Source organism: Streptomyces sp. NPDC006365, from assembly GCF_042870755.1.
In the GTDB taxonomy this organism is placed as follows: Bacteria; Actinomycetota; Actinomycetes; order Streptomycetales; family Streptomycetaceae; genus Streptomyces; species Streptomyces xiangluensis.
Genome location: NZ_JBIAHS010000020.1, coordinates 115,343 through 171,267 on the forward strand (window position 1 = coordinate 115,343; position 55,925 = coordinate 171,267).

General features: G+C 69.7%; 52 protein-coding genes, 1 tRNA gene and 3 pseudogenes (2 of these 56 running past the window's edge). 44 read left to right on the forward strand and 12 right to left on the reverse strand.

From position 1 onward, the window contains the following. The 17 genes and pseudogenes from ACFYO0_RS37740 to ACFYO0_RS37820 form a co-directional block, all read left to right on the forward strand. Positions 1-481 carry the 3' portion of a YqgE/AlgH family protein gene (locus ACFYO0_RS37740; protein ID WP_344387269.1) on the forward strand. The gene continues 92 nt to the left of window position 1, outside the view, so 481 of the gene's 573 nt are visible here — the last part of the coding sequence; its start codon lies off the left edge, out of view; its stop codon occupies positions 479-481. Positions 482-510: 29 nt separating this feature from the next. Continuing rightward, positions 511-804 (forward strand): DUF3039 domain-containing protein, encoded by a 294-nt coding sequence (locus ACFYO0_RS37745; RefSeq protein ID WP_165263639.1) that lies wholly within the window; start codon positions 511-513, stop codon positions 802-804. Positions 805-1,070: 266 nt separating this feature from the next. Further along, positions 1,071-2,387, forward strand: coding sequence for an extracellular solute-binding protein (locus tag ACFYO0_RS37750; RefSeq protein WP_388685447.1), 1,317 nt, complete (start codon positions 1,071-1,073; stop codon positions 2,385-2,387). A gap of 5 nt (positions 2,388-2,392) precedes the next feature. Further along, on the forward strand, positions 2,393-3,403 hold the full coding sequence (locus ACFYO0_RS37755) for a carbohydrate ABC transporter permease (RefSeq protein WP_388685449.1): 1,011 nt from the start codon (positions 2,393-2,395) through the stop codon (positions 3,401-3,403). Next, positions 3,400-4,275, forward strand: coding sequence for a carbohydrate ABC transporter permease (locus ACFYO0_RS37760; RefSeq protein ID WP_388685451.1), 876 nt, complete (start codon positions 3,400-3,402; stop codon positions 4,273-4,275). The genes ACFYO0_RS37755 and ACFYO0_RS37760 overlap by 4 nt, the downstream gene beginning before the upstream one ends. A gap of 10 nt (positions 4,276-4,285) precedes the next feature. After that, entirely contained in the window at positions 4,286-5,926 is a 1,641-nt protein-coding gene (locus ACFYO0_RS37765; RefSeq protein ID WP_388685629.1) for a beta-N-acetylhexosaminidase, read from the forward strand. A gap of 277 nt (positions 5,927-6,203) precedes the next feature. Continuing rightward, positions 6,204-7,097: an FAD binding domain-containing protein gene (locus tag ACFYO0_RS37770; protein ID WP_388685454.1), complete on the forward strand. Its 894-nt coding sequence runs from the start codon at positions 6,204-6,206 to the stop codon at positions 7,095-7,097. After that, on the forward strand, positions 7,094-8,650 hold the full coding sequence (locus ACFYO0_RS37775; RefSeq protein ID WP_388685456.1) for a 2Fe-2S iron-sulfur cluster-binding protein: 1,557 nt from the start codon (positions 7,094-7,096) through the stop codon (positions 8,648-8,650). Before ACFYO0_RS37770 ends, ACFYO0_RS37775 begins: the two co-directional genes overlap by 4 nt. Then, complete coding sequence (locus ACFYO0_RS37780) at positions 8,647-10,959, forward strand: xanthine dehydrogenase family protein molybdopterin-binding subunit (RefSeq protein WP_388685459.1); 2,313 nt, start codon at positions 8,647-8,649, stop codon at positions 10,957-10,959. The genes ACFYO0_RS37775 and ACFYO0_RS37780 overlap by 4 nt, the downstream gene beginning before the upstream one ends. A gap of 60 nt (positions 10,960-11,019) precedes the next feature. Next, a pseudogene (locus ACFYO0_RS37785) lies at positions 11,020-11,560 on the forward strand (phosphotransferase). Between the two features lie 152 nt (positions 11,561-11,712). Next, positions 11,713-12,273 carry an SUKH-4 family immunity protein gene (locus tag ACFYO0_RS37790; protein ID WP_388685461.1) on the forward strand — a complete coding sequence of 187 codons (561 nt, stop codon included), beginning with the start codon at positions 11,713-11,715 and terminating at the stop codon, positions 12,271-12,273. A gap of 108 nt (positions 12,274-12,381) precedes the next feature. Further along, a complete protein-coding gene (locus ACFYO0_RS37795; RefSeq protein ID WP_388685463.1) occupies positions 12,382-13,869 on the forward strand; it encodes an MFS transporter in 1,488 nt (495 codons plus the stop codon). 32 nt (positions 13,870-13,901) lie between these two features. After that, complete coding sequence (locus tag ACFYO0_RS37800) at positions 13,902-14,099, forward strand: hypothetical protein (RefSeq protein WP_266762988.1); 198 nt, start codon at positions 13,902-13,904, stop codon at positions 14,097-14,099. Beyond that, positions 14,099-14,467, forward strand: coding sequence for a type II toxin-antitoxin system death-on-curing family toxin (locus tag ACFYO0_RS37805; protein ID WP_388685465.1), 369 nt, complete (start codon positions 14,099-14,101; stop codon positions 14,465-14,467). The genes ACFYO0_RS37800 and ACFYO0_RS37805 overlap by 1 nt, the downstream gene beginning before the upstream one ends. 121 nt (positions 14,468-14,588) lie before the next feature. Continuing rightward, entirely contained in the window at positions 14,589-16,388 is a 1,800-nt protein-coding gene (locus ACFYO0_RS37810; RefSeq protein WP_388685467.1) for a DEAD/DEAH box helicase, read from the forward strand. A 395-nt stretch (positions 16,389-16,783) separates the two neighbouring features. Continuing rightward, entirely contained in the window at positions 16,784-17,431 is a 648-nt protein-coding gene (locus tag ACFYO0_RS37815; protein WP_386352186.1) for an IclR family transcriptional regulator, read from the forward strand. 154 nt (positions 17,432-17,585) lie between these two features. Then, positions 17,586-18,377, forward strand: a complete 792-nt coding sequence (locus tag ACFYO0_RS37820; RefSeq protein WP_388685470.1) for a S16 family serine protease — start codon at positions 17,586-17,588, stop codon at positions 18,375-18,377. A gap of 12 nt (positions 18,378-18,389) precedes the next feature. Here ACFYO0_RS37820 and ACFYO0_RS37825 read toward each other — a convergent pair whose 3' ends face one another. Further along, the gene (locus ACFYO0_RS37825) at positions 18,390-18,863 is read right to left on the reverse strand and encodes an Lrp/AsnC family transcriptional regulator (protein WP_388685472.1); all 474 of its coding nucleotides are present in this window, start codon (positions 18,861-18,863) and stop codon (positions 18,390-18,392) included. 121 nt (positions 18,864-18,984) lie between these two features. Between ACFYO0_RS37825 and hppD the strand changes: the two genes are divergently transcribed. The 4 genes from hppD to ACFYO0_RS37845 all read left to right on the forward strand — a co-directional run bounded on the left by hppD (position 18,985) and on the right by ACFYO0_RS37845 (position 24,130). Beyond that, a complete protein-coding gene (gene hppD, locus ACFYO0_RS37830; protein ID WP_388685475.1) occupies positions 18,985-20,130 on the forward strand; it encodes a 4-hydroxyphenylpyruvate dioxygenase in 1,146 nt (381 codons plus the stop codon). A gap of 74 nt (positions 20,131-20,204) precedes the next feature. Further along, on the forward strand, positions 20,205-21,611 hold the full coding sequence (locus tag ACFYO0_RS37835; protein ID WP_388685478.1) for an FAD-binding oxidoreductase: 1,407 nt from the start codon (positions 20,205-20,207) through the stop codon (positions 21,609-21,611). A gap of 158 nt (positions 21,612-21,769) precedes the next feature. Next, the gene (locus tag ACFYO0_RS37840) at positions 21,770-23,377 is read left to right on the forward strand and encodes an RDD family protein (protein WP_388685481.1); all 1,608 of its coding nucleotides are present in this window, start codon (positions 21,770-21,772) and stop codon (positions 23,375-23,377) included. 117 nt (positions 23,378-23,494) lie between these two features. Beyond that, positions 23,495-24,130 (forward strand): RDD family protein, encoded by a 636-nt coding sequence (locus ACFYO0_RS37845; protein ID WP_388685484.1) that lies wholly within the window; start codon positions 23,495-23,497, stop codon positions 24,128-24,130. A gap of 18 nt (positions 24,131-24,148) precedes the next feature. On the opposite strand, the gene ACFYO0_RS37850 is transcribed toward ACFYO0_RS37845, so the two are convergent. Beyond that, positions 24,149-24,400 (reverse strand): hypothetical protein, encoded by a 252-nt coding sequence (locus ACFYO0_RS37850; protein WP_388685486.1) that lies wholly within the window; start codon positions 24,398-24,400, stop codon positions 24,149-24,151. 493 nt (positions 24,401-24,893) lie between these two features. Here ACFYO0_RS37850 and ACFYO0_RS37855 point away from each other — a divergent pair. Then, a pseudogene (locus tag ACFYO0_RS37855) lies at positions 24,894-25,217 on the forward strand (hypothetical protein); the annotation flags it as partial. A gap of 49 nt (positions 25,218-25,266) precedes the next feature. Here ACFYO0_RS37855 and ACFYO0_RS37860 read toward each other — a convergent pair. After that, a complete protein-coding gene (locus ACFYO0_RS37860; protein ID WP_388685489.1) occupies positions 25,267-25,851 on the reverse strand; it encodes a nicotinamidase in 585 nt (194 codons plus the stop codon). A 188-nt stretch (positions 25,852-26,039) separates the two neighbouring features. Then, positions 26,040-27,368 carry a nicotinate phosphoribosyltransferase gene (locus ACFYO0_RS37865; protein WP_388685492.1) on the reverse strand — a complete coding sequence of 443 codons (1,329 nt, stop codon included), beginning with the start codon at positions 27,366-27,368 and terminating at the stop codon, positions 26,040-26,042. Positions 27,369-27,570: 202 nt separating this feature from the next. Between ACFYO0_RS37865 and clpS the strand changes: the two genes are divergently transcribed. From clpS to ACFYO0_RS37905, 8 genes are all read left to right on the forward strand, one after another. Then, on the forward strand, positions 27,571-27,888 hold the full coding sequence (gene clpS / locus ACFYO0_RS37870; protein WP_388685493.1) for an ATP-dependent Clp protease adapter ClpS: 318 nt from the start codon (positions 27,571-27,573) through the stop codon (positions 27,886-27,888). A 12-nt stretch (positions 27,889-27,900) separates the two neighbouring features. Continuing rightward, positions 27,901-28,506, forward strand: coding sequence for a DUF2017 domain-containing protein (locus tag ACFYO0_RS37875; protein ID WP_388685497.1), 606 nt, complete (start codon positions 27,901-27,903; stop codon positions 28,504-28,506). A gap of 290 nt (positions 28,507-28,796) precedes the next feature. Then, entirely contained in the window at positions 28,797-30,332 is a 1,536-nt protein-coding gene (locus tag ACFYO0_RS37880; RefSeq protein WP_388685499.1) for an alanine/glycine:cation symporter family protein, read from the forward strand. Positions 30,333-30,413: 81 nt separating this feature from the next. Next, complete coding sequence (locus tag ACFYO0_RS37885; protein ID WP_386352219.1) at positions 30,414-30,836, forward strand: Mov34/MPN/PAD-1 family protein; 423 nt, start codon at positions 30,414-30,416, stop codon at positions 30,834-30,836. Positions 30,837-30,915: 79 nt separating this feature from the next. Next, entirely contained in the window at positions 30,916-31,011 is a 96-nt protein-coding gene (locus ACFYO0_RS37890; protein WP_020270288.1) for a putative leader peptide, read from the forward strand. A gap of 114 nt (positions 31,012-31,125) precedes the next feature. After that, positions 31,126-31,404 (forward strand): MoaD/ThiS family protein, encoded by a 279-nt coding sequence (locus tag ACFYO0_RS37895; protein ID WP_388685503.1) that lies wholly within the window; start codon positions 31,126-31,128, stop codon positions 31,402-31,404. Positions 31,405-31,421: 17 nt separating this feature from the next. Then, on the forward strand, positions 31,422-32,372 hold the full coding sequence (locus ACFYO0_RS37900; RefSeq protein WP_388685506.1) for a PLP-dependent cysteine synthase family protein: 951 nt from the start codon (positions 31,422-31,424) through the stop codon (positions 32,370-32,372). Positions 32,373-32,645: 273 nt separating this feature from the next. Continuing rightward, on the forward strand, positions 32,646-33,398 hold the full coding sequence (locus ACFYO0_RS37905) for an MBL fold metallo-hydrolase (protein WP_388685509.1): 753 nt from the start codon (positions 32,646-32,648) through the stop codon (positions 33,396-33,398). A 100-nt stretch (positions 33,399-33,498) separates the two neighbouring features. On the opposite strand, the gene ACFYO0_RS37910 is transcribed toward ACFYO0_RS37905, so the two are convergent. Continuing rightward, positions 33,499-34,749 (reverse strand): PTS transporter subunit EIIC, encoded by a 1,251-nt coding sequence (locus tag ACFYO0_RS37910; protein ID WP_388685512.1) that lies wholly within the window; start codon positions 34,747-34,749, stop codon positions 33,499-33,501. Between the two features lie 366 nt (positions 34,750-35,115). Between ACFYO0_RS37910 and ACFYO0_RS37915 the strand changes: the two genes are divergently transcribed. From ACFYO0_RS37915 to rdgB, 4 genes are all read left to right on the forward strand, one after another. After that, positions 35,116-35,457: a glucose PTS transporter subunit EIIB gene (locus ACFYO0_RS37915; protein WP_388685515.1), complete on the forward strand. Its 342-nt coding sequence runs from the start codon at positions 35,116-35,118 to the stop codon at positions 35,455-35,457. A 280-nt stretch (positions 35,458-35,737) separates the two neighbouring features. Next, entirely contained in the window at positions 35,738-36,475 is a 738-nt protein-coding gene (rph, locus tag ACFYO0_RS37920) for a ribonuclease PH (RefSeq protein WP_388685517.1), read from the forward strand. Positions 36,476-36,635: 160 nt separating this feature from the next. After that, positions 36,636-37,040, forward strand: a complete 405-nt coding sequence (locus tag ACFYO0_RS37925; RefSeq protein ID WP_388685520.1) for a hypothetical protein — start codon at positions 36,636-36,638, stop codon at positions 37,038-37,040. A 79-nt stretch (positions 37,041-37,119) separates the two neighbouring features. Then, a complete protein-coding gene (gene rdgB / locus ACFYO0_RS37930; protein ID WP_388685523.1) occupies positions 37,120-37,722 on the forward strand; it encodes an RdgB/HAM1 family non-canonical purine NTP pyrophosphatase in 603 nt (200 codons plus the stop codon). Positions 37,723-37,769: 47 nt separating this feature from the next. Here the strand turns inward: rdgB and ACFYO0_RS37935 are convergent. The 3 genes and pseudogenes from ACFYO0_RS37935 to bcp form a co-directional block, all read right to left on the reverse strand. Next, positions 37,770-37,853: transfer RNA gene (locus tag ACFYO0_RS37935), tRNA-Leu, on the reverse strand. A 43-nt stretch (positions 37,854-37,896) separates the two neighbouring features. Continuing rightward, positions 37,897-38,439, reverse strand: a pseudogene (locus ACFYO0_RS37940) (HNH endonuclease signature motif containing protein); the annotation flags it as partial. Between the two features lie 96 nt (positions 38,440-38,535). Beyond that, positions 38,536-39,003, reverse strand: coding sequence for a thioredoxin-dependent thiol peroxidase (bcp, locus tag ACFYO0_RS37945; RefSeq protein WP_386352247.1), 468 nt, complete (start codon positions 39,001-39,003; stop codon positions 38,536-38,538). Positions 39,004-39,137: 134 nt separating this feature from the next. Between bcp and ACFYO0_RS37950 the strand changes: the two genes are divergently transcribed. Together ACFYO0_RS37950 and ACFYO0_RS37955 are read left to right on the forward strand one after the other, a co-directional pair. Further along, positions 39,138-39,518: a DUF3618 domain-containing protein gene (locus ACFYO0_RS37950; RefSeq protein ID WP_388685526.1), complete on the forward strand. Its 381-nt coding sequence runs from the start codon at positions 39,138-39,140 to the stop codon at positions 39,516-39,518. An 82-nt stretch (positions 39,519-39,600) separates the two neighbouring features. Beyond that, positions 39,601-39,942, forward strand: coding sequence for a GroES family chaperonin (locus ACFYO0_RS37955; protein ID WP_388685529.1), 342 nt, complete (start codon positions 39,601-39,603; stop codon positions 39,940-39,942). Here ACFYO0_RS37955 and ACFYO0_RS37960 read toward each other — a convergent pair whose 3' ends face one another. Beyond that, entirely contained in the window at positions 39,943-42,318 is a 2,376-nt protein-coding gene (locus ACFYO0_RS37960) for a transglycosylase domain-containing protein (RefSeq protein WP_388685631.1), read from the reverse strand. It abuts the gene before it with no gap. Positions 42,319-42,563: 245 nt separating this feature from the next. Here ACFYO0_RS37960 and ACFYO0_RS37965 point away from each other — a divergent pair, with 245 nt between their 5' ends. From ACFYO0_RS37965 to ACFYO0_RS37980, 4 genes are all read left to right on the forward strand, one after another. Then, on the forward strand, positions 42,564-43,331 hold the full coding sequence (locus ACFYO0_RS37965) for an ABC transporter permease (RefSeq protein ID WP_388685633.1): 768 nt from the start codon (positions 42,564-42,566) through the stop codon (positions 43,329-43,331). A gap of 61 nt (positions 43,332-43,392) precedes the next feature. Next, positions 43,393-44,157, forward strand: coding sequence for an ABC transporter permease (locus ACFYO0_RS37970; RefSeq protein ID WP_388685636.1), 765 nt, complete (start codon positions 43,393-43,395; stop codon positions 44,155-44,157). Between the two features lie 4 nt (positions 44,158-44,161). Next, positions 44,162-45,163: an ATP-binding cassette domain-containing protein gene (locus tag ACFYO0_RS37975; protein ID WP_388685531.1), complete on the forward strand. Its 1,002-nt coding sequence runs from the start codon at positions 44,162-44,164 to the stop codon at positions 45,161-45,163. 10 nt (positions 45,164-45,173) lie between these two features. Further along, positions 45,174-46,052 carry a DUF1707 domain-containing protein gene (locus tag ACFYO0_RS37980; RefSeq protein WP_388685533.1) on the forward strand — a complete coding sequence of 293 codons (879 nt, stop codon included), beginning with the start codon at positions 45,174-45,176 and terminating at the stop codon, positions 46,050-46,052. Between the two features lie 188 nt (positions 46,053-46,240). On the opposite strand, the gene ACFYO0_RS37985 is transcribed toward ACFYO0_RS37980, so the two are convergent. Beyond that, complete coding sequence (locus tag ACFYO0_RS37985; protein WP_388685536.1) at positions 46,241-47,575, reverse strand: SGNH/GDSL hydrolase family protein; 1,335 nt, start codon at positions 47,573-47,575, stop codon at positions 46,241-46,243. Positions 47,576-47,915: 340 nt separating this feature from the next. On the opposite strand from ACFYO0_RS37985, the gene ACFYO0_RS37990 reads away from it, so the two are divergent. The 3 genes from ACFYO0_RS37990 to ACFYO0_RS38000 all read left to right on the forward strand — a co-directional run bounded on the left by ACFYO0_RS37990 (position 47,916) and on the right by ACFYO0_RS38000 (position 52,839). Next, positions 47,916-49,286, forward strand: a complete 1,371-nt coding sequence (locus tag ACFYO0_RS37990; RefSeq protein ID WP_388685539.1) for a DUF445 domain-containing protein — start codon at positions 47,916-47,918, stop codon at positions 49,284-49,286. A gap of 476 nt (positions 49,287-49,762) precedes the next feature. Next, complete coding sequence (locus ACFYO0_RS37995; RefSeq protein WP_388685541.1) at positions 49,763-52,183, forward strand: hypothetical protein; 2,421 nt, start codon at positions 49,763-49,765, stop codon at positions 52,181-52,183. Further along, entirely contained in the window at positions 52,180-52,839 is a 660-nt protein-coding gene (locus ACFYO0_RS38000) for a hypothetical protein (RefSeq protein WP_388685543.1), read from the forward strand. The genes ACFYO0_RS37995 and ACFYO0_RS38000 overlap by 4 nt, the downstream gene beginning before the upstream one ends. Positions 52,840-53,132: 293 nt before the next feature. Here the strand turns inward: ACFYO0_RS38000 and ACFYO0_RS38005 are convergent, their stop codons facing one another. Both ACFYO0_RS38005 and ACFYO0_RS38010 read right to left on the reverse strand, forming a co-directional pair. Beyond that, complete coding sequence (locus ACFYO0_RS38005; protein WP_388685546.1) at positions 53,133-54,008, reverse strand: hypothetical protein; 876 nt, start codon at positions 54,006-54,008, stop codon at positions 53,133-53,135. Positions 54,009-54,434: 426 nt separating this feature from the next. Next, positions 54,435-55,739 (reverse strand): MFS transporter, encoded by a 1,305-nt coding sequence (locus ACFYO0_RS38010; protein ID WP_388685547.1) that lies wholly within the window; start codon positions 55,737-55,739, stop codon positions 54,435-54,437. 44 nt (positions 55,740-55,783) lie between these two features. Here ACFYO0_RS38010 and ACFYO0_RS38015 point away from each other — a divergent pair, with 44 nt between their 5' ends. After that, positions 55,784-55,925 carry the beginning of a GlxA family transcriptional regulator gene (locus ACFYO0_RS38015; protein WP_388685549.1) on the forward strand. The gene runs 887 nt beyond the window's last position, so the window shows 142 of its 1,029 coding nt (coding positions 1-142); its start codon is at positions 55,784-55,786; the stop codon falls past the right edge of the window.

Below are 55,925 nucleotides of genomic sequence, written 5' to 3' on the forward strand. Positions count from 1 at the left end.
CGACCACGACGAGGAGGGTTCCCTGGGTGTCGTCCTCAACCGCCCCACCCCGGTGGACGTCGGCGACATCCTCGAGGGCTGGGCGGACCTCGCAGGTGAGCCCGGCGTCGTCTTCCAGGGCGGGCCGGTCTCGCTCGACTCGGCGCTCGGCGTCGCGGTCATCCCCGGCGGCTCCTTGGGGGAGCGTGCACCGCTCGGCTGGCGCCGGGTGCACGGCGCGATCGGGCTCGTGGACCTGGAGGCCCCGCCGGAGCTGCTCGCCTCGGCCGTCGGCAGTCTGCGGATCTTCGCCGGGTACGCCGGTTGGGGCCCGGGCCAGCTGGAGGACGAACTGGTCGAGGGAGCCTGGTACGTGGTCGAGTCCGAGCCCGGCGACGTCTCCTCCCCTTCTCCGGAACGGCTGTGGCGCGAGGTGCTCCGCAGGCAGCGCAACGAGCTGGCGATGGTGGCCACGTACCCGGATGACCCTTCGCTCAACTGATGCCTGTGAGCTTCAGTACCCTTGCAGTCATGAGCACTCTTGAGCCTGAGACCCAGCCTCAGCGCGGGACTGGTACGGGGACCCTGGTCGAGCCGGCGCCGCAGACCTCGCACGGCGACGGTGACCACGAGCGCTTCGCCCATTACGTCCAGAAGGACAAGATCATGGCGAGCGCGCTGGACGGCACGCCTGTCGTCGCGCTCTGCGGCAAGGTGTGGGTCCCGGGCCGCGATCCGAAGAAGTATCCCGTGTGTCCCATGTGCAAGGAGATCTACGAGTCCATGGGCTCCGGGGGAGACCAGGGCAAGGGCGGCGACAAGTAACGCCCGTTTTCCTTCGGCGACGGTTCGTCGCGTAGCCCGGCATGCCTGATGAGGCCGCGGCACCCGAGTGCGGGTGCCGCGGCCTCGTTGTGTCCGGGTTGTGTGTCCAGGGCCGTTGCACAGGGCGCTTTCGGCGGTCACAGAGTGGTAGAGACCTCTTGGTTGGTCTTGTTTGCATGTCCATGAACTCCTAGCCTCCGTTGTGTTGTGCAGAGTGAAACAAGCATTGCGCATGTTGCAACACTCGCCCTTTCGGAGGATGCCCGATGAAGTTCCCCGTCAGATTCCCTGTCCGAACAGCCGCCCCGGTAGCCGCACTTGTGGTCGCCGCCCTCACCGCGACCGCCTGTGCCCCCCAGACCTCCGACAACTCCGGCGGTACGGACGAGAAGAGCGGGACGCTGCGCGTGTGGCTCTTCCAAGAGGTCAGCAACGGGCCGAAGGAGAAGGTCGTCCAGGCCACCGTGGACGCCTTCGAGAAGGCCAACGAGGGGACGCAGGTCGAGGTCGAGTACATACCCGTCGAGACCCGCGCCCAGCGGATCAAGGCCGCCTTCAACGACCCCAAGAGCGCGCCGGATCTCATGGAGTACGGCAACACCGACACCGCCGGGTACGTCAAGGACGGTGGACTCGCCGACGTGACCAAGGAGTTCACGGACTGGAACGAGGCCAAGGACAGCGACCCGACGGCCAAACAGTCCGTGACGGTCGACGGGAAGATCTACGGCGCCCCGTTCTTCGTCGGCGTCCGCGCGCTGTACTACCGCACCGACGTCTTCAAGGAACTGGACCTCGAAGTTCCCAGGACACAGAGCGAGTTGATCTCCACCGCCAAGGAGATCCGGCAGGCGAAGCCCGAGCTGTACGGGCTGGCGGTCGGCGGGGCGTTCACATACGGCGCGATGCCGTTCGTCTGGTCCAACGGCGGCGAGATCGCCGAGGGCAAGGGCGGTTCGTACGCGGCGTCGATCGACAGCCCGGCGGCCCAGAAGGGCATCAAGGCGTACACCTCGCTGTTCGGCGACGACAACTGCCCGGCCGCCAAGTGCGCGAGCATGGGCGGCAACGACACGATCACGGCCTTCGCCTCCGGCAAGGCGGGCATGGCGATCGGCGGTGACTTCAACCACCAGGCGGTCGAGGCCGGGACCGTCAAGGGCAAGTACGCCGTCGTACCGCTGCCGGGTCTGAAGTCGGGCGAGATCGCACCTGCCTTCGCGGGCGGCAACAACATCGGCGTACTGAAGAGCACTTCGCACCGTACGCTCGCCGTCGACCTGATGAAGCAGCTCGCGTCGAAGAAGACGCAGGGCGAGCTCTTCGACGCGATGGGCTTCCTGCCGACGTACTCGGACGTGCGTGCGGACGTCGCGAAGAAGGAGCCGTTCGTCGCGCCCTTCGTCGAGACGCTCGGCGCGGGCACCAAGTTCGTGCCCGCCTCCCCGGCCTGGGCCGAGATCGACGCCTCGCTCGTCCTGCCGACGATGTTCCAGGAGATCGTCAGCGGCAAGAAGAACGTGGCCACGGCTTCGAAGGACGCGGCGACAAAGATGAACGCCGCGTTCAGCTCCGCGGGGTGAAGCGGATGACGGAGGGTGCGTCCCCGGCAGCCCCGCCGCTTCCTGCCGCGAGTTCGCCGGGCGGGGTGACGGCCTCGCCCGGCCGGGTGGCGGCGGGCCCGGCGCGTGGGGGCGCAGCGCCGGGGCGGAAGTCGCGGCGCGGCAGGGCGGGCTGGGCTCCTTGGATCTACCTCGCTCCCGCCCTTGTCGTCATCGGTGGGCTGCTCGTCTATCCCGTCTACCAGCTCGGGCTGATCTCCTTTCTGGAGTACACGCAGGCCCAGGTCAGCGGCGGTGAACCGACGACCTTCCAGGGTTTCGGGAACTACGCCACGCTCTTCGGGGACGAGCAGTTCTGGCAAGTGCTGCTCGCCACCGTGGTGTTCGCGGCGGCGTGCGTCGTGGCGACGCTCGCGGTCGGCTGCGCGCTCGCCGTGCTGCTGACGCGCGTACGGGCGCTGCCGCGGCTCGCACTGATGCTGGCCGCGCTGGGCGCGTGGGCCACGCCCGCGATCACCGGCTCCACGGTCTGGCTGTTCCTGTTCGACCCCGACTTCGGGCCGGTCAACCGGATGCTGGGGCTCGGCGACCACTCGTGGACGTACGGCCGTTACAGCGCCTTCACCCTCGTACTCCTCGAAGTCGTCTGGTGCTCCTTCCCGTTCGTGATGGTCACGGTGTACGCGGGCATCCGCGCCGTACCCGGCGAGGTGCTGGAGGCTGCGGCCCTGGACGGCGCCTCCCAGTGGCGCATCTGGCGCTCGGTGCTCGCGCCGATGCTCCGGCCGATCCTCGTGGTCGTCACCATCCAGTCGGTCATCTGGGACTTCAAGGTCTTCACCCAGATCTACGTCATGACGAACGGCGGAGGCATCGCCGGTCAGAACCTCGTGCTGAACGTGTACGCGTACCAGAAGGCGTTCGCGTCCTCGCAGTACAGCCTCGGCTCGGCGATCGGAGTGGTGATGCTGCTGATTCTGCTGGCAGTCACGCTGGTCTATCTGCGGCTGCTGCGCAGGCAGGGGGAGGAGCTGTGAGTGCGTTGAGTTCGGTGCGGTCGTTCAGGTTCCCCACGCGTTTGCGGGTGCGGCGGCCCTGGCGGCTGGCCGCCGAGGCGTCGGCTCTGCTGATCGCCGCGGTGGTCGCGTTCCCCCTCTACTGGATGGTGCTCAGCGCCTTCAAACCGGCCGGCGAGATCGAGTCGACCGAGGCCCGCCCCTGGACGCTCACGCCGTCCCTGGACTCCTTCCGGCGCGTCTTCGGACAGCAGGAATTCGGCCGCTACTTCGTCAACAGCCTTCTCGTCGCGGTCACCGTGGTCATCGTCTCCGCACTGATCGCGTTCCTCGCGGCGACGGCCGTGACACGGTTCCGCTTCCGCTTCCGTACGACCCTGCTGATCATGTTCCTCATCGCGCAGATGGTGCCGATCGAGGCCCTGACGATCCCCCTCTTCTTCCTGATGCGGGACTTCGGTCAGCTGAACACTCTGGGATCGCTGATCCTGCCGCACATCGCCTTCTCCCTGCCGTTCGCGATCTGGATGCTGCGGGGCTTCGTGAAGGCGGTTCCTGAGGCGCTGGAGGAGGCGGCGTACATCGACGGGGCGAGCCGGGCCCGCTTCCTGTGGCAGATCCTCTTCCCGCTGGTCTTTCCGGGGCTTGTGGCCACGAGCGTGTTCTCCTTCATCTCCACCTGGAACGACTTCCTGTTCGCCAAGTCCTTCATCATCAGCGACACTTCGCAGTCGACTCTGCCGATGGCCCTCCTTGTCTTCTACAACCCGGACAAGCCGGACTGGGGCGGTGTGATGGCGGCGTCCACGGTGATGACGATTCCGGTTCTGGTCTTCTTCGTACTCGTACAGCGACGGCTGGTCTCCGGACTGGGCGGCGCGGTAAAGGACTGACGTGATTTCACTGACGGATGTGATTCCGGTGCCCCTGAGCGCCGAGGCCAGGGGCGAGGAGGTCTTCGTCCTCGACTGGGACACCGGCATCGAGGAGGGCCGGGGTGCCGAGCCGGTCGCGCAGTGGCTGCGCGCGACCGTGGGCGCCGCGACCGGCCTGCCGCTGCGGCAGGCCGCCGAGGTGCCGGACGGCGCGAACCGCATCCTGCTGCGGATCCAGCCGCCCCTCGCCGACGAACTCGGCAGCCCCGAGGCGTACCGCCTCACCGTTGACGGCGACCGGGTCGTCATCGCCGGGGCGAGCGCGGCCGGCCTGTTCTGGGGTGCCCAGACATTCCGTCAGCTGCTCGGCCCGGACGCCTTCCGCCGCGCGCCGGTGACCAGGAAGCCGGAGTGGGAAGTGCCCCTGGTCACCATCCGCGACGCCCCCCGCTTCCCCTGGCGCGGCCTCATGCTCGACGTCTCACGCCACTTCATGCCCAAGGACGGGGTGCTGCGCTATCTCGACCTGATGGCCGCGCACAAGCTGAACGTCTTCCACTTCCACCTCACCGACGACCAGGGCTGGCGCATCGAGATCAAGCGGTACCCGAAGCTCACGGAGATCGGATCCTGGCGGGAGCGCACGAAATTCGGCCATCGCGCGTCGCCCCTTTGGGAGGAGAAGCCGCACGGCGGCTACTACACGCAGGACGACATCCGCGAGATCGTCGCGTACGCAGCCGAGCGGCATATCGCCGTCGTCCCCGAGATCGACATCCCGGGCCACTCGCAGGCCGCCATCGCCGCGTATCCGGAACTCGGCAACACCGACGTCATCGACACGACATCCCTCTCCGTCTGGGACAACTGGGGCGTCTCCCACAACGTACTGGCCCCCACTGACAACACCCTTCGGTTCTACGAGGGGGTCTTCGAGGAGGTCCTGGAGCTGTTCCCGTCGGAGTTCATCCACGTCGGAGGCGACGAGTGCGCCAAGGAGCAGTGGAGGCAGTCGCCGACGGCGCAGGCGCGGATCAGGGACCTGGGGCTCGCGGACGAGGACGAGTTGCAGTCGTGGTTCATTCGACACTTCGACAACTGGCTGACCGCGCGAGGGCGTCGGCTGATCGGCTGGGACGAGATCCTGGAGGGCGGCTTGGCTCCCGGCGCCGCCGTTTCGTCGTGGCGCGGCTATCAAGGCGGCATTACGGCAGCCCAAGCGGGCCACGACGTCGTCATGTGCCCTGAACAGCAGGTGTATCTGGACCACCGCCAGGACGGCGGCGCCGACGAACCGGTGCCCATCGGCTACGTACGGACCTTGCAGGACGTCTACCGCTTTGAGCCCGTACCACCGCAGTTGACCCCCGGCCAGGCACGGCATGTCCTTGGTACGCAGGCCAACCTGTGGACCGAGGTGATGGAGGACCACGCGCGCGTCGACTATCAGGCGTTTCCTCGGCTCGCCGCCTTCGCCGAGGTCGGGTGGAGTGTGCTGCCCGCACCCGCGGAACGCGACTTCGAGGGCTTCGAGCAGCGGATGACCACCCACTACAGGCGACTTGACGCCCTGGGAGTGGCCTATCGCCCGCCCACCGGCCCCCTGCCCTGGCAGCGGCGACCGGGGGTGCTCGGACGCCCGATCGAGGGGGCGCCCCCAAACGTGTGAGCCGACTCCCAAGGGGGTGCCGCGAACCGGCCGCCCTGGAACGGTGTCACCCGGGCGAAAGGCATCCAAGGGTCTGTGAAAACTGCCAATTCGCCCTGACCGGTGATGTCGTGCGAAATCGGGCAATTCTGTTGGTGACGGGTACGAAAGCCTCCTAGCGGACCCCCGCATCGTGCCGGGAGGAAGATGTGCCAGAGTTGCCACGTCCGCCCTGTCAGCACGTACCGTACGGCAACACAGGCGGGACCAGGTGGGACAGCGGGAAGGGGTAGCCGGTTTGACCACGCACGCACCGCAGGCGGCGCAGACCGTGACGCTGCCCGCCTCTCTGGACGAGGCCGTGGCGGCGCTCGCCGCCACGCCGGCGGCCGTTCCGGTGGCCGGCGGCACCGACCTCATGACCTCCGTCAACTCCGGGCACATGCGGCCCGCCGCGCTCGTCGGCCTCGGCCGGATCAGCGAGATCCGCGGCTGGCAGTACCAGGACGGCCACGCGCTGCTCGGCGCGGGCCTCACGCACGCCCGCATGGGCCGCCCCGACTTCGCGGCCCTGATCCCCGCCCTCGCGGCCGCCGCGAGAGCCGCAGGCCCCCCGCAGATCCGCAACGCGGGCACCCTGGGCGGCAACATCGCCTCCGCTGCCCCTACGGGGGACGCGCTTCCGGTACTGGCTGCCCTGGAGGCGACGTTGATCATCGCGGGCCAGGGTGGCGCCCGCCGTGAGATCCCTGTCTCGCATCTGCTCGCCGGCGTGGAGATGCTGCGCGCCGGCGAACTCATCGGGTTCGTGCGCGTGCCGTTGCTGCACGCCCCACAGGTCTTCCTGAAGGCGACGGGACGGACCGGCCCCGGACGCGCCCTGGCCTCCGTGGCATTCGTCCTCGACCCCGCCCGGCGCGGAGTGCGGTGCGCCGTCGGCGCCATAGCGCCGATGCCGCTGCGGCCCCTGGAGGCCGAGCAGTGGGTCGCCTCGCTGATCGACTGGGACAACAACCGGGCGATCGTGCCGGAGGCGCGGCACGCCTTCGGCGAGTACGTCGCCGCGGCCTGTATCCCCGACCCGGTCCCCGCGGAGGACGGCTCCGTGGAGCAACTGCCGCCCGCTGTACTGCACCTGCGGCGCACCGTCGCCGCGCTGGCCCGACGAGCACTGGGGAGGGCACTTTCGTGACCGACGACCAGCACGGAGAGGGCACCCCCCCGGCGGGCAGCCGTTGGGACCCGCTGCCCCAGGGCGACTACGACGACGGTGCCACCGCCTTCGTCCAGCTCCCCGAAGGGGGCATCGACGCACTCCGGTCCGACTCCCCGCTCGCCGCACCCGGTCACGGCTACGTACCGCCGCACATCGAGGCCGAGCAGGGGCAGCAGCCCCAGGAGGTGCGGTGGCCGGACCCGAACGCACAGCCTGGGGGGCACCCGCAGCAGCCCGCTCACGACGGTTTCTCGTACCACCCCGGGACCACCGGCCAGTGGACCTTCGAGGAGCCCGCACAGGACGGCTCGGGCGCTCCCGGGCACGACGTGACCGGACAGTGGTCCATCCCCGTCGCCGACGGTGATCTGCCCGACGAGTCCGGCGAGTTCACCACCTCGGCCCTGGTCGAGCAGTGGGGTGGTAGCCCTCCGGCAACGTTGCCGGGCGGGGCGGCGGCGCCTTGGGCGCAGGAGTCCTGGGCGCAGCCCGAGCAGCACGACTCCGAGCAGCTCGCCCCTTCGGACGAGGCCGCCCGCCATGCTGAGAGTTCCGCGGCTGCCCGCGCCGACGAGGCCGCCGAGATCATCGCCGTCTCCGGAGAGCACGCCGACGAAATCGCCGTCTCCGTAGAGAGCGGTACTGCGGAGAGGGCCCCGGGGGAGAGCGTCTCCGCAGAGCACGTCTCTGTGGAGCGCGAAGAGCCGGTGGAGGAGTCGCCCGAGTACGGCGCTCCGGAGCAAGGTTCTCCGGACCCCGCCGACGCACCGGGCGCCGAGTCCGACGCGGTGTCCCAGGAGGTGCGCGAGGCGCCCGCAGAGTCCTCGGGGTTCGCCGACGCCCCTCAGGACAGCGCCGAGGAGCCCGAGGACGGTGACTCCCCGAGTGCGCTTCACCACGACGAGATGCACCCCCTGGCCTCGTACGTCCTGCGGGTGAACGGCGTCGACCGGCCCGTGACAGCCGCCTGGATCGGCGAATCGCTCCTCTACGTGCTGCGCGAGCGGCTCGGACTCGCCGGCGCCAAGGACGGCTGCTCGCAGGGCGAGTGCGGGGCCTGCAATGTGCAGGTCGACGGACGGCTCGTGGCGTCCTGCCTGGTACCGGCCGTGACCACCGCGGGCAGCGAGGTGCGCACAGTCGAAGGGCTGGCCACCGACGGGCAGCCCTCGGATGTACAGCGGGCTCTCGCCAAGTGCGGCGCCGTGCAGTGCGGTTTCTGTATCCCGGGCATGGCGATGACCGTGCACGACCTCCTTGAGGGCAACCCGGCGCCCTCCGAGCTGGAGACCCGCAAGGCGCTGTCCGGCAACCTGTGCCGCTGCTCCGGCTACCGCGGCGTCCTGGACGCCGTGCGCGATGTCGTCGCCGAACGCGAGGCGCACGCGTCCGCCGAAACAACCCAGGACGCCGAGGAGGCCCGTATCCCCCACCAGGCGGGCCCCGGCGGGGGTAGCGTCAACCCATCGGCGTACGAGGCCTCAGCGGCGCGTGAGCAGCCCTACGGTCAGGACGGAGGCCAGGCGTGAGCAACGAAACCGCCACCACGACCACCGTGGAGGCCGCTCCCGCTCAGGACCCGTCGCCGGAGCACGGCCTGGGTGCGTCCCTGCCGTCCGCGGAGTCCCGCGCCAAGACGGAGGGCACGTTCCCGTACGCGGCCGACCTTTGGGCCGAGGGCCTGCTGTGGGCCGCCGTGCTGCGCTCACCGCACCCGCACGCGCGCATCGTCTCCATCGACACCAGCCACGCGCTCCAGATGGTCGGCGTCCGGGCCGTCGTCACGCACGAGGACGTACCGGGCAGCGCGATGTACGGCCGCGGCACGGCCGACCGCCCGGTGTTCGCCTCCGAGGTCGTACGCCACCACGGGGAGCCCATCGCGGCAGTGGCCGCCGACCACCCGGACACCGCGCGCATGGCCGCCGCCGCCGTCATCGTGGAGTACGAAGTACTCGACCCGGTGACCGACCCCGAGCAGGCCTTCGAAGCCGAACCCCTGCACCCCGACGGCAACCTGATCCGCCATATCCCGCTGCGGCACGGCGACTCCGAGGCCGCCGGCGACATCGTCGTCGAGGGCCTGTACCGCATCGGCCGCCAGGACCCGGCCCCGATCGGCGCGGAGGCGGGCCTCGCCGTGCCGCGCCCCGACGGTGGCGTCGAGCTCTACCTGGCCTCCACCGACCCGCACGCCGACCGCGACACCGCCGCCGCCTGCTATGGCCTGGAACCGGAGCGCGTGAAGGTCGTCGTCACCGGCGTGCCCGGCGCCACCGCCGACCGTGAGGACCAGGGCTTCCAGCTCCCCCTGGGGCTGCTTGCCCTGAAGACCGGGTGTCCGGTCAAACTCGCGGCGACGCGCGAAGAATCCTTCCTCGGACACGTCCACCGTCACCCCACCCTCCTGCGCTATCGCCACCACGCGGACGCCGAGGGCAGGCTGGTGAAGGTCGAGGCGCAGATCCTGCTCGACGGGGGCGCGTACACGGACACGTCGTCGGAGGCGCTGGCGACCGCGGTCTCCTTCGCCTGCGGCCCGTACGTCGTCCCGAACGCCTTCATCGAGGGCTGGGTCGTACGCACCAACAACCCGCCCTCCGGCCATGTGCGCGGCGAGGGCGCCATGCAGGTCTGCGCCGCCTACGAGGCGCAGATGGACAAGCTGGCGAAGAAGCTGGGCCTCGACCCGGCGGAGCTGCGCATGCGCAATGTGATGGCTACGGGGGACGTACTTCCCACCGGCCAGTCGGTGACCTGCCCGGCCCCCGTGGCCGAACTCCTCCAGACCGTACGGGACTTCCCGCTGCCCACCCTCCCCAAGGACACCCCCGCTGAGGACTGGCTGCTGCCGGGCGGTCCCGAGGGCGCGGGCGAACCGGGCGCCGTGCGGCGCGGTGTCGGCTACGGCCTCGGCATGGTCCACATGCTCGGCGCCGAGGGCGCGGACGAGGTCTCGACGGCCACCGTGAAGGTCCACGACGGCGTCGCCACGGTGCTCTGTGCGGCCGTGGAGACGGGCCAGGGCTTCACCACGCTGGCCCGGCAGATCGTCCAGGAGACGCTCGGCATCGAAGAGGTGCATGTCGCCTCCGTAGACACCGATCAGCCTCCGGCGGGACCGGGCTGCCGTGGCCGCCATACCTGGGTCTCCGGCGGCGCGGTCGAACGGGCCGCCAAGATGGTCCGTACACAGCTGCTGCAGCCCCTCGCGCACAAGTTCGGCATGTCCACGGAGCTGCTCCAGATCACCGACGGCAAGATCACCTCGTACGACGGCGTGCTGTCGACCACCGTCACGGAGGCGCTGGACGACAAGGAGCTGTGGGCCACCGCCCAGTGCCGCCCGCACCCCACCGAGCCACTGGACGCCGCCGGCCAGGGGGACGCCTTCGTGGGCATGGCCTTCTGCGCGATCCGCGCGGTCGTCGACGTCGACATCGAGCTGGGCTCCGTACGTGTCGTCGAACTGGCGCTCGCCCAGGATGTCGGGCGGATCCTGAACCCCGCACAGCTCAGGGCCCGCATCGAAGCCGGTGTCACCCAGGGCGTGGGCGCCGCCCTCACCGAGAACCTGCGCACCGCACGCGGCCTGGTCCGCCATCCCGACCTGACCGGTTACGCCCTGCCCACCGCCCTCGACACCCCCGACATCCGCATCGTCAAACTCCTCGAGGAACGCGACGTGGTGGCGCCCTTCGGAGCGAAGTCGGCCAGCGCGGTACCGGTGGTGACCACCCCGGCGGCGATCGCCTCCGCGGTAAGGGCCGCAACGGGGCGCCCGGTGAACCGGCTGCCGATCCGGCCGCAGGCGGCCGTGGTGACGAACGGGCAGTGACGGGACTGACGACGGGGCTGACGCCTGTTGTTGGACGGTGTGGTTCTCGTCACCGGCGTCATGGCCGCGGGGAGTCCACGGTGGCGCAGGCGCAGGCGATGGGGCACCTCCCGCTCGAGCGAAGCCGAGAGTGGGGAGGCTGCCTCGGGCCGCGCAGGTGCGCGGTGAAGTGTTCCGCCGGATGATCGTGTCGGGACGCGCGGAGTACGATCCCGGCGCCGAGGACGACGAGGCCCTCGCCCAACTCCGGCTCCGCCACCGGCTCTCGGCGGCGACGGCGACGGCGGACACGTACGCGGGCGCCGGTTTCACGGCGATCGTCCAGGACGTCATCCTGGGCGAGGACCTTACGGCGTATGTCGCGCTGGTCCGCACACAGCCCCTGTACGTCGTGGTCCTGGCCCCGCGCCCCGAGACCGTCGCCGCGCGCGAGGCGGGACGCGCGGAGACGGGCTACGGCGCGTGGACGGTCGACGAACTGGACCGCGGGCTGCGGGAGGAGACCCCGCGCATCGGGCTCTGGCTGGACACGTCGGAACTGAGCGTGGCACAGACGGTGGACGCGATTGTCGCGGGGCGGGAATCGGCTCGGGTTGCCTGACTGGGGAACGGGCCGGAGGCCTTGTGGCGCTTGGGATTTGGGGCATTGTCAGTGGTGCGGCGTATGGTTTTCGATCAGTGGGGAGCGGCTGCTGGGTCAGCGGGCTGCACCCTGCTGGGGATGCACGATGCGATCACATGCACGGGGGAGCCATGAGGACGATTGACGCCGGTACGGGGGCGTGCGCAACGGCTTGGGGCGAGGTGCCGGCGTACTGGCGAATGACCGCGCTGGTCCACGCCCTCACCCGGATCGCCGACCCGTGCGCGGGTCTCCGGCTCGACCTGCCGGCGCGGCTGCTCGACGAGGAGTTCGGTACGGGCGGGATCATGCGCTTCGAGGACGTCGACTTCCCGGCCACCCTCACGCACGAGCCGACCCGTCGTTTCCTCCGGGAGACGGGTCTTCCGGAGGACGGCGTCACGTTCCAGCTCGAGATGGACGTGCCGCTGCAGACACTCGCCGAGCGCCACGCGGCCGAGCGGACGGAGGAGGTGCCGGTCCCCGGGGGCCAACTCCCGGATGCGGCCGACCGATTGATCCGTCTCGGCCGCCTCGCCGATGCCACGGACCTCCTCGTCGACGGCGCTACCGGAGAGCTCCACGAGTGGTCCGCCCCGGCCGCCGGGCTGCGACCGCTCAACGCCGACCTATCCACGCTCGCGCTCACGCTCTGGCTGCTGCACCGCGCGAAGACGCAACGCAAGCAGTAACCGGATCACAAAGTTCATAAAGGGGGCGAGGGCGTACGACCAAGGTCCCAGGCGATCACCTCCTCGCGACAGGGGCCAACGGGAGCCGTGCCCCTTACGCTGACGGCCATGACCACCCGGGAACCGAGCGACGCCGACGTCGCGCACACCGCGGCCAAACGAGCTGCACCGGCCGAACCCGATGCCGTTGCCGTTGCCGATGCCGATGCCGAAGACAATGTGCTCAGCCGCCCCTACCGGGCACTGAGCATCGGGATCGTGTCCGTCGTGCTGCTGATCGCCTTCGAGGCGACGGCGGTGGGGACCGCGATGCCGGTGGCGGCGCGGGAGCTCGACGGGGTTTCGTTGTACGCGTTCGCGTTCTCGGCGTACTTCACGACGAGCCTGTTCGGGATGGTGCTGGCCGGGCAGTGGTCGGACCGGCGCGGGCCGCTGGCGTCGCTGACCGCGGGGATCGCGGCGTTCGCGGCGGGGTTGGCGCTGTCCGGGACGGCAGGGGTGATGTGGCTGTTCATCCTCGGCCGGGCAGTGCAGGGGCTCGGCGGCGGGCTGGTGATCGTGGCGTTGTACGTGGTCGTGGGGCGGGCGTATCCGGAGAGACTGCGGCCGTCGATCATGGCGGCGTTCGCGGCGAGCTGGGTGATCCCGTCCGTGGTGGGGCCGCTGGCCGCCGGTTCGGTGACCGAACAGCTCGGCTGGCGCTGGGTGTTCATCGGGATACCGGTCCTGGTGGTGTTCCCGCTGGCACTCGCCCTGCCGCAGATACGGCGACTGGCGTCCGGCCCGACGGAGGGTGCCGTCGCCGCATCCTTCGACCGGCGCCGGATCCGGCTGGCGCTGGGGATCTCGCTGGGCACGGGCCTGCTGCAGTACGCAGCGCAAGATCTGCGGTGGCTGTCGGCCGTGCCGGCCGTGGCGGGAACGGCGTTACTGGTGCCGGCGGTGCTGGGGCTGCTGCCGCGCGGGACGTACCGCGCGGCGCGCGGGTTGCCGTCCGTGGTGCTGTTGCGCGGGGTCGCGGCCGGGTCGTTCATCGCGGCGGAGTCCTTCGTGCCGCTGATGCTGGTCACGCAGCGAGGGCTGTCGCCGACGCTCGCCGGGTTCTCGCTCGCGGCGGGCGGGGCGACCTGGGCGCTGGGGTCCTTCGTGCAGTCCCGGGCGCGGGTGGAGCCGTACCGGGAGCGGTTGATGGGCCTGGGGATGGTGCTGGTCGCGGCGGCGATCGCCGCCGCGCCGAGTGTGCTGATCGACGCGGTGCCGGTGTGGACGCTGGCCGTGACGTGGGCGTTCGGCTGCTTCGGAATGGGGCTGGTGATCTCCTCCACCAGCGTCCTCCTGCTGCACCTGTCCGCCCCGGAGGAGGCCGGTGCCAACTCCGCCGCGCTCCAGATATCCGACGGCCTGTCGAACGTCCTGCTGCTGGCGGCGGGCGGGGCGGCATTCGCGGCGCTGGGCGGCGGCACGGTCGCGGGTCACGCCGCCACGACGGCTTCCGGCGCGACCCCGGCCGCCTTCGCCGCCGTGTTCCTGCCGATGGCGGGGGTGGCGTTGGTGGGGGCTTGGGTGACTACACGGGTGCGGGGCGAAGCCCGGTGACACTAGGTGGTACCGCGTAGTACCGTCGAGCCATGGCTGGACTCAACCTGCGATTCACGGACGAAGAACTGGACGCGCTGCGCGAGCGTGCGGCAGCGGAGGGGCGCAGCATGCAGGCCTTCGCACACGATGCCGTGATCTCGGCCATAAACGAACACTCCCGGCTGTTCAACGAAGCTGCCGACCACGTGCTCAAGGCCAGCGCTGAGCTGAACCGGAGGCTCGCCTGATGCACCACCTCACGCTGCCCGAGCTGCTGAACCTCGCGAAGCGGCTCGGGGCGGACGAGGTGCGTGACTACGGGCTTCTGGACTCGGCGCTGGCGCGCCCGCAGTCGAGCGTGTTCGGGCAGGACGCTTATCCGGACGTCTGGCAAAAGGCGGCGGCGCTGATGGAGTCGCTCGCCCGCAATCATGCTCTCGTTGACGGGAACAAGCGCATCGCTTGGTACGCGACCTGGGTGTTCTTGCACATGAACGGGCACCCCCTGGACCCGGACTTCGACGTGGACGAGGCCGAGGCCTTCGTACTCGACGTCTGTCAGGGAGCCCTGGACGTGCCCAAGATCGCCGCACAGCTGCCACGTTTTGCGCGCTGATTGTGAGCTGAATCCCATCCACGGGTCAGGCGGCGTAGTCCGCGCGTTGGTGCGATCGGGCCGCCGATAGGGTGGCCCGGTTGTCATACACACCCTGCCGCCCAACCACCCCACGGAGACCGTGACTACCACCGCCAGCAGCGCCTCCCACTCGCATCATCTGTCGCCCGCCTTTCCCGGCCGTGCCCCCTGGGGCACCGCCGGCAAGCTGCGTGCCTGGCAGCAGGGGGCTATGGAGAAGTACCTCCAGGAGCAGCCGCGTGACTTTCTTGCCGTTGCCACGCCCGGCGCCGGGAAGACGACCTTCGCGCTGACACTTGCCTCTTGGTTGCTGCACCACCATGTCGTGCAGCAGGTGACGGTGGTCGCGCCGACCGAGCATCTGAAGAAGCAGTGGGCCGAGGCGGCGGCGCGGATAGGGATCAGGCTGGACCCGGAGTACAGCGCGGGACCGCTCAGCAAGGAGTACCAGGGGGTCGCGGTCACGTACGCCGGTGTGGGCGTACGGCCCATGCTGCACCGAAACCGCGTCGAGCAGCGCAAGACGCTCGTCATCCTCGACGAGATCCACCACGCGGGCGACTCGAAGTCCTGGGGCGAGGCCTGCCTCGAGGCGTTCGAGCCCGCGACCCGCCGCCTCGCGCTCACGGGTACGCCGTTCCGCTCCGACACCAACCCCATCCCCTTCGTGACGTACGAGGAGGGCAACGACGGGATCCGGCGGTCCGCCGCCGACTACACATACGGGTACGGCAGCGCGCTCGGCGACGGCGTCGTCCGGCCCGTCATCTTCCTCTCCTACAGCGGCAATATGCGGTGGCGCACGAAGGCGGGGGACGAGATCGCCGCCCGCCTCGGCGAGCCCATGACCAAGGACGCCGTCAGCCAGGCCTGGCGCACCGCCCTCGATCCGCGCGGCGAATGGATGCCGAGCGTGCTGCGCGCCGCCGATCAGCGGCTCACGGAAGTACGGAAGGGCATCCCGGACGCCGGCGCCCTCGTCATCGCCTCCGACCAGGACTCGGCACGGGCGTACGCCAAGCTGATCCGCGAGATCACGGGCGACAAGGCGACCCTCGTCCTGTCCGACGACGCCGGCGCGTCCGAGCGGATCGACGAGTTCAGCCACAACAACGACCGCTGGATGGTCGCCGTCCGCATGGTGTCCGAGGGCGTGGACGTGCCCCGGCTGGCCGTGGGCGTGTACGCAACCACCATCTCCACGCCGCTCTTCTTCGCGCAGGCCGTCGGCCGCTTCGTACGGTCCCGGCGCCGCGGCGAGACCGCCTCCGTCTTCCTGCCGACCGTCCCCGACCTCCTCACCTTCGCCAACGAGATGGAGGTGGAGCGGGACCACGCCCTCGACAAGCCGAAGAAGGAGGGCGAGGAGGACCCGTACGCCGAATCCGAGAAGGAGATGGAGGAGGCGAACAAGGAGCAGGACGAGGACACCGGCGAGCAGGAGGAGTTCGCCTTCGAGGCGCTGGAGTCCGAGGCCACTTTCGACCGCGTGCTGTACGACGGCGCCGAGTTCGGCATGCAGGCGCACCCGGGCAGCGCGGAGGAGCAGGACTACCTCGGCATCCCGGGCCTCCTCGAACCCGAACAGGTCCAGCTCCTGCTCCAGAAGCGGCAGGCGCGCCAGATCGCGCACAGCCGCAAGAAGCCCGCCGAAGAGGCCGACCTCCTCGAAATCCCTGCCGAGCGGCGGCCGGTGGTCACGCACAAGGAGCTGCTGGAGCTGAGGAAGCAGCTCAACACGATGGTCGGGGCGTACGTCCACCAGAGCGGCAAGCCGCACGGCGTGATCCACACCGAGTTGCGGCGCGTGTGCGGCGGGCCACCGAGCGCGGAGGCGACGGCGGGGCAGTTGAGGCAGCGGATCGCCAAGGTGCAGGAGTGGGCGACCCGTATGCGGTGACAGCACGGGTTCGTGTACGAGGATCAGGGCGCCGGTTTCGTTGTGTACGGAACCGGCGCTCTCGTGTGTGCGGGGGTGTGCGAGGGTGTGCGTGGTGTGTGGGGGTGGTGCACAGGGAGTGATGTGTGCCGGGCGTACCAGGACAAACGCAACGACGATCTTGCCGAACACTGACCGGATTCTGGACGGAGTCTTCCGCTGAGCGAACCGGGTCGCTACTGTCCCGCTACGCACACGCCCCGTGGCAGCGCCGCCGCGGAGCGCAGCCGGTGCCCGCCCGGGTAGTCCCCGGGACGCTTGCCGACCGGCGGCCTCTGAAGCGCGTCGCCGTTGGGACCGGTGACGCAACCGCCGCGGAGGGGGCCGTCGACTCTCACCACTAAGGAGTGGGCGTCGTGACCGCGGAGACCTCTCAGACGCTCGACCGGGGACTGCGTGTCCTCAAGTTGCTCGCCGACACCGATCACGGGCTGACCGTCACCGAGCTGTCCAGCAAGCTCGGGGTGAACCGGACCGTTGTGTACCGCCTGCTCGCCACGCTTGAGCAGCATGCGCTCGTACGCCGTGATCTGGGTGGTCGTGCCCGGGTGGGGCTCGGCGTGCTGCGGCTGGGGCGGCAGGTGCATCCCTTGGTGCGTGAGGCCGCGTTGCCCGCGTTGCGGTCGCTGGCCGAGGACATCGGGGCGACGGCGCATCTCACTCTGGTCGACGGGACGGAAGCGCTGGCCGTCGCTGTGGTGGAGCCGACGTGGACGGATTACCACGTGGCGTATCGGGCGGGGTTCCGGCATCCGCTGGAACGGGGGGCCGCGGGCAAGGCGATCCTTGCGGCGCGGGCTGCGGCTGGGACTGTGGCGGATCCCGGATACACGCTGACGCACGGGGAGTTGGAGGCCGGCGCGAGTGGTGCGGCTGCGCCGCTGCTCGGGGTGACCGGGGTGGAGGGAAGCGTGGGCGTGGTCATGCTCGCGGATTCCGTCCCGGAGCGGGTGGGGGCGCGAGTTGTGGACGCGGCGAAGGAAGTGGCCGAGGCGTTGCGCTAGCCAGGGGTGGGCGTGGGTGGGGTCGCTTTCCCCAGCCCGCCCCTTCCCGAAACTGGGGCTGCGTCCCAGACCGCGATACAGCCCCGTGCCCCTGCGGGGTCGCAAGGCCCCACCAGCCTGCGGCTGGAATTCGTCCTGGCGTTAGATTGATCCCGTGCTCTCTCAGCTCTCGCGCCCCCGAGCCGTTGCCCTTTGTGCTCTGCCCGTCGTGGCTCTGCTGGCCGTGACGGCTTTCGTGCCGTTGCCGTTTGCGGTGGCTCAGCCGGGGATGACGGCGGATGTGCTGGGGGAGAACCGGGGAGAGCCGGTGATCACCATCAGTGGGACGGAGACTCACCGGACGCGTGGGCAGTTGCGGATGACGACCATCGTGGCGACCGGGCCCGATGCGGACGTACGCCTGCCTGATGTGATCGACGGGTGGTTCGACACGGATCGGGCCGTGATGCCGCGGGACTCCGTGTACCCGAGCGGTGACACCGTCAAGGAGATCGAGGAGCACAACGCCAGGGAGATGCGGGAGTCCCAGAACACGGCCACCGAGGCCGCGCTGGACTATCTCGGCGAGGACCCGGACGACGTCAAGGTCACCCTGAAGCTCGCCGACGTCGGCGGACCCAGTGCCGGGCTCCTCTTCTCGCTCGGCATAGTCGACAAGCTGGACGGTGACGGCAGCGGCGGCGACCTGACCGGCGGCCGTACGATCGCGGGCACCGGCACCATCGACGCCGACGGCACAGTGGGCGCCGTAGGCGGTGTCGCTCTCAAGACGCAGGCCGCCAAACGCGACGGCGCGACCGTCTTCCTCGTACCGAAGGCCGAGTGCTCGGACGCGGAGTCGGAGCTGCCCAAGGGGCTGCGACTGATCCCGGTGACGACGCTGAAGGACACGGTCGAATCCCTCCGCGCCCTGGAGACGGGCACCGGCTCCGTCCCCAGCTGCTGAACCCCCGCCCGGCTAATCCCGGTCCTCCGCCGCCTGCTCCACCAGCGGGATGATCCGCAGCGGAACCGCGTTCTCCATGACGATCGCCGTGGAGGCCCGGACGATGCCGTCGAAACCGACGACCCGGTCGATCACCCGCTGAAGATCGGCGTTGGAGCGGGCGACGAGACGGCACAGCATGTCGCCGCTGCCCGTCGTCGTGTGCAGCTCCAGGACCTCCGGCACGGTCGCCAAGTGCGCCCGTACGTCCGTCCCCTGACCCTGCCGGATCTGGAGGGTCGCGAACGCCGTGACGGGGTACCCGAGTGCCGCGGGGTCCACCTGGGGACCGAATCCGCGGATGACGCCGTTCGACTGCAGGCGGTCGAGACGGGCCTGGACCGTCCCGCGGGCGACACCGAGCCGCCGGGACGCCTCCAGCACCCCGATCCGCGGCTCCTCGGCCAGCAGCACGAGGAGCCGGCCGTCCAGCTGATCGATCCCCATGGAGGTCTCCCGGTGGTCATCCTGTACAGAAGTCCCGATCGTATGGGCCAGTCGCTGCGCATGTTGTCCAGTGAATACGCCAACTATTGCGCACCTTGCGGAACGGAGGGAGCGTATCGCCATGACTGAGACCATCCACCACACCCCTCGTACCGCGCGCGATGCAGACCCGTTCCCGGTCAAGGGAATGGACGCGGTCGTCTTCGCCGTCGGTAACGCAAAGCAGGCGGCGCACTACTACTCCACCGCCTTCGGGATGAAGCTCGTCGCGTACTCCGGACCGGAGAACGGCAGCCGCGAGACCGCCTCGTACGTCCTGACCAACGGCTCGGCGCGCTTCGTCCTCACCTCCGTCATCAAGCCCGCCACCACCTGGGGCCACTTCCTCGCCGAGCATGTGGCCGAGCACGGCGACGGTGTGGTCGACCTCGCCATCGAGGTCCCGGACGCGCGCAGGGCGTACGCGTATGCGATCGAGCACGGCGCCCGCTCGGTCGAGGAGCCGTACGAGGTGAAGGACGAGCACGGCACCGTCGTCCTCGCGGCGATCGCCACATATGGGCAGACCCGGCACACCCTCGTCGAGCGGACGGGGTACGACGGCCCGTATCTGCCCGGCTTCGTGAGCGCCGACCCGATCGTCGAGCCGCCCGCCCACCGCACCTTCCAGGCCATCGACCACTGCGTCGGCAATGTCGAGCTCGGCCGGATGAACGAATGGGTCGGCTTCTACAACAGGGTCATGGGCTTCACGAACATGAAGGAGTTCGTGGGCGACGACATCGCGACCGAGTACAGCGCGCTGATGTCGAAGGTCGTCGCGGACGGCACGCTCAAGGTCAAGTTCCCGATCAACGAGCCCGCCATCGCCAAGAAGAAGTCCCAGATCGACGAGTACCTGGAGTTCTACGGCGGCGCCGGCGTCCAGCACATCGCGCTGAACACGAACGACATCGTCGAGACGGTACGCATCATGCGGGCGGCCGGAGTCCAGTTCCTGGCCACCCCCGACTCGTACTACGACACGCTGGGGGAGTGGGTCGGCGACACCCGCGTCCCCGTCGACACCCTCCGCGAACTGAAGATCCTGGCCGACCGCGACGAGGACGGCTACCTGCTGCAGATCTTCACCAAGCCGGTCCAGGACCGCCCGACCGTCTTCTTCGAGATCATCGAACGCCACGGCTCGATGGGCTTCGGCAAGGGCAACTTCAAGGCCCTGTTCGAGGCGATCGAGCGGGAGCAGGAGAAGCGGGGCAATCTCTGACGTCCGGTTCCACGGTGGCCCGCCTGGCCCCTCGTGCAGGTGGGCTTCACACCGTCGTCCGCGGATGCGACGCTGTGATCATGAGCCGTATCGAAGCCCCTCGTGACGAAGTGACGGGGAACCTCCTCGACCGTCTGCTCGCGGGCCTGCCGGCCGAGGCGGTGCTGAGCGACCCGGACGTCACAGTCGCGTACGCCAACGACATGGCCAGCTTCTGCGAGGCCGGGACGCCCGCGGTCGTCGTGCTGCCGCGGACCGTGGAAGAGGTCCAGCACGTCATGCGCATCGCCACCGAGCTGCGCGTCCCTGTCGTCCCGCAGGGCGCCCGCACCGGACTGTCGGGCGGCGCCAACGCCTCCGACGGCTGCATCGTGCTGTCCCTCCTCAAGATGGACCGGATCCTCGAGATCAGCCCCGTCGACCGGATCGCCGTCGTCGAACCCGGCGTCATCAACGCCGCGCTGTCCCGCGCAGTGAACGAACACGGCCTCTGCTACCCGCCGGACCCCTCCAGCTGGGAGATGTGCACGATCGGCGGCAACATCGGCACGGCCTCCGGCGGCCTGTGCTGTGTGAAGTACGGGGTCACCGCCGAGTACGTACTCGGCCTGGACGTCGTCCTCGCCGACGGCCGCCTCATGCACACCGGCCGCCGCACGGCCAAGGGCGTCGCCGGGTACGACCTGACCCGCCTGTTCGTGGGCTCGGAGGGTTCGCTCGGCATCGTCGTACGGGCCGTACTGGCGCTCAAGCCGCAGCCGCCGCAGCAGCTGGTGCTGGCCGCCGAGTTCGCCTCCGCGGCCGCCGCCTGTGACGCCGTGTGCCGGATCATGGAGGGCGGCCATGTGCCGTCCCTCCTCGAACTGATGGACCGTACGACGGTGAAGGCCGTCAACGACATGGCGAACATGGGCCTGCCGGAGACAACGGAGTCCCTGCTGCTCGCCGGCTTCGACACCTCGGACCCGGCCGCCGACCTCGCCGCGCTCGGCGCCCTGTGCGAGGCCGCGGGCGCCACCCAGGTCGTCCCGGCCGACGACCTGGCCGAATCCGAACTGCTCCTCCAGGCACGGCGGTTGTCGCTCACCGCGCTCGAAGCGGTCCGGGGCGTGACGATGATCGACGATGTGTGCGTGCCCCGGTCGCGGCTCGGCGACCTGTTCGAAGGCGTCGAGCGGATCGCCGAGAAGCACCAGCTGACCATCGGGGTCGTCGCCCACGCCGGCGACGGCAACACCCACCCCACCGTCTGCTTCGACGCCGGCGACCCCGACGAGTCCCGCCGCGCCCGCGAGTCCTTCGACGAGATCATGGCCCTCGGCCTGGAACTCGGCGGCACGATCACCGGTGAACACGGCGTTGGCGTACTGAAGAAGGAATGGCTGGCCCGCGAGATCGGCCCGGTCGGCGTGGAGATGCAGCGTGCGATCAAGACGGCCTTCGACCCGCTGGGCATCCTCAACCCCGGCAAGGTCTTCTGAGCCGCCGTCCGGTAGTTGAAACCGTCCGGTATTCGGGAAGGCGTGGCAGAACCTTGCCCGAACGGGGTAGGTACTGGCGGACCGGACGTGACCCTTGCTCCGGTCTGATAGATGTGGATGCCCCAAACGACCCCCGAGCAGATACGGGACCGACGGACATGAGCGCCCCAACCCCGGCCCCCGGCGACGACAGGCCCCGCGAAGGGTATTACCCGGACCCGTCCATTCCTGGATATGTCCGCTACTGGAACGGTGCCTCGTGGGTGCCCGGCACCAGCCGACCGGCGCCGTCCGCCGGCGAATCGCTGCCGACGCCACCCGGTGGCCGCTCGGCCCCGGCCGCCACCGGTCCCGGCACCACGGAGGAGACGGGCCCGCACTTCTTCGACGAGGACCCGCCCGCCGCGGCCCCCTCGCCCGCCGAGGCCCAGCACGGCAGCCGCCCCGAGCCCGCGACCGCGTGGGGCGCCGACCGCTCCCGGCAGACCGGTTTCGGCGGTGAGCAGGACCGCCGGGTCTCCTGGGGTTCCCCCGCTGATCCGCGCCTGCCGTCCGAGCCGACCCAGCCGGAGGGCAGGTCCGAGCACACCGACGGCACGGTCACGTTCCGCGCGCCCAGGTCCGAGGACCGGGTCGAGGACCAGCCACGGGACACCCAGGACGCCCAGGAGGCGCAGCCTCCGGCTTCCGGCGGCACGGTGGTGTTCCGCAGGCCCACGGCGCGGGTGCGGCCGGCCGCGGGCTCGGAGGAGGAGCCGTCCGCTACGCCCCAGGACGCCTCGCCCGGATCCGGCTCGCCCCGGCCCAAGGCCGGAGCCTCCGGTGTCCCCGGCGCCCGTAACCCTCTCGCTTCGGAGGGCACGATGGCGTTCCGTGCCGTCACTCCGCGGCAGAGGCAGCTGCGCGACCCTCAGGTCCCGGGCCCGACCGCGGGAGGAACCGCCGTAGGGGGCACGGCTGCGGGAGGCTCGACGACGGGTTCGACCGCGGCAAGCCCGGCCGCCGCTCGCGCGGGTCTCGCCCAGGGCGGCACCGCCTCGGCGGCCGGCGCCCAGAGCCCCGCCGTACCCGCCCAGTCCACGAATTCACCAGCCCCTCGATCCACCCCCTCCACCCCTTCCACGCCCGAGCAGTCCACCCCCATGGCCGCGGGCGTCGGCGGTGGACAGCCCTCCTGGGCCCAGCAGGTGCACCGCCTCGCCGGAGCCGAGGGCGAACCGCCCGTCGTCCCCTGGAAGCCGGTGTCCGAGGACCCCTTCCAGGCCGCAGCCCGGGCGCAGGCGTCCGCGCGTCCCGCCGGGCTCGGCAAGCGGCTGGCCGCCCGGCTCGTCGACTCGCTCGTACTGGTCGCCGTGACGGGCGCGGCTGCAGTGCCGCTGGGCACCAGGGCCCTCGACCACGTCAACGACAAGATCGACGCGGCCAAGCTGTCCGGCGAGACCGTCACGGTCTGGCTGCTGGACGGCACCACGGGCGCGTACCTCGGCATCGTCCTCGCCGTCCTGCTGCTCTTCGGTGTCCTCTACGAGGCGCTGCCCACCGCCAAGTGGGGCCGTACGCTCGGCAAGAAGCTGTGCGGTCTCCAGGTGCGGGACATCGAGGGCGGCGAGCCCCCGTCGTTCGGCGCGGCCCTGCGCCGCTGGCTCGTCTACAGCGTCCCCGGACTCCTCGGCGTCGGCGCACTGGGTGTCCTGTGGGGTCTGTTCGACCGCCCGTGGCGCCAGTGCTGGCACGACAAGGCGGCGCACACGTTTGTAGCCGGGTGACCCACGAGCCGGCCCACGCACCACCCGCCCGCTGACGCATGCGTCAGCTTCTGCGGCCCTAGCCCGGACGGCTCCCCGCCCATTGCGCGGCCGGGTGCTTCGCGGTCGACTCGAGACATGACGACCGAGCCGCCGCCGCCCCCGGAAGACGATCCGTTCAAGAAGCGTCAGCCGCCACCCGGCGAGGGCGGCGGCTCTCCGTACGACACCCCGCCGAGGGGCTCGGAGGGCGGGGGCGCCACACCCCCGCCGTACGCGGGCGACCCCTACGGCGGCGGCCCGTACGGCAACGAGCCCCTCGCCGGGATGCCGCCCCTCGGCGACAGCCCCAAGCGCGTACTGGCGCGGCTCATCGACATGATCCTGGTGGGTGCCGTGTCGTGGCTGCTGGCGTGGGCGTTCGGTGCCACCGACTACGACGTGGACGGCGGCACCGTCGAGTACAGCGAGTCCCTCGGCCAGTCCCTGATCGCCGCGGTGCTCTACGTCGCGTACGACACCGTCCTGACCGCCAGGGACGGGCAGACCCTCGGCAAGAAGCTGTTCAACATGCGGGTGGCGAACCTCAACGACGGCTCGACGCCCTCCTGGCAGAACTCGCTGACCCGCGCGCTGATCCTCTGGCTGCCGTTCGCGTTCTGCTGCGCGTGCATCTGGACCGCGATCACGGGTGGCTGGAGCTTCTTCGACAAGCCCTACAAGCAGGGCCTGCACGACAAGCCGGCGAAGACCGTGGTGGTCAGCACCGGCTGAACCAGTCGAGCGCCGTGGTCAGCGCTTGCTGCCGCTGGCGACCGGAACGGATTCGGCGACACGCTCCGGGGCGACGGACGTGGCGACCGGGGCCGGCTTCTTCGGGACGGGAACCGTCATGGCCACGAGGAGACCGAGGGCGAGGGCGGAGAGCGCGATCACCGCGATTCCCGGGCCCGAACTCGTCTGTGACAGCAGCAGCATGGCGAGGGTGGAGAAGATCACGGTGCAGGAGCCGTAGGCGAGCTGTGCGGCGGTCGGACGAGGCATGAGCGTTCCTCGGGTCGGGGGTCTCCCCCCGTGCCTCTCGCCAAGGGGGAGGATGCGGATACGAATCAGGGGGCGACAACAACGGTGTCGACTTGGCAATCCGCTGATCTCCAGCGCGCCGCCAGCCGACTCTATTCCGCTGTCTGCCCGAGTGGAACGAGCGGTAAGCGTCACCTAACCCACGGTGCCGGTGCACAGGGGGCGCACGGAATCATGACGTCCACCTACTGGACGGTGCGGCGCGCCGGTTGAGCGGTACACCAACCTCGTGGTGCTCCGTACCGGCTAACTGACACCGACACCAAGATCGTGGTCGTGAAGGAGCCCTGCGATGGCACGACGATCACGGTGAAGGTCTCGGCCGCGGCGAATTGAACCACATTCCCGCAGGTCAAATCTTGATCGATCGTGACCCTCTGGCGGGTCGCGGCCGATCGTGTTTAGGTGCGTCCTGTGGCTCTCTTATTGACACTGTTTCTCACGGGGGTGTGATGTGGCCGCAGGAGGTTTCTGCAAGCTGCCGAACGGCAGTGTGGTGGTGGCGTTGAACCTGCCCACCCCCTCCGCCATGGGCGGCACCGGTTGCGTACGCATCCTCGTCCACGCACAGAACCGGGCCCGCGCGCTGACACGGGTACGCAACCTGGGCATGCGGGCGGTCTACCTGCGCGGCAACGCCGAGCCGCCGACCCCGGACGAAATCACCGCGGTCCTGCACCATCCCGACGGCCTCATATGGCGCACACCTCCCGGCGACACCACCGCCACCGCCACGGAGCTGTGGCGCCCCATCCGGGCCCTGAAGCGGCGTACGGCTCCTCCCGGCCAGCCTTCCAAGCCCGCTGCCTCCAAGGCTGCGAAACCAGCTAGACCACGGGCTTCCCGGTGAGCTCCACACCCGCCTCACGCAGCTCCTCCAGGGCCCGCTCGGTGGTCTCCTCGGCCACACCGGCCGTGAGGTCGAGCAGGACGTTCGTACGGAAGCCTTCGCGGGCCGCGTCCAGCGCGGTGGCGCGGACGCAGTGGTCGGTGGCGATGCCGACCACGTCGACCTCGGTGATCTGGCGGGTGCGCAGCCAGTCCGCCAGCGTGACGCCGTTCTCGTCGGCGCCCTCGAAGCCGCTGTACGCCGCGGCGTAGGCGCCCTTGTCGAAGACCGCGTCGATCGCGCCGGAGGCGACCGCCGGGGCGAAGTTCGGGTGGAAGCCCACGCCCTCCGTGCCCGCCACGCAGTGCTTGGGCCAGGAGTGGACGTAGTCGGGGTTCTCGGAGAAGTGGTCGCCCGGGTTGACGTGGTGGTCACGGGTGGCCACGACGTGGCGGTAGCCGGCGGGCGCCTGCCCGATCAGCTCCGTGATCGCGGCGGCCACATCGGCCCCTCCGGGCACCGCGAGGCTGCCTCCCTCGCAGAAGTCGTTCTGCACGTCGACGACGATCAGTGCGCGGCGCATGGTCGGTGTCCTTCCCCCTTGAGGGGCGCTGATGTTGCGATTGCATTGCCCGTTCCCCGCTTGTTCATGCCCCCACGGGGAAAGGCTGTCCGGAGCTGATTCCCGGGTACCCCGGTCCGGAGCTCCGCTCCCGACAGACGTGAACGGGGGCGTACCCGGGCGCACGCATCGGGCGTACGCGGGCGTGCTCAGACGTATTCCGTCGGGATCACCGCCTCCCCGCGGGACAGCTGGGTCGCGGACAGCGGCAGGTTGGCGCGGGCAGCCGCATGCCGGTCGCGTACGACGTCCAGGGGCTCGCGGGCGACGACCTCGCCGCCCTTTATCAGCTCGACCAGCAGCTGACGGTCGGCCAGCCCCGCGGGGACGGCCCCCGTGCCGATCACCTCGGCCTCGGCGACCCCCTCATCGTCGAGCCGACGCGCGGCCCACTTCCGGCCGCCGATGGACGTCTTGCCGCCCATCGACTTCTTCGCCACCGGCACGAGCGGAGCCTTCGGATCCGCCGACTCGGCACGGGCGACCAGTTTGTAGACCATCGAACACGTCGGATGGCCGGATCCCGTCACCAGCTGGGTGCCCACTCCGTACGCGTCCACGGGGGCCGCGGCCAGCGAGGCGATCGCGTACTCGTCCAGGTCCGAGGTCACGGTGATCTTCGTGTCGGTGGCGCCCAGCTCGTCGAGCTGCTGCCGCACCCGATGCGCCACGAGCAGCAGGTCACCGGAGTCGATGCGTACGGCGCCCAGCTCGGGCCCGGCGATCTCGACGGCCGTCCGTACGGCCTCGGCGACGTCGTACGTGTCCACCAGTAGCGTCGTGCCCCGGCCCAGCGAGTGCACCTGGGCCTGGAAGGCGTCCCGCTCGCTGTCGTGCAGCAGCGTGAAGGCGTGGGCGCTGGTGCCGACGGTGGGTATGCCGTAGCGGAAGCCCGCGGCCAGGTCGGAGGTCGTCGTGAAGCCGCCGACGTACGCCGCGCGTGAGGCGGCCACGGCGGCCAGCTCATGAGTGCGCCGGGCGCCCATCTCGATCAGTGGCCGCTCGCCCGCGGCCGAGGCCATCCGGGAGGCGGCGGCAGCGATCGCCGAGTCGTGGTTGAGGATCGACAGGATCACCGTCTCCAGGAGCACGCACTCCGCGAACGTGCCCTCCACGCGCAGGATCGGCGAGCCGGGGAAGTAGGCCTCGCCCTCGGGGTAGCCCCAGACATCGCCACTGAAGCGGTACGAGGACAGCCACTCGAGGGTCGGCTCGTCCACGACGCGGCGCTCGCGCAGGAAACCGAGGACGTCCGCGTCGAACCGGAAGTTCTCGACCGCGTCCAGCACCCGTCCGGTGCCCGCGACGACCCCGTAGCGCCGCCCCTCCGGCAGCCGGCGCGTGAAGACCTCGAAGACCGAACGGCGCCCGGCGGTGCCGCCCTCGAGGGCGCCCTGCAGCATGGTCAGCTCGTAGTGATCCGTGAAGAGTGCCGTCGATGGAACATCCACCGGCAGCCCCAGGTCCGCTACATCCACGAAAGCTCTCCTCGACATGACTCTCCGGTGTCCCCGGGCCGGCCGGGGGGCCGGCCCGCCGCGCAGCGGCAATGGGGCACAGCGTCCACCGGTGTATGCAGCATGGCAACGGATGATACCGCTAATCTCGTCACTCTGACGATTTCTGGGGCTCGGGGTTCTGGAGGGGCCGTTTGGCCGCCTACCCCCCTCTGGTGGCAGCATGGGCCATGTGACGGCTCCCGCACCTCTAGAGATCGAAAAGACCGAGTCGGTGGAGGAGGTCTCCGCCGTACCAGAGCCGGACGTCCCCTGGGTCACCATCGTCCACAACGACCCGGTCAACCTCATGAGCTATGTGACGTACGTTTTCCAGACGTACTTCGGTTACTCGAAGGACAAGGCCACCAAGCTCATGCTCGACGTCCACCACAAGGGCCGTGCCGTCGTCTCCAGCGGGTCCCGCGAAGAGATGGAGCGCGATGTGCAGGCCATGCACGGTTACGGCCTGTGGGCCACCCTCCAGCAGGACCGGAAGTAGCGAACTCACTCCATGCCAGGACAATTCGAACCGCTCCCCGGCGGCGGCGCGGCCGTCGCCCTCGACGAGGTCGAGATCTCCATCATCCGCTCCCTGGCGGTTCAGCTCCTGGAGCTCATCGGCCCCGGACCCGCGGAGGACGCCACCGAGGACCCGCTCGCCGAGCTGTTCTCCGAGGGTCCCAGCGAGCCGCCCGCCGACCCCGTACTGCAACGCCTCTTCCCCGACGCCTACAGCGGGCCCGACGTCGAGGCCGCCTCGGCCGAGCAGGCCGAGGAGCAGCGCCAGTACTCCGCGGAGTTCCGCCGCTTCACCGAGAACGACCTGCGCGCGGGCAAGCGGGACAACGCTCTTGCGGTGATCCGCTCCCTGGACGCGCTCGCCTCGGCGGGCGAGGGCGGGGCGGTGCTCAAGCTGTCGACGGAGGAGTCCCAGCAGTGGCTGGGCGCTCTGAACGACCTGCGGCTCGCGATCGGCTCCCGGCTCGACGTCGTCGACGAGGAGGACACCGACCTCCTCTACCGGCTGCCGGACGAGGATCCGCGCAAGCCGATGGTGATGGCGTATCTCTGGCTGGGCGGGCTCCAGGAGACGCTCGTCGAGACGCTCATGTCGTGACGTTCGTCCGAGCCTTCATGTCATGACCGTCCGGGCACTTCCCTGCTGACCTGTCAATCCGTTTTTGGACGCGTTCGCTCAAAGGCACCTCAAATCCGGATAACGATCCTGTGAGCGTCCCTGGGGTTCATCCCCCAGGGGCGCTTATGCGTGATTCGCGTCACTAAAACATACGCAAAAGCTGTGCTAAGACTTCCCGAGCTTCCGTCCCCGGCTCGCCTGCCCCTCGCGGCGTCGGCCCTTACTGAGCCATAAGCCCTTACGTCCCCAGTCCGCCGAGGTAGACCTGTATGTCACTCGAGTCCGTCACCACATCCATCGATGACGCCGTCAGCGATTTCTTCGAACCTGTCGCCACCAACGTCGGCGAAGTCGTCTTCTACACCGTGCCCGTCGGCGACACCGACCTCCCGCTCATCGTCGCCTGGCTCGTGGTCGCGGGCCTTGTCTTCAGCACCTGGTTCGGGCTGATCCAGGTACGCAAGTTCAAGCTCGCCATCGACGTCGTCCGTGGCAAGTACGACGAGGACGGCTCGCCAGGTGAGGTCAACCACTTCCAGGCGCTGACCGCCGCCGTCTCCGGCACCGTCGGCCTCGGTAACATCGCCGGTGTCGCCGTCGCCGTCTCCATCGGCGGCCCCGGCGCCACCTTCTGGATGATCCTCTGCGGTCTGCTCGGCATGGCGACCAAGTTCGTCGAGGTCACCCTCGGTGTGAAGTACCGCCAGGAGCACGAGGACGGCACCGTCTCCGGCGGTCCGATGCACTACCTGCCCAAGGGGCTCGCCGAGCGCTTCGGCAGCGTCGGCGCCAAGTTCGGCAAGGTACTCGCCGTCCTGGCCTCCATCATGATCCTCTTCTTCGGCCTCTTCGGCGGCAACCTGTTCCAGACCAACCAGAGCTACGCCCAGGTCACATCGAGCTTCGGCGGCGAGGACGGCTTCATGGGCTCCTCCGCCGGTGCGATCCTCTTCGGCCTGGTGGTCGCCGCGCTGGTCGGCCTCGTCCTGCTCGGCGGCATCCGCTCCATCGCCTCGGTCACCAGCAAGCTGGTCCCGGCCATGGCCGGCATGTACATCGTGGCCTGCCTGGTCGTCATCCTGAGCAACGTCACCGCGGTGCCCGACGCGTTCCAGCTCATCATCCAGCGCGCTTTCGACGGCCAGGGTGTCGTGGGCGGTGTGATCGGTGCCCTGATCGTCGGCTTCCAGCGGGCCGCCTTCTCCAACGAGGCGGGCCTGGGCTCCGCCCCGATCGCGCACTCCGCGGTCAAGACCAAGCACCCCGCGAGCGAAGGCCTGGTCGCCCTGCTGGAGCCGTTCATCGACACGGTCGTCATCTGCACCATGACCGCGCTGACCATCATCATCGCCGACCCGGACAGCTGGGCCGAGGCCCGCGAGGGCAACACGGACATCGGTGGCGTCACCATCACCTCCGACGCCTTCGAGACCGTAATTCCCTGGTTCCCGGACCTGCTGACCGTCGCGGTGCTGCTGTTCGCCTTCTCCACGATCCTGACCTGGGGCTACTACGGCCTCAAGGCGTGGACGTACCTCTTCGGCAAGAGCCAGACCAGCGAGATCGTCTTCAAGGCCATCTGGAGCCTGTTCGTCATCGCGGGCTCCCTGCTCTCCCTCGACACGCTGATCAGCCTGGCCGACTCGGCGCTCTTCACGCTGGCGGTCTTCAACATCATCGGCCTCTACCTGCTGGCGCCCGTCGTCAAGCGCGAGCTCAACTCCTTCCTGGACTTCGTCCGGCGCCGGAAGGCGGGCCTGCCGGACGCGGAGGCGGAGCTTCAGACCGAGAAGTCGCTCGACTGATCCGAGCCTTGTGGTTCAGCATGTGGGCCGCCTCGTACCACCCCTCGGTACGCGGCGGCCCCTCTGCTTATCCTGACCGACATGCTCACCATCACCCAGGCCCTCGTCGACCAGATCGTCGCGCACGCGCGCCAGGACCACCCCGACGAGGCGTGCGGCGTCGTCGCGGGCCCGGCGGGCTCGGACCGCCCCGAGCGGTTCGTCCCGATGCTCAACGCCGCCCGCTCGCCCACCTTCTACGAGTTCGACTCCGGCGATCTGCTCAAGCTGTACCGCGAGATGGACGACCGCGACGAGGAGCCGGTCGTCATCTACCACTCCCACACGGCCACCGAGGCATACCCGTCCCGCACCGACATCTCGTACGCCAATGAGCCCGGCGCCCACTACGTGCTGGTGTCCACCGCCGACACCGACGGCCTCGGCGACTTCCAGTTCCGCTCGTACCGGATCGTGGAGGGCGAGGTCACGGAGGAGGAGGTCAAGGTCGTGGATACCTACTGATCCCGCGATGCGGGCAGAAATCATCCACAATGTGAGATCACATTCCAGGACCCGGACCGGGAATCGATACGATGAGCCCATGGTTTTCCACGACGTGAGCGACAAGACGCCGGGCATGCTGCTCGTGGCGCGGCTGCACGTCGACCTGTGCAGGCTCGCCAGCGCCATCTGTTGATGCCGCCTGCCGCCGTACGGCTGTGAGCCGCGGCGCGGTTATCGCGTACCACCTTGCTCTTCCGCGCTGTCGCGCGCCCACCGACCTGACTTCTTCCGACAGGAGCCCGCAACCATGGCCATCGAGGTCCGCATCCCCACCATCCTCCGCCAGTACACCGACGGTCAGAAAGCGGTGGACGGCACCGGGGACACCCTCGCCGATCTGTTCACCGACCTCGACAGCCGCCACTCGGGCATCCAGGCTCGCATCGTGGACGGCGGCGAGCTGCGCCGCTTCGTGAACGTCTACCTGAACGACGAGGACGTCCGCTTCCTCGACGGCATCAACACCAAGCTGACCGACGGCGACAACGTGACGATTCTGCCGGCGGTAGCCGGCGGCATGGTCTGACCGGGCTCTGATCCCTGATGCGCTACGACTCCCCGCTGGCCGCGGTAGGCAACACCCCCCTGGTGCGCCTGCCGCGGCTCTCGCCGTCCGCCGACGTCCGCATCTGGGCGAAGCTGGAGGACCGCAACCCGACGGGTTCGGTCAAGGACCGTCCCGCCCTGTACATGATCGAGCAGGCGGAGAAGGACGGCCGCCTCACGCCCGGCTGCACGATCCTGGAACCGACGAGCGGCAACACCGGCATCTCCCTGGCCATGGCCGCCAAGCTCAAGGGCTACCGCATCGTGTGCGTCATGCCCGAGAACACCTCGCAGGAGCGGCGGGATCTGCTGGCCATGTGGGGCGCCGAGATCATCCCGTCCCCCGCGGCCGGGGGCTCCAACACGGCCGTACGCGTGGCCAAGGAGTTGTCGGCCGAGCACCCGGACTGGGTGATGCTCTACCAGTACGGCAACCCGGACAACGCGGGCGCCCACTACGCGACAACCGGCCCCGAGATCCTCGCCGACCTCCCCTCCGTGACCCACTTCGTGGCGGGCCTCGGTACGACCGGCACGCTGATGGGCGTCGGCCGCTACCTCCGCGAACACAAGCCGGACGTCAGGATCGTCGCGGCCGAACCGCGCTACGACGACCTCGTGTACGGGCTCCGGAACCTCGACGAGGGCTTCGTCCCCGAGTTGTATGACGCCTCCGTCCTGACCACGCGCTTCTCGGTCGGCTCCGCCGATGCGGTGACGCGCACGCGCGAGCTGTTGCAGCAGGAGGGGATCTTCGCGGGCGTCTCCACGGGGGCCGCGCTGCACGCCGCGATCGGTGTGGGCAATAAGGCGGTGAAGGCCGGCGAGACGGCCGACATCGTCTTCGTCGTCGCCGACGGCGGTTGGAAGTACCTGTCGACAGGCGTCTACACGGCCCCGACGACGGATGAGGCCATCGAGAGGCTGCAGGGCCAACTCTGGGCGTAGAGGGTGGCGGGGCTTGTTTCGCACCCGCCGCCCTTGTCCCGGAGCCCCCGCGCCCCTGAAGGGGCGCTGCCCCCTGGCAGGGTCCGGGGCGGAGCCCCAGAAGGATGGGACGGGTAGGGGCGGCGGGGGCGAACCACCCCCGAACCGGTGACTCCGCAGGTGAGTTCGCCCACAAGACCCCCTTACGGAGGAGCGACCGGAGGTTTTGCGCCTTACGCTCGACGGACCGCACGACCCCCGTCTTCACTCCCCGCCAGCGGAGGTTTCTGCTTTATGAAGCTCACCGTCGTCGGCTGCTCGGGGTCGTTCCCGTCCGCGGAATCGGCCTGCTCGAGCTACCTCGTCGAGGCCGACGGCTTCCGGCTGCTCCTCGACATGGGCAACGGTGCCCTTGGCGAGCTGCAGCGCCACTGCGGTCTCTACGACCTCGACGCGATCTACCTCAGCCATCTGCACGCCGACCACTGCATCGACATGTGCGCCTACTTCGTGGCGCGTTACTACCGGCACGACGGCGGCCGAGCCGCTCCCATCCCGGTCTACGGACCCGAGGGCACCGAGCACCGCCTCACCACCGCCTACGCCGACACCCCCAGCGCCTCCTCCATGAGCGAGGTCTTCGACTTCCACACGGTCAAGCCGGGTTCTTTCGAGATCGGCCCGTTCTCGGTTCACACGGAGAAGGTGAGCCACCCGGTGGAGGCGTACGGCATCCGCATCGAGCACGGCGGCCGGACGCTCACGTACTCCGGGGACACGGGCGTATGCGACCCGCTCGTCGAACTCGCCCGGGACGCCGATCTGTTCCTGTGCGAGGCCGCGTTCACCCACGGCAAGGAGTGCATCCCGGACCTGCACCTCAACGGCCGCGAGGCGGGCGAGATCGCCGCCCGCGCCGCCGCCCGTCGCCTCGTGCTCACCCACATCCCGCCGTGGACAGACCCCCAGGTCAACCTCGCGGACGCCCGTGAGACGTACTCGGGCCCGGTGGAACTGGCGGCGCCGCGAGTGACGTACGAGATCTAGCCCCTCCGGCGTGTCAGCACGGCCCTGGTCCCTCCGTACGGGCATACGCAGGCCCCCTCAGCCGAGCGGCTGAGGGGGCCTGTCCGCGGGGAGGGCGGGGTTACGCCTTGGTCAGGTCCTCGACCTCCTCCTCGGGCTCGCGGCCCGGGGTGGTGAGGTTGAACTTGACGATGGCGAAGCGGAAGAGGGTGTAGTAGACGGCACCGAAGACCAGGCCTATCGGGATGATCAGCCATGGCCTGGTCGCGAGGTTCCAGTTCAGGACGTAGTCGATCGCGCCGGCCGAGAAGGTGAAGCCGGCGTGCACACCGAGCGCCCAGGTGATCGCCATGGACAGGGCGGTGAGCACCGCGTGAATCACGTACAGCAGCGGGGCGATGAACATGAACGCGAACTCGATCGGCTCGGTGACACCGGTGACGAAGGAGGTCAGCGCGACGGAGACCATGAGACCGGTGACGGCCTTGCGGCGCTCGGGGCGGGCGGTGTGCGCGATGGCGAGGGCGGCGGCCGGCAGACCGAACATCATGATCGGGAAGAAGCCCGTCATAAACTGTCCGGCGGTCGGGTCACCGGCGAAGAAGCGGTTGAGGTCGCCGTGCACGACCTCGCCCGCGGCGTTGGTGAAGTCGCCGATCTGGAACCAGGAGACGGAGTTCACGAACTGGTGCATGCCGACCGGGATCAGTGCGCGGTTGATCAGACCGAACAGGCCCGCGCCGAAGGCACCGAGGCCGGTGATCCACGTGCCGAAGTCGGAGATGACCTCACCGATCGGCTCCCAGACCAGGCCGAAGAAGACGCCCATGAAGGTGCCGACGAAGGCCATCAGGATCGGGACCAGGCGGCGGCCGTTGAAGAAGCCGAGCCAGTCCACCAGCTTGGTGCGGTGGAACTTCTGCCACAGCACTGCGGAGAGCAGACCCATGACGATGCCGCCGAGGACGCCCGGGTTGTTGTACGTCGCGGCTATGTCCGCGCCGTCCTGGACCTTGGCCTCGGTGACCGGGAACGCCTTCAGCACGTTGCTGTAGACGAGGAAGCCGACCAGGGCGGCGAGCGCGGTGGAACCGTCCGACTTCTTGGCGAAGCCGATCGCGACGCCGACGCAGAAGAGCAGCGGCAGGTTGTCGAATACGGCGCCGCCCGCGGTCGCGAAGACGGAGGCGACCTTGGGCCAGCCGAGTCCGTCGGCGCCGAACACGTCGGCTTGGCCGAGGCGCAGCAGGATGCCCGCCGCCGGAAGCACGGCGATGGGGAGCTGCAGGCTGCGGCCGATCTTCTGCAGGCCCTGGAACAGGCCGGATCCCCACTTCTTCGCGGGGGCCGCCGTGGCTGTGGCGGTGCTCATGGTGCCTCCAATGGGCGGGCTGGTCTACACCACTCAGTGGTGTAGACCATGTTGTAGCACGGTGAAGGCCAGATAAGGAACCCGTCAATTTGTCACCCGGGGAATACCGGTCAAATCGTGATGCTTGGCGTAAATGCCCCTGCTGTGGATGTCCGTCTGAGTACCCATCACCACCATGAGGGCGTCAACTTCCTTAACGGCGTGGCCCTTTGTGTGGCGCTCCGGTCCCATGCCGGTCGCCCCGCCCCCGGACGCTCTGTCGGCACTGTGTCGAGGTCAACGGCATGCGACGCCTGTCGGTGTGTCCGAGGTTGACCTGTCGGGTTTCGCTGCCCCCGTCATGTGGTGTAGACCAGTGTCGTAAAGATGTGCTGTCGCGGACCAACTGCACGAGATTGTGCGCGGGCCGCTCCCCGCGGCGAGTCGCGTCCCGGCCCCCGAGAACGCGTCCTTTTTGACATCAGGGAGAAAGAAATGGCCACCAAGGCTGAGAAGATCGTCGCCGGGCTCGGCGGCATCGACAACATCGAAGAGGTCGAGGGCTGCATCACGCGACTGCGCACCGAGGTCGTCGATCCGGGCCTGATCGACGAGGCCGCCCTGAAGGCCGCCGGCGCCCACGGCGTCGTCAAGATGGGCACGGCGATCCAGGTTGTCATCGGCACGGACGCGGACCCGATCGCGGCGGACATCGAGGACATGATGTAAGCACCTGGACCACTCGGCGGGCTCCGCCGGGCTCAGCGGGCCTCGCCGGCTCAGCGGACCCGCCGGGCTTTCCCAACCGTGACGGCTCACCGGATCCGCAGGGTCCCCGACCCGCCGAGTCCGCCAAGTCCGCGGGGCCCACCGAAGCCGCAGGCCCACCGTCCCCCGCGGGCGCACCGCCCCCTCGGGCAACGTCCGAAGTGGGCCCACTGGCCCTGGTGAGGGGCTGTCTCCGTTACCGGAGGCTGTCCCTCCACGATCTGCGGCTAGGCTCATCGCCATGTCAAGAATCGACGGCCGCACGCCCGAGCAGCTCCGCCCCATCACCATCGAGCGCGGCTGGAGCAAGCACGCCGAGGGCTCCGTCCTCATCTCCTTCGGCGACACCAAGGTCTTCTGCACCGCCTCCGTCACCGAAGGCGTCCCGCGCTGGCGCAAAGGCAGCGGCGAAGGCTGGGTCACCGCCGAGTACTCCATGCTGCCCCGCGCCACCAACACCCGCGGCGACCGCGAATCCGTACGCGGCAAGATCGGTGGCCGTACGCACGAGATCAGCCGCCTCATCGGCCGTTCCCTGCGCGCCGTCATCGACTACAAGGCGCTCGGCGAGAACACCATCGTCCTCGACTGCGACGTACTCCAGGCCGACGGCGGCACCCGCACCGCCGCCATCACCGGCGCCTACGTCGCCCTCGCCGACGCCATCTCCTGGGCCCGCGGCAAAAAGCTCATCAGGGCCGGCCGCCAGCCTCTCACCGGCACCGTCAGCGCCGTCTCCGTCGGCATCGTCGGCGGAGTACCCCTGCTCGACCTCTGCTACGAGGAAGACGTACGCGCCGACACCGACATGAACGTCGTCTGCACCGGCGACGGCCGCTTCGTCGAAGTCCAGGGCACCGCGGAAGCCGAACCCTTCGCCCGCGAAGAGCTCAACTCCCTGCTCGACCTTGCCGTGTCAGGCTGCGCAGAACTCGCTGTCGCACAGCACAAGGCACTTGATACGGTCCTCGAAAGGTAAAGGACTCTCCAAGTCCGTACCAAGAGGAGCCGCAGCGCCACGGGCAACCACGGCAGCGGTCCCCGCGTCCCTACCAGTACCGGCGTACGGCACACCGCCGCACGCCCCGCCGTACCACACGGCCCCCCCCGAGGGCCTGAAGCAACGGGAGGACCGTTCCATGGCCGCGAGCCGACGCCCGCGACGTCGCAGTATCACCATCGCCGCCGCAGTGGCAGCCGTAGCGCTGACCGCCGGGCTGACCACCGGCTGCGACGCCGTCAACAAGGCGCTGGACTGCGCCAGGACCGCCGACGCCATCGCCGACAGCGTCACCGACCTCCAACAGGCCGTCGAGAACGCGGCGAACGACCCGACGCAGACCGGCGAAGCCCTCGACTCCATCGACAAGAACCTCAACGAGATCGGCGACAAGACCGACGACACCGACGTCAACAAGGCGGTCGACGACCTCCAGGCAGCCGTCACCAACGTCCGCGACTCCATCAAGAACGGCGACGAGACACCGGACATCAGCCCGGTCACGGACGCGGCCGGCGAACTGACGAAGGTCTGCACCTCGTAGGCGACCCAGGGGTTACGGAACGGGGGGCGCCCTGAACGAGAGGGGCGCCCCCTCCCGTGACGTGACTACTGTGAGAGCCATGACCCGCCTGATCCTCGCCACCCGCAACCACGGAAAGCTCACCGAGCTCAAGGCGATCCTCGCCGCCGCCGACCTCCACTACGACCTGGTCTGCGCCGACGCCTACCCCGACGTCCCCGACGTCAAGGAAACGGGCGTCACCTTCGCCGAGAACGCCCTCCTCAAGGCCCACGCCCTCGCACAGGCCACCGGCAGGCCCGCCGTCGCCGACGACTCCGGCCTCTGCGTCGACGTACTGGGCGGCGCCCCCGGCATCTTCTCCGCCCGCTGGTCCGGCTCCCACGGCGACGACCGAGCCAACCTCGCCCTCCTCCTCGACCAGCTGAGCGACGTCCCCGACCAACACCGAGCCGCCCACTTCGCCTGCGCCGCCGCCCTGGCCCTGCCGGACGGAACGGAGCGTGTGGTCGAGGGTCGCCTGAGGGGCACCCTCCGCCACGAACCGGTCGGCACCCACGGCTTCGGCTACGACCCGATCCTCCAGCCGGACGGGGACACGAGGACGTGCGCGGAGATGTCCCCCGAGGAGAAGAACGAGATCAGCCACCGGGGGAAGGCGTTTCGGGGGATGGTGCCGGTGTTGCGGGAGTTGTTGGGCTGACAGCTGACACAACGAAGGGCGCCCTGCGAAAGGGCGCCCTTCGAGGGTGCGGCGGAAGGGATTCGAACCCTCAAACCCTGTCACGGGTCACTGGACCTAAACCAGCCGTGTCGCCATTGCACCACCGCCGCTAGTCGTCAGCCATGGTACCGGTCCTGCGGCATTCACCTGAGCGGAACGTCGACGGCCGCCTCGGCACCAGGTACTGGTGACCGCATGGCGGTTGGGGCAGAGCAGGCGCAGGTTCTCGATGTGGTTGTTCCGCCAGTTGCCATCGATGTGGTCGACCTCAAGTGGCAGCGGCTCCCCCAGCCAGACCGGTTCGATCCCGCATAGGGCGCACCGTTCGTCGATGCCGAGTTCGCCCATTGCCCGCTTGAGCCGACTGCTGGGCGTGCGCTTGGGGTGTGCCGAGGAGTCCTCGACAAGGATCTCTTCAGCGGTCCTGCGGCGCTGGTTGTACCGCATCTTCTCTGTGCGTACGACCGGGGTGAAGTGCGAGGTGTCCAGGCCGTATGCCTTGCGTCGAGTGATGTCGGTGTGGTGGCCGCCTACGGAATCGAGTCCGAGTCGCAGCAAGACCTCATTGACGCTCGTCGACATGGCGACCACCGATTCAAGGATTTCCCAGGTCCACTTGACGCCCTCGCGCTCGAAATGGGACGTGTCCACACCCAACTTCTTCATGCGTTCTCGGATGTAGTTCCGCTTTGAACTCGGTAACGAACCGCTAATCGGACAGGCACGCCCGAAATGCAGAACGGCCCGTACCGGATCAGCCGGTACGGGCCGTTCGAAGAGCAGCGGGACTGTTCAGATCCCCAAGTCCTTGATGATCTTCGCGACATGCCCGGCCGCCCGCACGTTGTACAGCGCGCGCTCGACCTTGCCCTCCTCGTCCACGATCACCGTGGAGCGGATGACGCCCATGTACGTCTTGCCGTAGTTCTTCTTCTCGCCGTAGGCGCCGTAGGCCTCGATGACCGTCTTCTCGGGGTCGCCGGCCAGGGTGACCTTGAGGGACTCCTTCTCGCGGAACTTGGCCAGCTTTTCCGGCTTGTCGGGGGAGATGCCGATGACGTCGTAGCCGGCGGACGCCAGGGCGTCGAGGTTGTCCGTGAAGTCGCAGGCCTGCTTGGTGCAGCCGGGGGTGAGGGCGGCGGGGTAGAAGTAGACGATGACCTTGCGGCCCTTGTGGCCGGCCAGGGAGACCTCGTTGCCGTCGGCGTCGGGGAGGGTGAAGGCGGGGGCGGTGTCGCCGGGCTGGAGTCGCTCGCTCATCTCGGTTCGGTCTCCTTGCGGGGTGGTGGATACGGACCCGAGCGTAATAGGGGTGCCCGGGGGGTGTCCGGTGAGCGGAGCTGACAGACTGTCGGCCAGGACAGATGGCCACATACGACCATGGAGGCAGCGCGGTGTCGGATACGTCGAGCACGCCGGACATCAGAACTCCGGCGCAGATCGAGGCGGACATCAAGCGCCGTCGCGAGACCCTCGCCGAGACGCTCGACGAGATCGGCGCGCGGGTGCACCCGAAGACGATCGTCGGCGACGCGAAGGCCAAGGTCGTCTCGAACATCGACCACACCCTCGGCCGCGCCTACGTCGGCGTGAACCGCATGGTCAGCGATGTGAGGGGCCAGCTGGTGAACGAGGACGGCGCGCCGCGGCTCGAGCGCATCGTGCCGGTTGCTCTGGTGGTGGTCGGAGTCGTCGGGCTGTTCGCCGTGGGCTCCCGGCGTGGCGCCGTGGGTTCCCGGCGGGGTTCCTCGGGTTCCCGGCGCCGCAAGCGCTGACACCAGTCGGATCCCGTATGCGTACGGTCTCCGCCGACCCCGCCCGCGTACGGGCCGCGCAAAGCCAGGTAGGTTCAAGAGCGTGAGTGCGAACACCCATCACGACAAGTTGCCCATCCGGATGCTGCACGACCGTGTGCTCGTGCGGCAGGACACCAGCGAGGGCGAGCGCCGTTCTGGTGGCGGCATCCTGATTCCGGCGACCGCGGCGGTGGGCCGTCGGCTCGCCTGGGCCGAGGTGGTCGCGGTCGGGCAGAACGTACGGGCCGTGGAGCCGGGCGACCGTGTTCTCTTCGATCCGGAGGACCGCGCCGAGGTAGAAGTGCGGGGCGTCCCGTACGTGCTGATGCGCGAGCGCGATCTGCACGCGGTGGCGGCGGACCGGTTCGAGGGCTCCGAGGACTCGACCGGCCTGTACCTGTAGCTATTCGGCGCTTCTGAACGTCACGCCGCCGTCCGTCCTGCCCGACGTGATCCCGCCGCCGTCCGTCGTGCCGCCGTCCGTCGACGTACTTCCGTCGGTCGTGCCGCCGGTCGTGGGTTCTCCTCCCTCCGCCCCGTCCGTCGTTCCGCCGTCGGTCGACGTTCCGCCGCTCGGCTGGTCCGGGGCTGTCGGGGCCGGGGGTTCGATGGGGGTCTCCTCGCGGCCGGTGGTGGTCCCACCGTCGGTCCCGTCACCCCCGTTCCCGCCGTCCGTGCCGCCCGGTCCGTCCCGCTCGTCCGTCGTTCCGCCGTCGTCCTCCTCGCCCCTGTCCCACGGCGACTCCTCCCAGGGCTCCTCGGTCGGGAGTTCCTGCTCGTCCGCGCCCTCCTGGATCTGGAGGTCGAAGTCCTTGACCTCTGTGCCCTCGAGCGCGTCCTGGGTGTACTGGGCCCAGATCTGTGCCGGGTAGCCGCCGCCGTTGATGCGGTTCTGGCCGAGTGCCCCGTACAGGGAAGTGTGGGCGCCCGTCCGCGGGTTCTGGCCCATGATGGCGACGACGGTGGCGAGGTCGGGGGTGTAGCCGGCGAACCAGGCCGCCTGGTCCTCCTCCGCGGTGCCGGTCTTTCCGGCGGCCGGCCGGCCCGCCGCCTGGGCGGCGGTGCCGGTGCCGCCCTCGACGACGCCCCGCAGGACGGCTGTCGTGGTGTCGGCGGCCTCGCGGCTGACGGCCTGCCGGACGCCTGTCTTGCGGGAGGGCAGCGTGAGGGCGCCCTCGGTGCCGTCCTGGTCGTCCTTGGTGATCTCGGAGACGAGGGAGTACCGGCCGTGTTTGCCGTGGTTGGCGAGCGTGGCGTACGCCTCCGCCATGTCGAGGACGCTCGCGGTGGCCGGGCCGAGGGCGATGGAGGGGGAGGCCGTCAGGTCGGGGGTGGAGGAGGGGATGCCCAGGTCGAGAGCGGTCTGCCGGACGTTCTCGGGGCCGACGTCCACGGCCATCTGTGCGTACACCGCGTTGACGGACTTGTCCGTGGCTTCGCGGACCGGGATCGGGCCGTACGAGGCCTGGTCCTCGTTCTCGGGGGCGTATGTGCCGCCTTGCCAGCCTTCCACGGGCCGCTGGTTCGTGCCGTCGTAGACGGTGTTCGGGGTGATGAGGCGGCCGTCCTGCGTGGTCGAGCCGTGCTGCACGGCGGAGGTGAACACGAAGGGCTTGAAGGTGGAGCCGACCTGGTAGTCGCGGCGGGTGGCGTTGTTGACGTACTGCTTTGTGTAGTCGATGCCGCCGTACATCGCGACGACCTTGCCGGTGGCCGGGTCGATGGAGACGCCGCCGGCACGGACGTTGCGGTCGATCTTGCGGTTCTTCTTGTCGAGCTGGTCCATCACCTGGTCGTCGACCGCTTTGACGAAGGCGTTCTGCTTGTCCTTCTGGATGGTGGTGGTGATGCGGAAGCCGCCGGTGGCGAGGGTGTCCTCGTCGATGATCTCGCTGCCGGTCAGGTAGTCCTTGACGGCCTGCACGAGATAGCCGCGCTGCCCGGACAGCCCGGCGGAGCCCTTGGCCTCCTTGGGTGTCGGGAACTCCAGTGAGGCCCGCTCCGAGGGAGTCAGCCACTTCTCCTTGACCATGCCGTCGAGTACGTAGTTCCAGCGGTCCACGACGGCCGGCTTGTTCTCGGGGTGCGCGGTCACGTCGTACGCGCTGGGGGCGTTGAGGAGCGACGCGAGGTACGCGCCCTGTGCGGCCGTGAGGTCCTTGGCGTCGATGCCGTAGTAGGCCTGGGCGGCAGCCTGGATGCCGTAGGCGTTGCGGCCGAAGAAGCTGGTGTTCAGATAGCCCTCGAAGATCTCGTCCTTGCTGACCTCGCGGTCGAGCTTGATGGCGATGAAGAACTCCTTGATCTTCCGGGTGACCGTCTGCTCCTGCGCCAGGTAGTAGTTCTTGACGTATTGCTGGGTGATGGTCGAGCCGGACTGCTTTCCCTTGCCGGTGACGGTGTTCCAGGCGGCGCGGATCATCGCCTGGGGGTCGACGGCGGACTCGGAGTAGAAGCCGCGGTCCTCGGCGGCGAGCACGGCGTGCTGGGTGTCCTTGGAGATCCGGGCGAGGGTGACGTTCTCCCGGTTGACCTCGCCGTCGCGGGCGAGTCGGCTGCCGTCCGCGTACAGGTAGACGTTGCTCTGCTTCATCGCGGACGCGTTCGCCGCGGGGATCTCGACCAGGAAGTAGCCGAGCGCGAACAGGCCGATCAGCAGGAGGAGCACGCCGACGAAGGTGCCGAGGACCATCCGCCAGGTCGGGATCAGCCGGCGCCAGCCGGTGCGTCGCCTCAGGCGCGCGGTGCTCGGCTGTTGCGGCTGCGGCTGGTCGTTCATGTCGTGCCGGACTCCCGTTTCGCGGCGTACGTTCCTGTACGCCATCGTTCGTTCCCTGTTGCCCCCTGTTGAAGACTCTCGCACCGTGCGTTCCGTTCCCTGTGCGAGGCACACGCTTTGGCCACAGAAAATGCCTGGCACGGGGTACGGCTCGGGGACTAGGCTCCTGCGCTTCGGTGTCTGGCGGGTGGGTGCGCGGGAGGGGTGTGGTTGTGGGCGCGGGGCGGTTGTACGTGGCCGTCGCGATGGGGAGTTTCAGGCGGTACGCGGCGTATCGGGTGGCCACGGCGGCCGGAGTGTTCACGAATACCGTGTTCGGGCTGATCCTCGTGTACACGTATCTGGCGCTGTGGGACGAGCGACCGGATCTGGGTGGGTACGACCAGGCGCAGGCCGTGACCTATGTGTGGCTGGGGCAGGCGCTGTTCGCGGCGCTGGCCATCCAGGGCGGAGGCTTCGAGACCGAGCTCATGGAACGCATCCGCACCGGTGAGATCGCGATCGATCTGTACCGGCCGGCCGATCTCCAACTGTGGTGGCTGGGAAGCGACTTGGGGCGGATGCTGTTCCAGTTGTTGGGGCGGGGCGTGATCCCGTTCGTCTTCGGTGCGCTGTTCTTCCCGATGGCCCTGCCGGGGGACTTCGGAACCTGGGCGGCGTTCCTGGTCGCGTTGCTGCTGGCGGCGGTCGTCAGCTTCGGGATCCGCTATCTGGCGGCGTTGAGCGTGTTCTGGCTCATGGACGCCAGGGGCGTCACGCAGGCCCTGATGGTCACGGGCATCTTCTGCTCGGGCATGACACTGCCGCTGAACGCCTTCCCGGACGCGCTCGGCGACGTGGTCCAGGCATTGCCGTGGGCCGGGCAGCTCCAGGTGCCGGCGGATGTGCTGATGGGGGAGGCCGACCCGTTGGGGGCGTTCGCCTTCCAGGCGGCGTGGGCGGTGGCACTGCTGGCGGCGGGGCGGCTGTTGCAGTCGGCGGCCACGCGGAGGGTGGTGGTGCAGGGTGGTTGAGGCGTCCAAGGTCGCTTCCAGGGGCGCGGACGGTCTGCGGGCCTACCTGCTGATCGCCGGGATGTGGATCCGGGCCGGCATGACCTACCGCACCTCCTTCGTCGTCACGGTCTTCGGCAACCTGCTGCTGTCCGGGCTGGACTTCGTCGGCATTCTGCTGATGTTCTCGCAGGTCGACTCGCTCGGCGGCTGGACGCTGCCCGAGGTGGCCTTCCTGTACGGCCTGTCGGTGACGGCGTTCGGGTTCACCGATCTGCTGCTCGGCTCGTCGGAGGTCCTGGGTGCCCGGATACGCGACGGGTCGTTCGACACGCTGCTGGTACGTCCCGTTCCCGTGCTCGCGCAGGTCGCCGCGGACCAGTTCCCGCTGCGCCGCTTCGGCCGGGTCGTACAGGGGTCGTTGGTGCTGGGCTGGGGGCTGTTCGCCGTCGACGTCGACTGGACCGTACCGAAGGTGCTGCTGGTGCCCGTGATGCTGGTGAGCGGCGCGGTGATCTTCGGGGCGATCTTCGTGGCGGGCGCGGCCTTCCAGTTCCTGGCGCAGGACGCCGCCCAGGTGCAGAACGCGTTCACGTACGGCGGCACCACGCTGCTGCAGTATCCCCCGACGTTGTTCGGGAAGGACCTGGTGCGCGGGGTGACCTTCGTGCTGCCGCTCGCCTTCGTCAACTGGCTGCCCGCGTCCTACGTGCTGGGGCGGCCGTATCCGCTCGATCTGCCGACGTGGGTGACGTTCATGTCGCCGCTCGTCGCAGGGGTGTGTTGTGCGCTGGCCGGCTGGGTGTGGCGGGCGGGACTTCGTTCGTACCGGAGTACAGGGAGCTAGGTCAGTGACAGACGTTGTGGCAGACGGTGTGACGGGTGTTGTGGCGGACGCTTTCATCGAGCTCGACCGTGTCGAGAAGGTCTTCGACGTACGCAAGAAGACCGGTTTCCTGCGCCGGGAGCGGCATGAGGTACGGGCGGTCGACTCGATCTCCTTCACCGTGGCGCGCGGCGAGATGGTCGGCTACATCGGGCCGAACGGTGCCGGCAAGTCGACGACGATCAAGATGCTGACCGGGATCCTCACGCCGAGCGGCGGCCGGCTGCGCGTCGCCGGTATCGATCCGTCCCGCGAGCGGAGGCGGCTCGCGCACCGCATCGGGGTGGTGTTCGGGCAGCGTACGACGCTGTGGTGGGACCTCCCGCTGATCGACTCGTACAAGCTGATGCACCGCATGTACCGCATCCCGGACGGCCGTTATCGGCAGAACCTCGACCGTCTCGTCGAACTCCTCGATCTGGGCGCGTTGTTGGACGTCCCGGTGCGGCAGCTCTCGCTCGGTCAGCGGATGCGCGGGGACATCGCGGCGGCGCTGCTGCACGATCCGGAGGTCCTCTACCTCGACGAGCCGACGATCGGCCTGGACGTGGTCTCCAAGGCGAATGTCCGCGAGTTCCTGCGGGAGGTGAACACCGAGCGCGGCACGACGGTGCTGCTGACCACGCACGACCTGCAGGACATCGAGCAGCTGTGCTCGCGGGTGATGGTCATCGACCACGGGCGCATGATGTACGACGGCCCGCTCACCGGGCTGCACGAGATCGGCGACAGCGAGCGCACCCTGGTGGTGGACCTGGAGCGCGAACTGCCGCCCATCGAGGTCGATATGGCGCGTGTGGTGAAGGTCGAGGGGCCGCGGCAGTGGCTCGCCTTCCCGGCCTCGGCGTCGGCTGCGCCGCTCGTCGCGCGGATCGCCGCCGAGTATCCGCTGGTGGACCTCTCGGTGCGGGAACCGGACATCGAGGCCGTCATCAGCCGCATGTACGCGGAGAAGGCAACCTCGTAGGCTTCGGTATATGACCGACGAGCTCCCCGAACTGCGGGCGTCAGACACAGACCGTGAACGAGTCGCCGAAGTGCTCAGGGACGCCCTTGCGGAGGGCCGCCTCGACATGGAGGAGTTCGAGGAACGGCTCGACGCGACGTACAAGGCGCGTACGTACGGGGAACTCGCGCCGATCACCCGCGATCTGCCTGCCGCCGGAGTGACGCCGCCTTCTCCTGTGTCGATGGTCAAGGAGCCCGCCGGGTCGGGTGACTGGGCGGGACGGATCGTCGGGGGCGAGGGTTCGTCGCAGTGGGGCGTCGCGATCATGTCGGGGTTCGAGCGCAAGGGGCGCTGGACCGTGCCGAAGCGGTTCAGTTCGTTCGCGTTCTGGGGTGGCGGCACGATCGATCTGCGCGAGGCGGATTTCGCCGACCGTGAGGTCGTCATCAACTGCGTGGCGATCATGGGTGGTGTGCAGGTGGTCGTGCCGCCCGGCGTCGAGGTCGTCGTGCGTGGGCTCGGGATCATGGGCGGTTTCGATCACCGTGAGGAGGGTGTACGGGGCGATCCCGGGGCCCCGCGTGTGATCGTCACGGGGTTCGCCTTCTGGGGTGGTGTCGGGGTTGAGCGGAAGCTGACCAGGGCGGAGCGGTTGCGGATCAAGGAGCAGCGGCGTCAGGAAAAGCTTGAGCGCAAGGCTGCTCGGCAGGAGGAGCTGGAGGGCGGCTCCTCCGCGCACCGGGACGCGCTGGACATGGGTCACTCCGCGACCCGGGACGCGTTGGATCAGGCCCGATCCGTCCACCGGGATGCGATGGAGCAGCACCGGGAGCTGATGCGGGAGCATCGGGAGGAACGGCGCCGGGCTCGTCACGAGGATCGTGACGAGCGGCGTCACCGGGACTAAGGACTCGGCCGGGAAGGCGGCATGTCGGCTGCGGGCCCGTTGTGGCTGGTCGCTCCCCCAATCTCGGCTTCTCCCCCACTCTCGGCTCCGCTCGAGCGGGGGACCCCCATGAGCGGAGGGACCTCCATCGCGGCGGAGCCGCATATGTCACAGCCCCGCGCCCCTGAGAGACTGCGCCTCCCCTGCCCTCACAGCTCCGCCGGAGCCGACCCCTTCAGCATGTCCAGGTCTAACTTCTTCGCCATCTGCGCGTAGCCCCGGTCGCTCGGGTGCAGGTGGTCGCCCGAGTCGTACAGGGGGTTGAGGCGGCGCGGGTTGTACGGGTCGCGGACCGCCTCGTCGAAGTCGACGTAGTCGTCGAAGATGTCGCCCGAGCGGATCTGGGAGTTGACGGCCTGGCGGGTGGCTTCGAGGTTGGGGCGGTAGCCGCGGTGGCCCTGGAACGGCATGAGGGTCGCGCCGATGACGCGCAGTCCGCGGGCGTGGGCCCGTTCCGTCAGCTCGCTCAGGCCGGCGGTGATCTTGTCGGCGTCGGTCTGGTGCGGTGTGCGCAGGATGTCGTTGACGCCGAGGGCGATGACGACGGCCTTGACGTTGGTGCGGCCGAGGACGTCACGGTCGAAGCGGTTCAGTCCGCTCGGGTTCCCGGCGGGGCGGCCTGTGCCGCCGGCCAGCAGCCGGTTTCCGCTGATGCCCTGGTTGACGACGCTGTAGCGGGGCCCGTCCGAGCCGCCGCGGGCGCGGTCGCGCAGCCGGTCGGCGAGGGCGTCGGTCCAGCGCCGGTTCTCGCCCATGCTGGAGGTCACGCCGTCGGTGAGCGAGTCGCCGATCACGACGACCGTGCCCTCGGACTCGTTGCTCAGCACGTCCACCGCCGTCAGATAGCGCCAGGCCCGCGTCTGAGCGGCGTACGGAACCCCTGTCACGTCCTCCGTACGGTCGCCCTCCGCGGTGTACGAGATCTGCCGAGCCGTCGGGTGGTAGGTGACCGGACCGGACGGAGTGGGCGAGTACGTGGTCACCAGGATGTCCGTGTCGTGCGGGATCAGCAGCTGTGCGGCATCGCTGACCACCTGCTGCCCGGGCGGCACGATCACCGACGGGTTGCCGCCGAAGGTCAGGCGGCGCATGGTGTCGGCGGCAGCGGCGGCGTTGTTCGCGGTGGCCGCCACGGCGATCGAGGCGTGCGTGATGCTGAGCGGCTGCTGCCCGTACAGGTTCGACAGGGTGACGCGTGCCGCGGTGCCCCCCACGCCCGCGTGCACGACATTGCGTACGGAACGGCCGGCCATGCCGTTCGTCTCGGTGCCCGGCTCGGCACCGGACGGGGATGTCGACCAGGCGCCGACCCAGACGCCGGTGGACGCGGGAGCCGCCGGGTTGTTGTGCGGGCCCCGGCCGCCCGCCATCGTGTCCCGGGCGGCGCCGTCGTCGAAGCCGACTCCGACGTAGATGGCCGCGGAAAGGGCCACGATCATGGCGATGATCGCCGTCAGCAGGGCATAACCGTGGCGCTTGGTCATGCGGTGCAGGTCTCCTATGGGCAGTGGGAGCCTGAGGCTCCGATGTGATCACCTCATGATGAGGCATGGCGGGGGAGGAATCCGACAGGCCCCCCGGCCCTGTCTCGAACCCCCGAACGGAAGACGCCGGGAACTCCTGTTCCGTTCCAGGAGTCGGTCAGGAAGGGAGGACTCGTCGGAAGTCGGTCAGAAGCCGGTCGTAATCCGGCCACGAGTCGGTCAGCGGTCGGCCGGCAGTCGGCCAGGAGTTCGGTCGGGAGGGGAGTGCGATCGGGAGTGACGAAAGGTAAAGGCGCAGGGAAGCGACAATGGGTAAGGGTTCTGCGAACGGGTGGAGTGGATGGAACGTACGAAAGCGGATGAAGCCGAGCGCGCCGAGCTCGTAGGGCCGAGTGCCCAGCCGGTCCGCGCCACCGACCGGACCACTGACCGGACCAGCAACCGGGCCATGGGCTACTACAGCGCCGCCGACGAGGAGAAGCGCCGCGGCGTCCGCCGGATGAAGATCACGGCCACCGGCATGTTGCTCCTGGTCGCCGTCATCTACGTACTCGCCAAGTGGGCGTCCCACGCGGGCGCCGGTGCCTGGGCCGGGTATGTCGCGGCGGCGGCCGAGGCGGGCATGGTCGGCGCGCTCGCCGACTGGTTCGCCGTCACCGCCCTGTTCCGCCATCCCCTCGGCCTGCCCATCCCGCACACCGCGATCATCCCGACCAAGAAGGACCAGCTGGGCATCTCCCTGGGCGAGTTCGTCGGCGAGAACTTCCTGTCGCACGAGGTCGTACGGAAACGTCTGCGTGCCGTCGGCATCGGCAGCCGCCTCGGTGCGTGGCTCGCCGAGCCGGAGCACGCCGACCGGGTCACCGCGGAGCTGTCCACCGCGCTGCGGGGCGCTCTCGCCGTACTGCGCGACTCCGATGTGCAGGCCATCGTCGGGGAGGCCATCAACCGGCGGGCCGACGCGGCGGAGATCGCCCCGCGTATAGGGAAGATGCTGGAGGGCATCGTCGCGCAAGGCGGCCACAAACGTGCCGTCGACCTGATCTGCGTACGGGCCCACGACTGGCTGGTCCTGCACAACGACCAGGTGATGGACGCCGTGCAGGGCGGCGCCCCCGGCTGGACCCCGCGGTTCGTGGACAAGCGGGTCGGCGAGCGCGTCTACAAGGAGCTGCTGCGCTTCGTCACCGAGATGCGCGACATGCCCGCCCACCCGGCCCGCGGCGCCCTCGACCGCTTCCTCACCGACTTCGCCGCCGACCTGCAGTCCGACACCGACACCCGCGGACGCGTGGAGAACCTCAAGCGCGAGGTCCTCGGCCGTGGCGAGGTGCAGGACATCATCGCCTCCGCCTGGTCCTCCGTACGGCAGATGATCGTGTCCGCCGCCGAGGACGAGCGCAGCGAACTGCGGCTGCGCGTACGGGCCTCGCTGCTGTCGCTCGGCCAGCGGATGTCCACCGAGCCGAACCTCCAGTCGAAGATCGACGGCTGGGTGGAGGACGCTGCGGTGTACGTGGTGACGACGTACCGCGACGAGATCACCTCCCTCATCACGGACACCGTCGCGGGCTGGGACCCCGAGCACACCACCAAGAAGATCGAGGCGCACATCGGCCGCGACCTCCAGTTCATCCGCATCAACGGCACGGTGGTCGGCTCGCTGGCGGGGCTGGTCATCTACACGGTGTCGCGGGCGCTGGGGGCGTAACAGGTCTGGTGCACAGGCCTGTTGCGGGGGCGTAACCCCTCGCTCGTCGGGGACCCGTCCGGGGTTCGCTCGACGAGGAGGGAGCCCATGTCCGCGACCCTGGCTGGGGGCTGATGGCCTGGCATCTCACCAGGCCGTCATCAACGGATGCAGCTCAACGCCTGCAACAATCCTGTTGCCCTGTCCTCAAGGGGCAGAAGCGTCCGTGGCCGGCCCAGGAGCTGTGCCGCCTGCGGATTCGCTCAGGTGATCAGCCCCAGCCGGTCGAGGCAGAACACGCCCTCCGGGAGCAGGTCGGCTGCTCCGCCGGCCGGGTGCGCGGCGCTCGCGTTCGCCTTCCGTAAACCCTTGACGGTTGACCGTTTGACCAGGTAGTTCTTCGAGAGCGCCGAACATGTGAACAGGGCCCCGTGCCCCGTCCGAGAGGGCGGTGGTGCGGGGCCTTGCCGTGCGCGGACGAATGGGCGAGGGGCGGGATGGCCGGCTTTCTGGTGTTCGCGGTCTGTGGGGTGCTGTCCGGCGTGTTCGCCGCCGCGTGGGCGAACTGGCGCGAGCGACCGCTGAAGCGTGGCCCCGGCGCCGGGGAGGCGATCGGGATACGGGCCCGGCTGAGCGGCGACGGGAAGCACTGGCCGATCCGGCCGGTCAACGGCGACCTGTGGATACCGGGCGGCAGAGACGGGCCGCTCTACTTCGTGGCGGGCGGTCGTACACCGCTGGCGATGGCACGGGGAGGCCGGGTGCTGGACGCGGCTCCCCACCCGGCGGGGGCCTTCGCCCAAGGAAGGTTCGCGGCGGAGGAGACCGTCGTGACGTACGCGCCACCGGGCGGAGCGGGCGGCACACTGCGGCTGCGGGTGCCCGAGACGGCCGTGCCGGTCGTGGCCACGGCACTCACGGGGGCGCGATCGGGCCGGGACACGGCACAGACGAGTGCCGTGACGACCACCCCGATGCCGTCAGGGCCGATGCCGTCGGGGCCCGTGCCGTTGCACGAGGCGTTCCGCGTCTCCCCGCGCCGCCGCCTGAGAGTGCCCCGAGCAGCCGCCCTGTTCCTGGTGGTGGCGCTCGCCCTCGGACTGTTCGGCCTCCACACTTTCGTACTCGGCGAACAGGTAACCGCGGAGATGACCGGCAAACGCGACGGCGTCTGCTCGGTGCGCTGGCAGGATCCCTGGGGCGGTGGCACACAGGACGCGGGGGTCGACTGCCACGACGGTGAGCGCGCCGGTGAACCGATGCGGATCTCCGCCCGGCCCTGGCCGCTGCGCGGTGAGGCGGCCGACCTGCACGAGTCGCCGTACGTGCTGGTGCTCGCTCTGACGGTCACTGGTGCCGCTGGTCTGCTCGCGGCCGTTGCCGCCTCGGTAGGCGCTGCGGTACGGCTGCGAGCGCTGCGCCGGCATCTGCGTGACGTCAGGACGGGCAGAGACCCCGAGAGCCGGGAGCCGTCCGCGGCGCGCCGGGCGGTGGAACTGGTGCCGTGGTGGGCGGGGGCGGCCGGGGCGCTCGGGCTGGCGGGTGCCGGCCTGCTGTTGTGCGCCTACGGAATCGGGACGACGGTACGGGCCACGGTCACCGATACCGAGGAGTACACCTGCGAGGTGACCTGGCCGGACCCCTGGGACGGTACCCGGCAGAGCGCCGAGGTGGACTGCGACGACCAAGAGACCGAGGCCGGCCGGAGTCTGGAGATCACCGCGCTGTCCTGGCCACTGCGCGGCGAGGCCTTCGATCAGAACGTCACCCCATGGGTGCTCGGACTGGGCACGGCTGTATCTCTCGCCACCGCCGGGGTGGGCGTCACGGTCCGCTCCGTGCCACGCCGACGCCGCGATGCCCGCACGGGCGCGGAGATCACAACCGTCCCTGTACGGCTCGGGAAAACGCCCGCAGAACCGCCTGCGACCGGGCCCGCAGACACGCCCGCGCCCGGTGCACGGGCCCGCCCGGACGACGTACTGCATCGCGCCCATCTCGCCGCGGTGGCCGGACTGCTGGGCTCGCGCCTGACGAAACCGCCCCGCCCCGCCCGGCCGGCGCCGGACATCAGTACCGCTGCCTGGTGGCGTTCACCCCGGCTGCGGGGGCTTGCCCTCTCCTCGGGGATCGCCTGGGGAGCCATGATCGTGCTGTGCCTGACGGTGGTGCTGTCGGGCTGGTGGTGGGTGTCGGCGGTACGCCTGTGGGGCGCCGGGACAGCGACGGCACGGGCCACCGTGGAATACCACTACGACGACTTCCCGCTCAGCCCCTGGCTGGTGCCCGGCGACGCCGAGATCACCTTCCGCACGGCGGACGGCCGCAAGGTCACCACGGACATCGTGCACAGCCGCTCCGGACTGCGCGAAGACGACGAGGTCACCGTCGAGTACGCCGTGGACGCCCCGTCCGCCGCCCGGATTCCCGGCGACCCGGGGTCGACCCGCGGGCTGCTCCTGAGCGGCGGCGCGGCCGTGCTCGCCCTGGCCCGCATCCTGTGGCGCGCCCTGACCGTTACGCGCCACGCGCGCGGCCTGCTGGCGGCGGCACGCGGCGCTGAAGCCAGGACGGTCGAGTACGTGCTGCTGGCCGACCCCGAGGACCCCACGTCCGCAGCACCGCAGCTGGTCTGCTTCGACGAGGGCCAGGACCGGCCGTTCGGATTTCTGGAACTGGACCCTGGCGCGCGCGGCAGGCCCCTGGTGTCCTGGCTCCCCCGAGAGGGCACCGCCGCACTTCGCTCCGTACCCGGAGACCCGGACACCGTCGTGCCGTGGATCGGCGGGCACCCGGTGTGGCCGTACAGCCCGCTGTTCGACCTGTCGGATCCGGGTGAGGCAGAGGACTTCCGGGAGTACGTGGACATGCTCGCGCCGTCCTGGATCGAGCTGCCGGCAGGGGGGAGAACCGGATGAGCGGGGACCGGAGACGGACGCAGCGCCGGCTGAAGAGGCAGTGGCAGGAGCAGGAGGCGTACCGCGCGGCACTTGTCGCACGGGAGCAGCGCCTCGCGGAGCTGCTCCCGGAAGCCCGGCCCGCTACGGAGCCGCTGGTGGCGGGGGCCGGCTGGTACGGCCGGGGCGTGGCCACGGCGATCGGGGGCTCCTATCTCCTGTGGGGAAGCGAGCCCGACACCTCCACGTCCGTCGGAGACTGGATCTCCCTGACGTGGGGCGTGCTGTTCGGGATCCTCCTCTGCAGTCAGGTGGCCGTGTGGCGGATCGCCGCGGATGCGGGCGGCCTGTGGATACGGCGCTTCGGCCGGGTCCGCCGGTTGCCCTGGGACCGCATCCGCATGATCGAGCTGCACCGTGACGGCACGCTGAAGATCGCCGTCGACAACGACGAGCCCTCGACAATCCTCGGGGCTTTCGTGCCGCCGCTTCTGCATGGTCGGCTGCGGATTCCCCCCACCGGCCGGGAGACGGCAGACCGGCTCGCACTGATGGCTCGCCACCCCGAGCTGCGCCCCGCGGGCGAGGTCCCGGGCAGGGAAGTGGGACTGCCGCTGGGGGTGTGGGCCCTGGTGGCCGTGGGGGTGCTGGCCGCGGACTGGTTCCTGCTGGACTGAGACGGTCAGCCGGGCTTTCGGCTGAGTGCGGAGGAGCGGGACGGCTCGGCCTCGTCGCCCGGCGCCGACAGCCGGACTGGTGGCGTGGACGCCTGACCAAGAGCGCCGCGGCCCCGCCCGACGGTCGGCCCTTCCCGCCCCCGCGCGTACGACTTCTGGCTCGTCGCGGCAGCCGCTGCCTGGCCCGCTCTCCGGTCCTTGGGAATCGTCCGATACCGGGGCAACGCCATTGCGTCATCCCGTGGCAGACCTTGAAAACGCCGTCCCGTTCCTGACCGGGCAGGCCTGCCCGGTCAGGGCCGCCCCATGAGGTATCGCATCCAGCTCGCCGTGCCCTCGGTGACGGCGGGTACCGGCGCGGGGTTCTGCCGGTCGTGGTTCTCACGCTCCTGCTTCTCACGCTCCTGGTTCTCACGCTCCTGCTTCTCGCGTTCCTGGTGCCGTACGAACAGCCCGACCAGGGGGAGCAGCAGCAGCCAGACCGCCACCACCCAGAGGGCGCCGCCGATGAGGTCACCGAAGAGGAACGCCGGGAGGGCCGCCAGAGCGGCCAGGCCCGCCACTTTGCCCAGGACGCTCAGCGAGGCGGGGAGCCGTCCTCGCCGGGCGTGCGTCCGGGCCCTGCGCAGGGCGACGGTGCCCGCGTAGCTGCCGTAGGCGCCGACCGGGAGCAGGGCGAGGGCCCCGGCGGTGAAGTACTCGGGTTCGCCGACCGGGGTCTCGAGGGATTCCTGGGTCACGCCGTCCCTGCCGACCGTGGTCGCGCGGTCGCGCCAGACGGTCACCGTCACCTCGTCGCCGCGACGCAGGTGTTTCAGGAGCGGCGCCGAGTCGTCCATGGAGAGCTCGGAGGGGACAGGCCGGGAGCCGGTGAGCTTCAGGGTGTACTCGGGGGACTTAGCGCTCTCCCGGATCACCGTGCCCCGTACGGTCGCAGGGAAGGTGCGGATGCAGTTGTCGCCGGGGGATGCCCCGGCGGGGCACGGCTCGGCCGCGCGGTATGCCCGTACGTCGCCCATCAGCTCCGGGACGAAGCTGAGGATCAGGATCGCCGCGACTATCACGGCGGCGCCCAGCAGAGCGGCGCACAGCCCCCAGGCCCGGTGCCACAGGGTGAGCCGGAACACTCGGGTGTCGGAGGGGGGCCGCGCATGGCGGTTCCGGGCCATGTCAGGGGGCCTTCGGGCGCGCGAGGCCGTTCGCCGAAACCGCCGCGGCCTCGTCGCGAGGCACGCCTGCGACTGCTGTCACCACGCCTGCCCCTTTCCGCGCACTCCGGTGTCCGGCCCATTGAGCCATGGCCTTCCGGTCTCGGGGGGCCGCCCCGACGAGCGCACCGTACGCGATGCCCTCCACGCCGCCGCGTCGAACCCGCCCCGGCGGGGTCGACATACAGACCGTTCTCAACCGGCCGGACAGGCACGTGGCCCGACAGTGGGCCGGGAGGCTGAGGCCTGGCACAAGGGCCCACCTCCGGCCAATCCCCGGGAACAGTGTCGCTGAGTGCATCGTGCACCTCGTGCGGAGGGGAGGACGATGTGGATCTGGCCGTTCCGGCCGCCTGCTGGACGGCTGTGACGGGGCTCCTTCTCAGGTCACTGGACCGCGGTGGCCAGGTCGACCTGTGCCGGCCGCCTGATCGTGAGGGCCATCAGCGCGCCCATCGCGCACAGGGCTCCCGCCGCCACCCACACGAAGTCGTACGACCCGAAGGCGTCCCGGGCCGTGCCGCCGAGGAAGGCGACCAGTCCCGCGCCCAGTTGGTGGGCGGCGTTGACCCAGCCGAAGACGACCGGTGCGTCGGAGCCGTAGTGCGCGCGGCACAGGGCGAGCGTCGGCGGGACCGTCGCCACGTCGAGCAGCCCGAAGACGATGACGAACGTGACGATCGGCGGCCCCACGGTCGCGGTGAGCAGCAGCGGCAGCGCGAGGAGGGTGAGGCCGCGCAGGGCGTAGTACGTGGCGAGCAGCCGACGCGCGTCGAGGCGGTCGGTCAGCAGCCCGGAGCCGACCGTCCCTGCCACGTTGAAGATCCCGATGAGTGACAGCAGCGAGGCGGCGACGGTCACCGGCATCCCGTGGTCGTGCGCGGCGGGTGCGAAGTGCGTCCACATGACGCCGTTGGTGGACGCCCCGCAGACGGCGAAGGTGCCGGCGAGAAGCCAGAAGGGCGCTGTGCGAGTGGCGCGGGCGAGGACCCGGACCGCACGCCGGGCGGCACCCGGCACCGGCGCGGGCTTCGCCACGAACTCCCTTGCCCCGTAAGGAGGTTGGTTGACATCCGCCGGATGGTCCCGCAGCAGCAGCCATACGAGGGGCAGGGCGGCCGTCGCCGCCACGGCCAGGGCGAGCGCGGCGGACCGCCAGCCGTGCGCGTCGATCACCTCCGACAGCACCGGCAGGAACACGAACTGCCCCACCACGCTCGCCGCCGTCAGCAGCCCCGTGACCAGCCCGCGCCGCGCCACGAACCACCGCTCGGTGACCGTCGCCGCGAACGCCGTCGCCGTGGCACCCGTGCCGAGCCCCACGAACACGCCCCAATACAGGACGAATTGGGCGGACGCCGTCATGGTCGTGGTAAGCCCCGCGCCCGCTGCGACGAGCGCGAGGGCGGTGGTCGCGACCCGCCGCATCCCGAACCGGTCCATCAGCGCGGCCGCGAACGGCGCCGTCGCCCCGTACAACGCCATGCTCACGAACGTCCCGAGCCCGATCGTGCCCCGGGACCAGCCGAACTCCTCGTGCAACGGCCCGACGAGCAGCCCCGCGAGGGTGGTGAAGGCGCCGGCGGTCACGATGGCGAGGGCGGCGGCGGTCGCGACGATCCAGGGAGTGCGGCTCGGGGTCCGGGTTCGGTTCGAGGTCCTGTTCGAGGTCCTAGTCGTGTCCGTGGTCATGACGTCGACCCTCCGTTTTCGGGGGCGCCGCAACGAGTGGCCAGATGGCCATGATGTGCAAGAATCTGGCCATGGTGGTGGCAGAAAGCGCAACGCACCAAGTGGCCGTCCTCGTCCGGGACGGTGTCCTGCCGATGGAGCTGGGCCTGGCCCACCAGCTGTTCGGCAACGCGACCTCACGCTCGG

Coding starts and splice junctions, on each gene's coding strand:
- ACFYO0_RS37745 (WP_165263639.1), top strand. CDS start 511: ATGAGCACTCTTGAGCCTGAGACCCAGCCTCAGCGCGGGACTGGTACG.
- ACFYO0_RS37750 (WP_388685447.1), top strand. CDS start 1,071: ATGAAGTTCCCCGTCAGATTCCCTGTCCGAACAGCCGCCCCGGTAGCC.
- ACFYO0_RS37755 (WP_388685449.1), top strand. CDS start 2,393: ATGACGGAGGGTGCGTCCCCGGCAGCCCCGCCGCTTCCTGCCGCGAGT.
- ACFYO0_RS37790 (WP_388685461.1), top strand. CDS start 11,713: ATGAGGACGATTGACGCCGGTACGGGGGCGTGCGCAACGGCTTGGGGC.
- ACFYO0_RS37795 (WP_388685463.1), top strand. CDS start 12,382: ATGACCACCCGGGAACCGAGCGACGCCGACGTCGCGCACACCGCGGCC.
- ACFYO0_RS37800 (WP_266762988.1), top strand. CDS start 13,902: ATGGCTGGACTCAACCTGCGATTCACGGACGAAGAACTGGACGCGCTG.
- ACFYO0_RS37805 (WP_388685465.1), top strand. CDS start 14,099: ATGCACCACCTCACGCTGCCCGAGCTGCTGAACCTCGCGAAGCGGCTC.
- ACFYO0_RS37825 (WP_388685472.1), bottom strand. CDS start 18,863: ATGGGGATCGATCAGCTGGACGGCCGGCTCCTCGTGCTGCTGGCCGAG.
- hppD (WP_388685475.1), top strand. CDS start 18,985: ATGACTGAGACCATCCACCACACCCCTCGTACCGCGCGCGATGCAGAC.
- ACFYO0_RS37840 (WP_388685481.1), top strand. CDS start 21,770: ATGAGCGCCCCAACCCCGGCCCCCGGCGACGACAGGCCCCGCGAAGGG.
- ACFYO0_RS37845 (WP_388685484.1), top strand. CDS start 23,495: ATGACGACCGAGCCGCCGCCGCCCCCGGAAGACGATCCGTTCAAGAAG.
- ACFYO0_RS37850 (WP_388685486.1), bottom strand. CDS start 24,400: ATGCCTCGTCCGACCGCCGCACAGCTCGCCTACGGCTCCTGCACCGTG.
- ACFYO0_RS37860 (WP_388685489.1), bottom strand. CDS start 25,851: ATGCGCCGCGCACTGATCGTCGTCGACGTGCAGAACGACTTCTGCGAG.
- clpS (WP_388685493.1), top strand. CDS start 27,571: ATGGGCCATGTGACGGCTCCCGCACCTCTAGAGATCGAAAAGACCGAG.
- ACFYO0_RS37875 (WP_388685497.1), top strand. CDS start 27,901: ATGCCAGGACAATTCGAACCGCTCCCCGGCGGCGGCGCGGCCGTCGCC.
- ACFYO0_RS37880 (WP_388685499.1), top strand. CDS start 28,797: ATGTCACTCGAGTCCGTCACCACATCCATCGATGACGCCGTCAGCGAT.
- ACFYO0_RS37885 (WP_386352219.1), top strand. CDS start 30,414: ATGCTCACCATCACCCAGGCCCTCGTCGACCAGATCGTCGCGCACGCG.
- ACFYO0_RS37890 (WP_020270288.1), top strand. CDS start 30,916: ATGGTTTTCCACGACGTGAGCGACAAGACGCCGGGCATGCTGCTCGTG.
- ACFYO0_RS37895 (WP_388685503.1), top strand. CDS start 31,126: ATGGCCATCGAGGTCCGCATCCCCACCATCCTCCGCCAGTACACCGAC.
- ACFYO0_RS37900 (WP_388685506.1), top strand. CDS start 31,422: ATGCGCTACGACTCCCCGCTGGCCGCGGTAGGCAACACCCCCCTGGTG.
- ACFYO0_RS37905 (WP_388685509.1), top strand. CDS start 32,646: ATGAAGCTCACCGTCGTCGGCTGCTCGGGGTCGTTCCCGTCCGCGGAA.
- ACFYO0_RS37910 (WP_388685512.1), bottom strand. CDS start 34,749: ATGAGCACCGCCACAGCCACGGCGGCCCCCGCGAAGAAGTGGGGATCC.
- ACFYO0_RS37915 (WP_388685515.1), top strand. CDS start 35,116: ATGTGCTGTCGCGGACCAACTGCACGAGATTGTGCGCGGGCCGCTCCC.
- rph (WP_388685517.1), top strand. CDS start 35,738: ATGTCAAGAATCGACGGCCGCACGCCCGAGCAGCTCCGCCCCATCACC.
- ACFYO0_RS37925 (WP_388685520.1), top strand. CDS start 36,636: ATGGCCGCGAGCCGACGCCCGCGACGTCGCAGTATCACCATCGCCGCC.
- rdgB (WP_388685523.1), top strand. CDS start 37,120: ATGACCCGCCTGATCCTCGCCACCCGCAACCACGGAAAGCTCACCGAG.
- bcp (WP_386352247.1), bottom strand. CDS start 39,003: ATGAGCGAGCGACTCCAGCCCGGCGACACCGCCCCCGCCTTCACCCTC.
- ACFYO0_RS37960 (WP_388685631.1), bottom strand. CDS start 42,318: ATGAACGACCAGCCGCAGCCGCAACAGCCGAGCACCGCGCGCCTGAGG.
- ACFYO0_RS37965 (WP_388685633.1), top strand. CDS start 42,564: ATGGGGAGTTTCAGGCGGTACGCGGCGTATCGGGTGGCCACGGCGGCC.
- ACFYO0_RS37970 (WP_388685636.1), top strand. CDS start 43,393: ATGTGGATCCGGGCCGGCATGACCTACCGCACCTCCTTCGTCGTCACG.
- ACFYO0_RS37980 (WP_388685533.1), top strand. CDS start 45,174: ATGACCGACGAGCTCCCCGAACTGCGGGCGTCAGACACAGACCGTGAA.
- ACFYO0_RS37985 (WP_388685536.1), bottom strand. CDS start 47,575: ATGACCAAGCGCCACGGTTATGCCCTGCTGACGGCGATCATCGCCATG.
- ACFYO0_RS37990 (WP_388685539.1), top strand. CDS start 47,916: ATGGAACGTACGAAAGCGGATGAAGCCGAGCGCGCCGAGCTCGTAGGG.
- ACFYO0_RS37995 (WP_388685541.1), top strand. CDS start 49,763: ATGGCCGGCTTTCTGGTGTTCGCGGTCTGTGGGGTGCTGTCCGGCGTG.
- ACFYO0_RS38000 (WP_388685543.1), top strand. CDS start 52,180: ATGAGCGGGGACCGGAGACGGACGCAGCGCCGGCTGAAGAGGCAGTGG.
- ACFYO0_RS38005 (WP_388685546.1), bottom strand. CDS start 54,008: ATGGCCCGGAACCGCCATGCGCGGCCCCCCTCCGACACCCGAGTGTTC.
- ACFYO0_RS38010 (WP_388685547.1), bottom strand. CDS start 55,739: ATGACCACGGACACGACTAGGACCTCGAACAGGACCTCGAACCGAACC.